Annotated in this window: 42 protein-coding genes, 8 tRNA genes and 1 riboswitch; of the genes, 43 read left to right on the forward strand and 7 right to left on the reverse strand. The window is 43.9% G+C overall.

The window, feature by feature from the left end; translation table 11 throughout:
• A tRNA-Asn gene (locus tag ABCM67_RS13165) sits at window positions 1–70 on the forward strand.
• A gap of 196 nt (window positions 71–266) precedes the next feature.
• On the opposite strand, the gene ABCM67_RS13170 is transcribed toward ABCM67_RS13165, so the two are convergent.
• Window positions 267–833 carry a flavodoxin family protein gene (locus ABCM67_RS13170; RefSeq protein ID WP_059086184.1) on the reverse strand — a complete coding sequence of 189 codons (567 nt, stop codon included), beginning with the start codon at window positions 831–833 and terminating at the stop codon, window positions 267–269.
• A 291-nt stretch (window positions 834–1124) separates the two neighbouring features.
• On the opposite strand from ABCM67_RS13170, the gene ABCM67_RS13175 reads away from it, so the two are divergent.
• From ABCM67_RS13175 to ABCM67_RS13225, 11 genes are all read left to right on the forward strand, one after another.
• Window positions 1125–1196 (forward strand) — tRNA-Glu (locus ABCM67_RS13175).
• A gap of 54 nt (window positions 1197–1250) precedes the next feature.
• A tRNA-Thr gene (locus ABCM67_RS13180) sits at window positions 1251–1323 on the forward strand.
• Window positions 1324–1327: 4 nt separating this feature from the next.
• Window positions 1328–1401, forward strand: a tRNA-Ile gene (locus tag ABCM67_RS13185).
• A 24-nt stretch (window positions 1402–1425) separates the two neighbouring features.
• Window positions 1426–1499 (forward strand) — tRNA-Asp (locus ABCM67_RS13190).
• Window positions 1500–1508: 9 nt separating this feature from the next.
• Window positions 1509–1581, forward strand: a tRNA-Val gene (locus ABCM67_RS13195).
• A gap of 24 nt (window positions 1582–1605) precedes the next feature.
• Window positions 1606–1689 (forward strand) — tRNA-Leu (locus tag ABCM67_RS13200).
• A gap of 215 nt (window positions 1690–1904) precedes the next feature.
• Complete coding sequence (locus ABCM67_RS13205) at window positions 1905–2657, forward strand: tRNA threonylcarbamoyladenosine dehydratase (protein ID WP_059086183.1); 753 nt, start codon at window positions 1905–1907, stop codon at window positions 2655–2657.
• A 158-nt stretch (window positions 2658–2815) separates the two neighbouring features.
• Window positions 2816–3859 (forward strand): [FeFe] hydrogenase H-cluster radical SAM maturase HydE, encoded by a 1044-nt coding sequence (gene hydE / locus ABCM67_RS13210; RefSeq protein WP_015527487.1) that lies wholly within the window; start codon window positions 2816–2818, stop codon window positions 3857–3859.
• A gap of 146 nt (window positions 3860–4005) precedes the next feature.
• Window positions 4006–4590 (forward strand): TetR/AcrR family transcriptional regulator, encoded by a 585-nt coding sequence (locus ABCM67_RS13215; RefSeq protein WP_147602812.1) that lies wholly within the window; start codon window positions 4006–4008, stop codon window positions 4588–4590.
• 77 nt (window positions 4591–4667) lie between these two features.
• Entirely contained in the window at window positions 4668–5078 is a 411-nt protein-coding gene (locus ABCM67_RS13220) for a metal-dependent transcriptional regulator (protein ID WP_021650250.1), read from the forward strand.
• Window positions 5079–5166: 88 nt separating this feature from the next.
• Entirely contained in the window at window positions 5167–5898 is a 732-nt protein-coding gene (locus ABCM67_RS13225) for a histidine phosphatase family protein (RefSeq protein WP_021650251.1), read from the forward strand.
• Window positions 5899–6282: 384 nt separating this feature from the next.
• Here ABCM67_RS13225 and ABCM67_RS13230 read toward each other — a convergent pair whose 3' ends face one another.
• Window positions 6283–7995 (reverse strand): ABC-ATPase domain-containing protein, encoded by a 1713-nt coding sequence (locus tag ABCM67_RS13230; protein WP_147602813.1) that lies wholly within the window; start codon window positions 7993–7995, stop codon window positions 6283–6285.
• A 261-nt stretch (window positions 7996–8256) separates the two neighbouring features.
• Here ABCM67_RS13230 and ABCM67_RS13235 point away from each other — a divergent pair, with 261 nt between their 5' ends.
• The 9 genes from ABCM67_RS13235 (at window position 8257) to ABCM67_RS13275 (ending at window position 17125) form a co-directional block, all read left to right on the forward strand.
• Complete coding sequence (locus tag ABCM67_RS13235; RefSeq protein WP_022427054.1) at window positions 8257–9651, forward strand: aminopeptidase; 1395 nt, start codon at window positions 8257–8259, stop codon at window positions 9649–9651.
• Window positions 9652–9921: 270 nt separating this feature from the next.
• Window positions 9922–10629: an ABC transporter ATP-binding protein gene (locus tag ABCM67_RS13240; protein WP_118752929.1), complete on the forward strand. Its 708-nt coding sequence runs from the start codon at window positions 9922–9924 to the stop codon at window positions 10627–10629.
• A 2-nt stretch (window positions 10630–10631) separates the two neighbouring features.
• Window positions 10632–12419, forward strand: coding sequence for an efflux RND transporter periplasmic adaptor subunit (locus ABCM67_RS13245; RefSeq protein ID WP_118752928.1), 1788 nt, complete (start codon window positions 10632–10634; stop codon window positions 12417–12419).
• Window positions 12412–13644 (forward strand): ABC transporter permease, encoded by a 1233-nt coding sequence (locus ABCM67_RS13250; RefSeq protein WP_118752927.1) that lies wholly within the window; start codon window positions 12412–12414, stop codon window positions 13642–13644. Before ABCM67_RS13245 ends, ABCM67_RS13250 begins: the two co-directional genes overlap by 8 nt.
• A 158-nt stretch (window positions 13645–13802) precedes the next feature.
• Window positions 13803–13876: transfer RNA gene (locus tag ABCM67_RS13255), tRNA-Arg, on the forward strand.
• Window positions 13877–14104: 228 nt separating this feature from the next.
• Window positions 14105–14335 (forward strand): hypothetical protein, encoded by a 231-nt coding sequence (locus ABCM67_RS13260; RefSeq protein ID WP_015527478.1) that lies wholly within the window; start codon window positions 14105–14107, stop codon window positions 14333–14335.
• Window positions 14336–14356: 21 nt separating this feature from the next.
• Window positions 14357–14959: a class I SAM-dependent methyltransferase gene (locus ABCM67_RS13265; RefSeq protein ID WP_147602814.1), complete on the forward strand. Its 603-nt coding sequence runs from the start codon at window positions 14357–14359 to the stop codon at window positions 14957–14959.
• Window positions 14960–14966: 7 nt separating this feature from the next.
• Window positions 14967–15776 carry a Cof-type HAD-IIB family hydrolase gene (locus tag ABCM67_RS13270; protein ID WP_342992908.1) on the forward strand — a complete coding sequence of 270 codons (810 nt, stop codon included), beginning with the start codon at window positions 14967–14969 and terminating at the stop codon, window positions 15774–15776.
• A 341-nt stretch (window positions 15777–16117) separates the two neighbouring features.
• Window positions 16118–17125 carry a calcium/sodium antiporter gene (locus ABCM67_RS13275; protein WP_022427049.1) on the forward strand — a complete coding sequence of 336 codons (1008 nt, stop codon included), beginning with the start codon at window positions 16118–16120 and terminating at the stop codon, window positions 17123–17125.
• A gap of 129 nt (window positions 17126–17254) precedes the next feature.
• Here ABCM67_RS13275 and ABCM67_RS13280 read toward each other — a convergent pair whose 3' ends face one another.
• Window positions 17255–17728 carry a transporter gene (locus tag ABCM67_RS13280; protein ID WP_147602815.1) on the reverse strand — a complete coding sequence of 158 codons (474 nt, stop codon included), beginning with the start codon at window positions 17726–17728 and terminating at the stop codon, window positions 17255–17257.
• 6 nt (window positions 17729–17734) lie between these two features.
• Complete coding sequence (locus ABCM67_RS13285; RefSeq protein ID WP_118608651.1) at window positions 17735–18826, reverse strand: acyltransferase; 1092 nt, start codon at window positions 18824–18826, stop codon at window positions 17735–17737.
• Window positions 18827–18956: 130 nt separating this feature from the next.
• Here ABCM67_RS13285 and ABCM67_RS13290 point away from each other — a divergent pair, with 130 nt between their 5' ends.
• The 8 genes from ABCM67_RS13290 to ABCM67_RS13325 all read left to right on the forward strand — a co-directional run bounded on the left by ABCM67_RS13290 (window position 18957) and on the right by ABCM67_RS13325 (window position 25756).
• The gene (locus tag ABCM67_RS13290) at window positions 18957–19136 is read left to right on the forward strand and encodes a hypothetical protein (protein WP_243148673.1); all 180 of its coding nucleotides are present in this window, start codon (window positions 18957–18959) and stop codon (window positions 19134–19136) included.
• The gene (locus tag ABCM67_RS13295; RefSeq protein ID WP_342992909.1) at window positions 19124–19810 is read left to right on the forward strand and encodes an RHS repeat-associated core domain-containing protein; all 687 of its coding nucleotides are present in this window, start codon (window positions 19124–19126) and stop codon (window positions 19808–19810) included. Before ABCM67_RS13290 ends, ABCM67_RS13295 begins: the two co-directional genes overlap by 13 nt.
• Before the next feature lie 316 nt (window positions 19811–20126).
• Window positions 20127–21053, forward strand: coding sequence for a hypothetical protein (locus ABCM67_RS13300; protein WP_342992910.1), 927 nt, complete (start codon window positions 20127–20129; stop codon window positions 21051–21053).
• Window positions 21054–21066: 13 nt separating this feature from the next.
• Window positions 21067–21675, forward strand: a complete 609-nt coding sequence (locus ABCM67_RS13305) for a hypothetical protein (protein ID WP_342992911.1) — start codon at window positions 21067–21069, stop codon at window positions 21673–21675.
• A gap of 34 nt (window positions 21676–21709) precedes the next feature.
• Window positions 21710–22363, forward strand: coding sequence for a hypothetical protein (locus tag ABCM67_RS13310; protein ID WP_342992912.1), 654 nt, complete (start codon window positions 21710–21712; stop codon window positions 22361–22363).
• Between the two features lie 142 nt (window positions 22364–22505).
• The gene (locus ABCM67_RS13315; protein ID WP_342992913.1) at window positions 22506–23441 is read left to right on the forward strand and encodes a hypothetical protein; all 936 of its coding nucleotides are present in this window, start codon (window positions 22506–22508) and stop codon (window positions 23439–23441) included.
• A gap of 28 nt (window positions 23442–23469) precedes the next feature.
• On the forward strand, window positions 23470–23820 hold the full coding sequence (locus ABCM67_RS13320) for a hypothetical protein (protein WP_342992914.1): 351 nt from the start codon (window positions 23470–23472) through the stop codon (window positions 23818–23820).
• Window positions 23821–24844: 1024 nt separating this feature from the next.
• On the forward strand, window positions 24845–25756 hold the full coding sequence (locus ABCM67_RS13325; protein ID WP_173740724.1) for a hypothetical protein: 912 nt from the start codon (window positions 24845–24847) through the stop codon (window positions 25754–25756).
• 116 nt (window positions 25757–25872) lie between these two features.
• Here ABCM67_RS13325 and ABCM67_RS13330 read toward each other — a convergent pair whose 3' ends face one another.
• Window positions 25873–27102 carry a chloride channel protein gene (locus tag ABCM67_RS13330; RefSeq protein WP_227945587.1) on the reverse strand — a complete coding sequence of 410 codons (1230 nt, stop codon included), beginning with the start codon at window positions 27100–27102 and terminating at the stop codon, window positions 25873–25875.
• A gap of 61 nt (window positions 27103–27163) precedes the next feature.
• Window positions 27164–27236: riboswitch (Fluoride riboswitch) on the reverse strand.
• A gap of 179 nt (window positions 27237–27415) precedes the next feature.
• Between ABCM67_RS13330 and ABCM67_RS13335 the strand changes: the two genes are divergently transcribed.
• On the forward strand, window positions 27416–27979 hold the full coding sequence (locus tag ABCM67_RS13335; RefSeq protein WP_021651853.1) for a prolyl-tRNA synthetase associated domain-containing protein: 564 nt from the start codon (window positions 27416–27418) through the stop codon (window positions 27977–27979).
• Window positions 27980–27983: 4 nt separating this feature from the next.
• Here the strand turns inward: ABCM67_RS13335 and ABCM67_RS13340 are convergent, their stop codons facing one another.
• On the reverse strand, window positions 27984–28925 hold the full coding sequence (locus ABCM67_RS13340; protein ID WP_015527465.1) for a glycosyltransferase family 2 protein: 942 nt from the start codon (window positions 28923–28925) through the stop codon (window positions 27984–27986).
• Between the two features lie 196 nt (window positions 28926–29121).
• Between ABCM67_RS13340 and ABCM67_RS13345 the strand changes: the two genes are divergently transcribed.
• The 5 genes from ABCM67_RS13345 to xylB all read left to right on the forward strand — a co-directional run bounded on the left by ABCM67_RS13345 (window position 29122) and on the right by xylB (window position 34888).
• A complete protein-coding gene (locus tag ABCM67_RS13345) occupies window positions 29122–30096 on the forward strand; it encodes a bile acid:sodium symporter family protein (protein ID WP_147602818.1) in 975 nt (324 codons plus the stop codon).
• The gene (locus ABCM67_RS13350) at window positions 30080–30931 is read left to right on the forward strand and encodes an AraC family transcriptional regulator (RefSeq protein WP_015527463.1); all 852 of its coding nucleotides are present in this window, start codon (window positions 30080–30082) and stop codon (window positions 30929–30931) included. Before ABCM67_RS13345 ends, ABCM67_RS13350 begins: the two co-directional genes overlap by 17 nt.
• A 112-nt stretch (window positions 30932–31043) precedes the next feature.
• Window positions 31044–31661 carry a DUF4867 family protein gene (locus ABCM67_RS13355; RefSeq protein WP_021651856.1) on the forward strand — a complete coding sequence of 206 codons (618 nt, stop codon included), beginning with the start codon at window positions 31044–31046 and terminating at the stop codon, window positions 31659–31661.
• 83 nt (window positions 31662–31744) lie between these two features.
• Window positions 31745–33229, forward strand: coding sequence for an L-fucose/L-arabinose isomerase family protein (locus ABCM67_RS13360; protein WP_015527462.1), 1485 nt, complete (start codon window positions 31745–31747; stop codon window positions 33227–33229).
• A gap of 198 nt (window positions 33230–33427) precedes the next feature.
• Window positions 33428–34888 carry a xylulokinase gene (gene xylB, locus ABCM67_RS13365; protein ID WP_015527461.1) on the forward strand — a complete coding sequence of 487 codons (1461 nt, stop codon included), beginning with the start codon at window positions 33428–33430 and terminating at the stop codon, window positions 34886–34888.
• Between the two features lie 74 nt (window positions 34889–34962).
• Here the strand turns inward: xylB and ABCM67_RS13370 are convergent, their stop codons facing one another.
• Window positions 34963–35853, reverse strand: coding sequence for an AraC family transcriptional regulator (locus ABCM67_RS13370; protein WP_021651859.1), 891 nt, complete (start codon window positions 35851–35853; stop codon window positions 34963–34965).
• Between the two features lie 336 nt (window positions 35854–36189).
• Between ABCM67_RS13370 and ABCM67_RS13375 the strand changes: the two genes are divergently transcribed.
• From ABCM67_RS13375 to ABCM67_RS13410, 8 genes are all read left to right on the forward strand, one after another.
• On the forward strand, window positions 36190–37434 hold the full coding sequence (locus ABCM67_RS13375; protein WP_015527457.1) for a galactokinase family protein: 1245 nt from the start codon (window positions 36190–36192) through the stop codon (window positions 37432–37434).
• Between the two features lie 283 nt (window positions 37435–37717).
• On the forward strand, window positions 37718–38182 hold the full coding sequence (locus ABCM67_RS13380; protein ID WP_021651862.1) for a DUF1700 domain-containing protein: 465 nt from the start codon (window positions 37718–37720) through the stop codon (window positions 38180–38182).
• A gap of 671 nt (window positions 38183–38853) precedes the next feature.
• A complete protein-coding gene (locus tag ABCM67_RS13385) occupies window positions 38854–39720 on the forward strand; it encodes a sugar ABC transporter permease (protein ID WP_022426943.1) in 867 nt (288 codons plus the stop codon).
• Window positions 39720–40538 carry a carbohydrate ABC transporter permease gene (locus ABCM67_RS13390; protein ID WP_021651865.1) on the forward strand — a complete coding sequence of 273 codons (819 nt, stop codon included), beginning with the start codon at window positions 39720–39722 and terminating at the stop codon, window positions 40536–40538. Before ABCM67_RS13385 ends, ABCM67_RS13390 begins: the two co-directional genes overlap by 1 nt.
• An 89-nt stretch (window positions 40539–40627) precedes the next feature.
• Window positions 40628–41950 carry an ABC transporter substrate-binding protein gene (locus ABCM67_RS13395; RefSeq protein ID WP_015527452.1) on the forward strand — a complete coding sequence of 441 codons (1323 nt, stop codon included), beginning with the start codon at window positions 40628–40630 and terminating at the stop codon, window positions 41948–41950.
• Between the two features lie 288 nt (window positions 41951–42238).
• Window positions 42239–42955 carry an MgtC/SapB family protein gene (locus ABCM67_RS13400; RefSeq protein WP_022426944.1) on the forward strand — a complete coding sequence of 239 codons (717 nt, stop codon included), beginning with the start codon at window positions 42239–42241 and terminating at the stop codon, window positions 42953–42955.
• Window positions 42956–43420: 465 nt separating this feature from the next.
• Window positions 43421–44878: an NAD(P)/FAD-dependent oxidoreductase gene (locus tag ABCM67_RS13405; RefSeq protein ID WP_147602819.1), complete on the forward strand. Its 1458-nt coding sequence runs from the start codon at window positions 43421–43423 to the stop codon at window positions 44876–44878.
• 7 nt (window positions 44879–44885) lie between these two features.
• Window positions 44886–45045 (forward strand): FAD-dependent oxidoreductase (locus tag ABCM67_RS13410; RefSeq protein ID WP_342992915.1); only part of this gene is annotated, 160 nt, incomplete at its 3' end.

Here is a 45045-nt window from a genome sequence, read left to right on the forward strand (position 1 = left end):
TCCTTAGCTCAGTCGGTAGAGCATGCGGCTGTTAACCGCAGTGTCGTTGGTTCGAGTCCAACAGGGGGAGTTTTTTTGTTTCCTGTAAATGTAAAGTTTATGGGATTTTTTTATGCTTGATCTGTGACAGGATAAGGATGTAAAAACGTGCAGATATAAATAAGATATATTTATATCTGCACGTTTATTTTTGTAACTACAAATAGAAATATTGACTGTTAGAGATAATCAATAAATTTATAAAGCTATGACAGAGAAATTCTGGCTTATCGAATGAAATTAGTCATGATCTTCTGCTCTGTCTCCGGAGCGTCGATACCGGCCTTTTTACCGGCTTCAATACATTTTAACAGCCATGCCATGTTATTGCCTAACGTACGCATGATCTGGAGGCCTTCAGCGTCTTTTCTGACGTCATCCGGGGTATTGCCGTGAACCATTGTCCAGTAGTTTCCGGACACGACAGGCATCTGATGATAGGTAAAGTATTTGATCAGAACATCCAGAGTAGCAGTAGTACCGGCACGTCTTGCGGAAGCAACAGCTGCGGCAGGCTTGTGGATCATATCCTTTCCGGCCTTGGAAGCGAATTTATCCATGAATTCGATGATCTGTCCGGAAGGAGAAGCCCAGTAAACCGGAGAACCAACAATAAGGGCGTCAGCCTCTTTCATAATGGCAGCTGCGGCAGCAACGTTTTCCTGAGAAGGATCCCCGGCCTGGAAGATTTCTGCCTCCACACCGTTCTTCTTTAAGGTTTCTGCGATCTCTGTAAGAGCTGTATAAGTGCAGCCTTCTTTGCGAGGACTGCCGTTGAGTAATAAAACTTTCATTATTGTCATCCTTTCATATGATTTTTTAAGTCATCATACTTTCAATTATATACAGAGAAAAAATAATGTCAATGTTTGAAAAAAACAGAAAAAATTTTTCCGGGTAGGGTTTGAGAAAGGAAGTACAAACCCTTGGAAAGCCCATTTTATAAGGCTTTTCGGCCTGTTTTCCGGCTTTGTAAAAAAAATTGAAATTTTTCAAAAAAAAGCTTGCAATTATAAAAAAGGTATGGTATTATTTAACTCGTCGCTGAGGGAAATACAAAACAGCGAAACATAAAAAAGAAATATGGCTCCATGGTCAAGCGGTTAAGACACCGCCCTTTCACGGCGGTAACAGGGGTTCAAATCCCCTTGGAGTCACTTAAAACTAAACTGGATATTCATTGACTCGATTCAACATTTGGTGTTTAATACGCCGATGTGGCTCAATTGGCAGAGCAGCTGATTTGTAATCAGCAGGTTATCGGTTCGAGTCCGATCATCGGCTTTTTGGACCTTTAGCTCAGTTGGTTAGAGCAACCGGCTCATAACCGGTCGGTCCTGGGTTCGAGTCCCCGAAGGTCCATTTTAAAAGTTTTATATTTTGTATGGCCCAGTGGCTCAGTTGGTTAGAGCGCCGCCCTGTCACGGCGGAGGTCGAGAGTTCGAGTCTCTTCTGGGTCGTTCATATTTGGGGTCTTAGCTCAGCTGGGAGAGCATCTGCCTTACAAGCAGAGGGTCATAGGTTCGAGCCCTATAGGCCCCATTTTTGAACAAATTAATTGAATATGCGGGTATGGTGGAATAGGCAGACACAAGAGACTTAAAATCTCTCGGGGGCAACTCCGTGCCGGTTCAAGTCCGGCTACCCGCAGTATCAGTAAGATTCCTTTTTAGGGATCTTTTTTTGTATCATAAAATTAATTGATGAAAACGGGAAAATATTCCTAGCTTATTGGTAGGGATATTGACAAGGCTATTTTCCCATGATAGAATCCTGACAGTTGTAAAATAAATCGGACAGATATAAAAAATATATCCGTTGTCAGTATAAATATACATGGAAAGAATATAAGGAGAGGTCAGAAAATGCTGAATCAGTTTTCAAGAACAGAATTATTAATCGGAAAAGAAGGAATGGAAAAGCTGAAAAATTCCAGAGTCGCAGTATTCGGAATTGGCGGTGTTGGCGGATATACGGTGGAAGCACTGGTCAGAAGTGGCGTAGGTACCCTGGATCTCATTGATGATGATAAAGTATGCCTCACCAATATCAATCGCCAGATTTACGCAACAAGAAAGACCGTAGGGAAATATAAAGTTGACGTGGCCAGAGAACGTATTCTTGAAATTAATCCGGATGCAGTTGTAAATATCCACAAAACATTTTATGTGCCGGAGACAGCAGATTCCTTTGATTTTTCCCAGTATGATTATGTAGTCGATGCAATCGACACTGTAACCGGAAAGCTGATGCTCGTAGAGCAGGCAAAGGCTTCAGGAACACCGATCATCAGCTCTATGGGGGCCGGAAATAAGATGGATCCAACAGGTTTTATAGTGACAGATATTTATAAAACGTCCGTCTGTCCCCTTGCAAAGGTCATGCGCCGTGAACTGAAAAAAAGAGGAATCAAAAAACTGAAGGTGGTTTACTCACAGGAGAAGCCAATGACTCCAATTGATGATATGGCGATCAGCTGCAAGTCTCATTGCATCTGTCCTCCGGGAACAGAAAGAAAATGTACTCAGAGACGTCAGGTACCGGGAAGTAATGCCTTTGTGCCTTCCGTAGTGGGACTGATCATTGCCGGTGAGGTTGTAAAGGATCTTATTAAATAAAAATTGGATCATTCTGTGTTACTGAGAACGGAATGAACAGTAACCATTCTGTAAGAACAGATATTGCATGTATACTTATATTGTGCAATATCTGTTTTTTTGTGATAAAATATTTTTTACAGATAGTTTTGTAAATAAAAGAGAAGGACAGATAAAGTATGGGGATCGTTGAAAAATTTATAAAAGAAGGACAGCTGACAAAGGAAGAATATCCGGAACTTCTGCACTTATACCAGGATCCGGATGCGGTTCGTCTGCTTCGGGAAGAGGCTGTCCGTATACAGAAAAAATATTTTGGAAATAAAATATATACAAGAGGTCTGATAGAATTTACCAATTACTGCAGAAATGACTGCTATTACTGCGGGATCCGCCGTTCTAACAGGAATGCCAGCCGTTACCGCCTTACGAAGGAGGAAATCCTGCAGTGCTGCGAGAATGGCTATGAGCTGGGATTTCGGACATTTGTGCTCCAGGGAGGGGAAGACCCATGGTTTAATGATGACCGGATGGTTGACATCATCCGGTCCATCAAACAGGGATATCCGGACTGTGCGATCACGCTGTCCATTGGGGAGAAATCAAAAGAAAGCTATCAGAGATTTAAAGATGCCGGAGCAGACCGCTATTTACTCCGTCATGAGACGGCCAGTGAGGAACATTATCGTTATCTTCATCCGGAGAGTTTAAGTCTTACAAACCGTAAACAGTGTCTTTATACCCTGAAGGAACTGGGATATCAGATAGGTGCCGGATTTATGGTAGGTGCGCCGGGACAGACGCTGGAGTATCTGGCGGAAGACCTTGTTTTTCTTAAAGACCTGAATCCGCATATGGTGGGGATCGGACCATTTGTCCCGCACCATGATACGAAATTTGCAGAGGAACCGGCAGGAAGTGTGGATCTGACACTGTTTCTGCTGTCTGTCATCCGGATCCTGCTTCCACAGGTACTTCTTCCGGCAACCACAGCACTGGGGACCCTGGACCCCAGAGGCAGGGAAAAGGGTTTTCAGGCGGGTGCAAATGTAGTAATGCCCAATCTTTCTCCGGTGAAGAACCGTAAACAGTATGAGCTTTATGATAACAAGATCTGTACAGGCGAGGAAGCAGCAGAGTGCAGAGGGTGCCTTACCAGACGTGTGGAGTCTGTAGGCTATGAAATCGTTACAGACCGTGGAGATTCCCCGATGACAGATTGACACGGGGTACAAAATACTTTCTTTTTTCAGTGATTTAAGGTAAAATACCAGTAAGATCAGATTGCTAAAAAAATAACAGCTGGTCAGAAATAAGCGGAATTTTCCTGCAAAGCGGAATGCAGGAAAAATGATGGAGTGCGTAAAATATGGAAAAATCAGAAAATGCTGTGCGGAGCAGACTTCTGGAAGCGGGGAAGGAAGAATTCAGAGACAGGGGATTTCTGAAGGCTTCTCTTCGTGCGATCTGCAAAAAAGCAGATGTGACTACGGGAGCGCTATATTTCTTTTTTGAAAGTAAAGCAGCTCTTTTTGAAGAAATCGTGGAAGAGACGGTAGAGGATCTGAAGCGGATCATGGGAGACTTTACGGATCAGGAAAAACAACTGCATCCGGAAGAATATGACAGGATACTTATGGAATTTATCTGGGAAAACAGGGACATCGCAAAAATCCTCATAGATGGAGCTGAAGGTACCAGATATGTGAATTTCCGTGAGGATGCCTGTACGAAAATGGAGCAGATCCTTAATGAACGTTTTCAAAAGAAATGTGGACAAGAAGTTGATCACGAGCTGGTACATATCCTGGTACAGATGAAATTTCAGGGATATTGTGAACTGCTCCGGGGAAACTGCTCCAGGGAAAAACTCCTGGAAATTTCCAGAATTCTGCAGATATGTTCCAGCCAGTGCCTTCTGGCAATTGAGGCAGAACTAAACAGAAAGCATTAAAAACCATTGCTCATTCTCCTAAAGTATGTTATGATTAACTTGGTTAGTTTTAACAAACCGAGGGAGGTGTAAATAACGTGAGATCAAATGAATCATCTGAAGATTATTTGGAAACAATCCTGATCCTTGGAAACAGGAGCTCTCTTGTAAGAGCTGTGGATATCGCGGCAGAGATGGGCTTTAAGAAACCGAGTGTCAGTGTTGCCATGAAGAATCTTCGCCAGAAAAATCTCATCACAGTAGCCGACAACGGAGATATCCGTCTGACAGAGGACGGACATAAGATTGCCGATAAGGTATATGAACGTCATCAGCTGATCTCTTCCTGGCTGATGATACTGGGAGTCCAGGAAAAAACAGCGATTCATGATGCCTGCAGGATCGAGCACATAATCAGTGAGGAGAGCTTTCAGGCATTGAAAAAGGCAGTTTATGAGCTGAGGGAGCAGCAAGCTGTGCTCCATGGAGAAACTGCGGATCAGGTTTGATCCCTGCAGCAGAAGCTATCAGGAATTGACAACTGAAAAAATAAGAATATAATGGAAATCCAGGTTATGAAATGGAGGATACCAAAAGATGAAATTACTTTTTATACGACATGGAGACCCGGATTACACAATAGATTCCCTGACCGAAAAGGGCTGGAAGGAAGCGGAATTTCTTTCTGAAAAGATCGCAGCTCTTGATGTCAGGGATTTTTATGTTTCTCCGCTTGGAAGAGCAAAGGATACCGCATCCTGCACACTGAAGAAAAACGGAAGAACAGCTACAGAATGCAAGTGGCTGAGAGAATTCGACGTAAAGATCAGAAGACCGGATCTTCATGGGGAAAAGATCATTCCCTGGGACTGGCTTCCCCAGGACTGGACGAAGATTGAAAATTTCTACAGCTTTGACCGTTGGTGGGATAATGACATCCTGCGAGAGGGAAAAATGAAAGAAGAGTATGACTGGGTCACACAGAATTTTGATAAAGTTCTGGCAGAGCATGGCTATGTGCGGGAAGGACATTATTACAGAGCAGAAAAAGCCAATGAAGATACGCTTGTGTTTTTCTGCCATTTCGGTGTAAGCTGTGTACTCATCAGCTATCTTCTCAGTATCTCTCCGCTGGTGATGCTGCAGAATTTCTGTGCGGCGCCGTCATCGGTGAGTACCATTGTTACAGAGGAGAGGCGAAAAGGGATCGCGTCCTTCCGTATGAGCTCTTTTGGAGACATTTCTCATTTGTATGCGCATCAGGAGCCGCCGGCTTTTGCTGCCAGATTCTGTGAGACATATGATAACAAAGAGCAGAGACACGACTAAAAAGCGAAAGAAACGGCTGTAATATTTCGGTTTTTTCCGGAAGACCATGGTAAATAATGATCAGCAGGATTATTTTGGAAAATGATTAGACTTCGTTAATAAATTTTATAAATTTATTAGAAATTGTACAAATTTCTCTCACATTTATCCTGTATGATATAAACATCTTAAGAGAACAGAAGCTCTTAAGAAAAACTCTTTCCTTTCCCTAAAATATGTATGAAGATAAACCACCGTTCCATTGGCAAGACAGAGCCGACAGGACGGTGGTTTTGCATTGCAGAAAAAAACTGCCGAATGACAGAGGAGATAAAGATTTCCAATGTTTATCGGCAGCGTTTTTTTGTTGTTTGAGATTTATTGGATATACAGCTTCAGGCACAGCTACGGCCTACGATAGCGGTTAAAGCAGGAATATATTTCCTGGATCCTGGGCATGGCATAACCGCATGGAATATAAGAGCCTTCCGAGAAGAAGGACAATCCCTGCCTTTTCAGCTGAGTATCCAGATAAGTGATGATCTCCGGCAGAGTACGTTTTCCGTCAATAAGATGTTCGCAGGCATATTTCAGAAGCAACGCCAGGGATGCAGTTTGCTCGGAGTCGATCAGCTGCTCCACATAGCGGAGATCCACTTCGGTTTTTCCAAGAGAAAAGCCATCTTTGCCGTGAACCTTGGTTTTCGGTCTTTCCGGCTGTCCGGGACGGCTGTGGCGGGATGGAGCCACTTTGGTCCTGGTCATGATGCGATGGCTTTCCGGAAGGCGGAATGCAGGGGCCTCAATGTCTGAGAGAGGATATTCCTGACAGAGCTTTTTGGTGACTGCTGTGATGTCCACCGGATGATAATTATCCATCTGGATCACAGTATCCGCAATATGGAAAAAAGCTCCGGAGCTTCCGGCAACCAGGATAGTGGAGATTCCTGCCTTTTCATAGAGATCCCGGGCACGTTCCAGAAATGGAGTGATGGGCTCCTTTTCCCGGCAGATCACTCGCTGCATGAAGGAATCACGGACCATAAAGTTGGTGGCAGAGGTATCCTCGTCAAGGAGAAAGACTTTACTTCCTGCCTCCATACTTTCCACGATACCGGCAGCCTGTGAAGTGCTGCCGCTGGCATCCTCTGTAGAAAAGCAGAGGGTGTCTTTTTTATTTGGAAGATCGTTGATAAAAAGAGAAATGTCCACATCTTTGATAAAACGGCCGTCCTCAGAGCGAAGCTTCTGGGCAGAAGGATCGGTAATGACATATTCCCGGCCATCGCCGGAAATGTGATCGTAAATTCCCAGCTCCAGTGCGTTAAGTAAGGTGGATTTGCCATGGTAGCCGCCACCTACGATCAAGGTGATGCCGCAGGGAATGCCCATGCCTGTTATGGTTCCTCTGTGGGGCAGCTCCATGGAAACCCTCAGGCTTTCCGGAGAAACAAAAGGAACAGAGTTTTTCATCGGGCGTGAAGAGATGCCGCTTTCCCTGGGGAGGATAGCGCCGTCACTGACAAAGGCAGCCAGAGAACGTTTTTTCAGCTCCTGACGGATAAATACCTGATCTTCGGCAAGGCAGATGGCTTTTCTCAGCGCTTCCGGGTCAAGATTCCGGTAAAAAAATGCCTTGTGAATACAGACCGGAAGAAAATCGAAGAGGATTTTTTCCAGTTCGGGAGAGTTGATGGTTCTGCCATTGGCCGGGAAACCGATGAAAAAACGGGCAGTGATGCCTTTTTCCGTTATTTCACAGGCGGTACGTGCAAGAACCTCCTGACCACAGTGGCTTACTGAGATCAGGCCGCTTTTTCCGGATCCTTTTGCACGGAAGGTATAACGGTTTACCTGCTGTTCAAACTGGCGGTTCAGAAAGTCTCCCAGTGTGATGCGGGTCAGGGAATCCTTATAATATTCTGCCGGAAATCCGGTGTCTCGGTGGGAAAGCTTCACACTGATGTGAGAGGGAGAGGCAAAAGGATCCCCCTGCACGTGGTCAATGGACAAAATATAACGGTCAAACTGGTATGCACCCCGCAGAGACTTGTATGCAGGATAGCTTTTGCGGTTGATGCTGTGAAGAAGCTCTTTTAGCTGAGCAGATGCTTGCATGTTGTTTCCTCCTTTGCCCTGTTGGAGCATACAGGTAAAGTCTACGGTGAAACAGAAAGCTTTCCGTGTGTGAGATACCTGAAAATTTTGGATACAGGGCCAATTCTTAAGAACTACTATAACGAATCATAAAGATTTTGTAAAGAATGGGAATTGCGGTGGAAATTCGTAAATGTTTGACCTATAATAGTAGACAGATTGCAGATAATATGATGAGAAACGGCAGCTGCCGGAAGCTATAAAGAAAGGTGGACCACTAAAATGGAAAGAAGAAATGCGTGGCTTTCTTATAAGGAAGCAGAAGAGACAGAAATGGAGAAGCTTGCGAAGGCTTACAGAGAATTTTTGGATAAAGGAAAAACGGAACGGGAATGTGTTGCAGAAATCGTGAAGGAAGCAGAGGCTGCCGGATATGAATCTCTTGAGTCGAAGCTTGAAAAAGGCGAGAAGATCAAGGCCGGTGACAAGGTTTATGCGGTAGGGATGAAGAAGATCGTTGCTCTGTTTCATGTAGGAACGGAAGAGCTTTCCGGAGGTATGAGCATTCTCTGTGCACATATCGATTCTCCGCGACTGGATGTCAAGCAGAATCCTCTGTATGAGGATACGGATCTGGCTTATCTGGATACCCATTATTATGGTGGTGTAAAGAAATACCAGTGGGTGACACTGCCTCTTGCCATGCATGGTGTTGTTGCAAAGAAGGACGGAAGCATTGTGGAGATCAGCATTGGTGAGGATGCGGAAGATCCGGTACTTTACATCACAGATCTTCTGATCCATCTTTCCGGAAAACAGCTCCAGAAAAAGGCAGCAGAGGTTATTGAGGGTGAGATGCTGGATATCCTGATCGGCAGCAGACCTCTTGCAGAGCTTCCGGATGATTCCAAAAAGGATGCGGTAAAACAGAATGTGCTGAAGATTTTAAATGAGAAGTATGGTATTGAGGAAGAGGACTTTCTCTCAGCGGAGCTGGAGATCGTTCCGGCAGGAAAGGCAAGAGACTGTGGACTTGACCGCAGCATGATCGCAGCATATGGACAGGATGATCGTGTATGCGCTTACACATCCCTTGCGGCAATGCTGGAGATGGAGGAGACACCGAAGCGTACCGGCTGCTGTCTCCTTGTAGATAAGGAAGAGATCGGAAGCGTTGGTGCCACAGGCATGCAGTCCAGATTTTTTGAGAACAGCGTGGCAGAGCTTCTGGACGGAATGGGCTGCTATTCCGAGCTTGCATTAAGAAGAGCTCTCCGTAATTCCAGCATGCTTTCTTCCGATGTAAGTGCCGGCTATGATCCGGCCTATGGTGAGGCTTTTGAGAAAAAGAATGCAGCATATCTTGGACGTGGTATCGTTCTTAACAAGTTCACCGGAGCAAGAGGAAAATCCGGTTCCAACGATGCCAATGCAGAGTACGTTGCAAGAGTTCGCAGGATTTTTGATGATCACAATGTTGCTTTCCAGACAGCAGAGCTTGGAAAGGTTGATTTTGGCGGAGGCGGAACCATCGCTTATATTGCGGCACTTTACGGAATGGAGGTTATCGACAGTGGCGTGGCAGTGCTGAGTATGCATGCTCCGTGGGAGGTTACCAGCAAGGCAGATGTATATGAGGCATACAAGGCATATAAGGCGTTTTTACTTGATGCATAAACAGATGTATAAATGTGTGTCAGTTCTGAAGACATTCAGGTAATCTTTTCGTTACAGATCAATGAGCGGGGTTTTCCCGGAAATGGCAGAGCAGTCTGCCTGCTGCTGTTTTGGCTTGGAGCGTTCCGACAAGAAACAGCAGTATCCCCTGCAGACTTCGCTCTGTATTTTTAACCTGATCAGGGAAGCTCTCTGTTTCAATGGCGAAAAGCAATAAGCAGAGGAGGGGCTTGCCTGGGACTGATTTACTTTACAAGGAGTAATTTTATTATGGAAGATGCATTGGTACGGGTAGTAGATCTGTGCAAGGTTTACAATCCCGGAGAAAATGAGGTGCGGGCGCTGGATCATGTGAACCTGGAGATCTATAAGGGGGAATTTGTGGCTATTATCGGACAGTCCGGTTCCGGAAAATCCACCTTTATGAACATGCTGGGCTGTCTGGATGTCCCCACCTCCGGGAAATATTATCTGAATGGAACAGATGTATCCACAATGAAGGATAACGATCTCTCGGTGGTACGAAATAAGGAGATTGGTTTTATCTTTCAGGGCTTTAATCTGATTGCAAATCTTACGGCTCTGGAAAACGTGGAGCTTCCTCTGATCTACCGCGGGATTGACCGGAAAACAAGAAGAAAGCTTGCTGTGGAATCTCTTAAAAAAGTCGGACTTGAGAAACGTATGGATCATAAGCCGAATGAAATGTCAGGGGGACAGCAGCAGCGTGTGGCTATTGCCAGAGCTATCGCAGCCAGGCCGCCGGTGATCCTGGCGGACGAACCAACGGGAAATCTGGACTCTGCATCCAGCAGGGAAATTATGGAGATCCTGAAGGGAATGCACAGATCAGGAGAAACCTTGATCCTGATCACTCATGATAATGGGATCGCGGCTCAGGCCAGACGTGTGGTCCGGATCCTGGATGGAAAAATTGAATCAGATACGATCAATGAGGAATTTGTCGAGGAGGCTTAAGAATGAAAAAAGGGAAAAAGATTGTGATCGGTGTGGCAGCAGTGGCTGTTGTGGCAGGCGGTATTTACGCAGTAGCGGGAGGAAGCCGCGGTGAGACACAGATTCCTCAGGTTTCAGTTACAAAGGCGGAAACCGGAGATGTGGAAGAAATCGTGGACGCAACCGGAACGGTGGTCAGTGATGAACAGAAAACTTTTTATTCACCGGTAAACGCGCAGATAAAAAACGTATCTTTTGCAGAAGGTGATTCTGTCTCAAAGGGCACAAAACTTGTGGAATTTGAGTTGAAAGATCTGGAGAGAGATAATCAGAAGGCAGAATTGAATGTGAAATCCGGAGAGTATGATTACAAAAATTCCATCAATAAATCCGATGAGGCACAGCAGAAACAGAATGACGCCAAATCAAAAGTTTCCAGTCTGGAACAGCAGGTGAAAGATAAGCAGAACTATCTGGCATCACTGAAATCTCAGCTGGCATCTGTACAGGCGCAGGCAGCAGCAGACGCACAGGCCCAGGCTCAGGCGGAAGCCCAGGCAAAAGCCGATGCTCAGGCAGCCCAGGAGGCAGAAATCCAGAGAGCATATGCGGCAGCGCTTACTACATATCAGAATGAAACGCTTCCTCAGTATCAGAAAGAACTGGGCGAGCTGAATGCTGCCTATATTAAGGCGCAGAGCGAGTATAACCAGGCGGATAATAATTACCAGATGGCTTTTGCCCAGTGGCAGGCAGACCAGAGTGATGAGAACGCTCAGGCACTGGATGAAGCGGAGAGTACAAGAAGCCAGGCTGAGATCGACTGTCAGGTGGCGAAAGAAGCTTACGAGGATAAAAAGGCGGCTCAGCCGAAAATGCCGGAATATTCGGATTACAGCAGTGCAGGAGGGGAAGATTTTGTTACAGACGGAACACAGGACGATGGACAGGATCTGACAGACCAGGGAAGTGTATCCGCTGCTTCCACAGGTTCATCTGTGGATACTTCAGGAATTGATAATGCCATTGAGCAGGCAAGTTCTGATCTGGCAGATCTTCAGTCTGATCTTGCGACACAGAAATCCATTGCAGAGGCAGATTCCACCAGCCTTACAAAGGAGGAAAAAGAGAAGCTGCGTGTCAGCAATAATCTTACAGAACTGGATGCCAAATCCGCAAAAGAACTTGTTGAAGAAGGAAAAAAAGGCATCACGGCAGATTTTAATGGCGTTATTTCCAAGTCTGCAGTGCAGCAGGGCGCGGCAGTGACACAGGGAATGGAACTTTTTACCCTGCAGAATACAGATAAAGTCAGCGTGGATATCAATGTATCCAAGTATGATTATGCAAAGGTAAAAGAAGGCCAGACTGCGGATATCACCATTGGTGATAAGAAATATACCGGTAAAGTGACAAAGATCAGCCACATTGCGACAACCAATGAGAAAGGTTCTACTCTGATCGCAGCTACCGTCAGCATTGACAAACCTGATAAAGATATTTTCCTCGGTGTTGACGCAAAGGTGAAGATCTATGCGGAAAAGGCTGAAGATGTAGTTACGCTTCCGGCAGGTGTGGTAAATATCGGTAAAGATGGTTCTTTCTGCTATGTGCTGAAAGATGGTGTGATCACAAAACAGGATATCACAACGGGAATCAGCTCCGAGGATTTTGTTGAAATTACAGATGGAATCAGGGCAGGAGACGAGGTCATCGAGGATCTGGGTTCCCTGGAAGAGGGAATGACCGCAGAGGCAGCGCCAGCGGATGTTGACAGTGCAGCAGAGACAGGGGAGACTGCCAATGAGTAATATTTATGAATATATCAAAATGGCGATCCACAATATTATGGCCAATAAGGGAAGATCGTTTCTTACCATGCTGGGTATCATCATCGGTATCGCGTCGGTGATCGCCATTGTTTCCATTGGTGAGGGAACCAAGAATCAGATGAACAGTGAGATCAATGATATCGGCGGCGGTCAGATCGCGGTTTACTGCAGCGATGATGCCACTGCAGATAATGTCTGGATCCAGCCGGAGGATATTGATGCAGTCCGGGAACTGGATGGCGTGGAAGGTGTCAATGTTTCAGATTCCTATATCGGTGAGACTGTAACCGGAAAAGGTGATTTTAATCTGACTGTGACCGGGGAGGCCCAGGATGCCAAGCTGGTGGACAATGCTTCTATGAAGTACGGAAGCTATTTCGGGCAGAAAGAGGTGGAAGAGGGAAAAAATGTCTGCGTAATCTCCGATGCTGATGCGAAGCGGCTTTTTGGAACGGACGATGTAGTGGGAATGACTCTGGATGTCACCTGCTATGATCTGACCAAAACGTTCCGCATCTGCGGAGTTACCGCACAGAAGGAGAACGGCACTTTTGTTAGCTATACCTATGATGGCATGCCTGTGTCCATTAACGTGCCTTATACGGCCATGGATGACTTTACAGGAAGTACCGGTGAGTTTTATCAGATCACAGTCCAGGCAGATAAAAATCTGGATTCCCAGGTGGTGGCAGATAAGATCGTAAATCTTCTGGAGAGACGCCATCAGTGTGCCGGAGACGATTATTTCCAGGTACAGAGCTTCCAGGATATCATGAAATCCATGAACCAGATGCTTGGAATGGTCACCGCATTTATTTCTTTTGTTGCGGGAATTTCCCTTTTGGTAGGCGGTATTGGTGTTATGAATATCATGCTGGTGTCCGTCACAGAGCGTACTAGGGAGATCGGCATCCGTAAATCCCTTGGGGCAAAGACTTCTTCCATTATGCTTCAGTTCCTTGCTGAGGCAGCGATCCTGACCATCATGGGTGGCCTGATCGGCATTGTGCTTGGCATCGCAGGGGGTCATGTGATCTGTGCGGTGATCGGAAACAGTATGGGAACCACCATCACACCAGGGATCAGTCTGGGAACCATCCTGGCGGCAACATTATTCTCCTGTGCAGTAGGTGTATTCTTCGGAATCTATCCGGCAAGAAAAGCAGCCAAACTCAGTCCTATCGAGGCACTCAGAAGAAACTAGAAAACTGTTGCTTTGGCATCAAAAATAGCAATAAAAAATATTTTTAAAAAAAATCAAAAAAAGTTTCAAAAAACCCTTGACATTTTATAGGTCTTAGAGTATCATACATATTGTTGCAGCGGTGATACGAAATATCACAAAGGAAAAGCAACAAAGATGTGCGTTTAGCTCAGCTGGATAGAGCGTTTGGCTACGGACCAAAAGGTCGGGGGTTCGAATCCTCTAACGCACGTATAAAGCCTCTGGAATTGTTCCGGAGGCTTTTGTTTTGTGTTTCGGAAACAGGCGAAAAATTGTATTGACACTGGTAGTGGGCCAGAGTAGAATAAAAAAACAGAAAAGAAAAATTTTTGTAAAGCTGTTTGTCTGATACAAGCAGCTTTTTTCACAGGAAAAAGTAAACAACAATGAAAGTACAAAACATCTGAAATAGAGGTGAACCTATCAGGAGGAAAAAACAATGCCAGGATATCTGATCAAAGATACAACAAAAGAGGAACGTAAACAGATCGTGGAGGAATCTCTTGGAAATATTTCCGCGAACTGTGATGGCTGTATGGCGAGGCTTGCGGATATGTATCAGGATTATATTGACGGAAAGAAAGAGATCCGTGAGATCAATATGGAGTTCAATGCCAGGTATGTCCATGGAGATATGGATAAAGAGGAAAAACGAAGCTGCCCGATGTAGCGAACGGAGATTAACAGAAGCATGGATCAAAATGAAGTAAAATATGATAAGCTGCTGAAGATCAAAACCACCGGTCGTGATGATTCCAGATCGGATCAGTACTGTTATCCATACGAGCCAACGCCGTACGGGGTACTGGAACGGCTGGCGTATTGTGGATATCTGGGGAAAAAGAATCATCTGATCGACTATGGATGTGGAAAAGGCAGAGTGGATTTTTTTCTGGCGTGGCAGGTCAGATGCCGGACTACAGGCGTGGAGTACGATGAACGTATGACAAAAGCCGCAGAAGAAAACAGGCAGCGGGCTGTTTCCGGGACAAAAACATCATTTATACTGGAGAATGCAGCTCTTTTTCAGGTACCGGAATCCGCAGACAGATTTTATTTTTTTAATCCGTTTTCTGTGGAAATACTGAGAAGCATCATCGGCCGCATCCGGGAATCCTGGTATAAAAAAACAAGAGAAATGCTACTCTTTTTCTATTATCCATCTGACGAATATATTTCATATCTGATGACCGTAGAGGAACTGGAATTCCTGGACGAGATCGACTGCCAGGATCTTTTTGAAGGGAAAAATCAGAGAGAGAGGATATTGGTATTTCAGATGGGAGAGGAGTAAAAACAACATGATAAAACTGATCGCAACAGACGTAGACGGAACTCTTGTAAAAGACGGGACCATGACTATCAATCCGGAATATATGACAGTGATCCGGAAGCTGACTGAGCTGGGAATTACCTTTGTGGTGTGTTCCGGGCGGCAGTATGACAGTGAGAGGAAGCTGTTTGAGCCGGTGAAGGATCTGGTGTATTTTGTGTCAGATGGCGGTACGGTGATCCGGAAGAATGATAAGATCCTGAAGGTACATACACTTCCGGATGAGGTTTGGAAACGCATGCATCATATGGTGAAAGAAAAAATGCTGGAATGTGACTGTTTTATTGCCACACCGGAGTGCTGCTATGCGGAGAATGAGAATGGAAGGATGTTCCGGTGGCTGCGGGATTCCTATGGCTATGATATGAGAAAAGTGGATGATCTTTCTTCTCTTCAGGGAAAACAGGTGCTGAAATTCTCTGTTTATCACCCGGAACGGTGCGAGGAGCTTTGTGCACCGTATTTTACACCGGCATGGAGGGATAAGGTAACACTGGCGGCTGCCGGAAAAGAATGGATGGACAGTACACCGCCGGAGGGCGAAAAAAGTACAGCTGTCGAATTTATCCAGAAACAGTTAGGAATTTCTTCGGAGGAAACCTGTACATTCGGAGATAACCTCAACGATATTGCCATGCTCCAGAAAGCGGGAATGAGCTATGCAGTAGCCAATGCCAGAGCGGAAGTGCAGACAGCAGCCAGGGAAGTATGTCCGTCATACAGTGAAGATGGAGTCCTACAGATCCTGAAAGGGATTGTTTCTGAAAGCGGAAAATAATAAAGATACATAAAATATGTGCTTTCGGTAAAGAAAAGTCACCGGCCAGGGGTTGACTTTTAAAAACAATTCTGTTAAATTGAAAAAAATTGAAAATTTTAATTCCATGAGGGAGTAGTTCGCACGTAAGTGTGATTTGTCAACAGACCCGGTTTTTTCTGAAAAACCTGGCAAATCTTAAAGAATGAGACTCATGTATGCTTTGTTATATTTTATTGCAGCAGGGCATACATGGGTCTTTTTTATGTAACAAAAGAATGCCGGAAAGAATTTTTTTCAGCAGGGCGGGCGACAATGAATCTCCAGGTTGTGGGAAATAAAAACAGAAAGTGAGAAGAAAAATGGAAAATCTGGTAAACAGTTCACCGCTGATCCTTGTGTTAGTTTTTCTTGTGATCGGCTTTGTGTTCCTGATGAAGGGTGCGGATTTCTTTGTAGAAGGAAGCTCCAGTATCGCAAAAAGGCTGAAGGTGCCGCCGATCATCATCGGCCTTACTATTGTGGCAATGGGAACATCACTGCCGGAAACTGCAGTCAGCGTTACAGCGTCACTGGTCAATAACAATGAGCTTGCGGTCAGCAATGTGGTAGGTTCCAATATTTTTAACCTGATGGTGGTTGTTGGAGTCTGTTCCATCCTGACACCGATCCTGGTACAGAAGGAAACCATCCGGAGGGATATTCCGTTTTCCATGATCTGTGCGCTCCTTCTTCTGGGGCTGGGGATCCTGGCAGCAGGAGATACGATCGGAATGAGACTTGGTCATCTGGATGGAATGATCCTGCTGGGATTTTTTGCAGGCTATATTGTGGTAATGATCCAAAGTGCCATGAAGGCCAGGGCAGCAGGAAAAAATGTGGACATGGAAGGAATGGAAGAGCTGGAAGAAGAAATCGGCATCCTTTCCTGGCCGAAGAGCATCCTCTTTATTGTGGGAGGCGCACTTGCCATTGCCTTTGGCGGAGATCTTACGGTGGATGCTGCCAGCCGCATTGCCATTGATCTTGGAATGAGCCAGACACTGGTGGGACTGACCATTGTTTCCATCGGAACTTCCCTTCCGGAGCTGGTGACTTCCGTGGTTGCAGCCAGAAAGAACGAAGTGGATATGGCTGTGGGAAATGCGGTAGGCTCCAATATTTTTAATATCCTGATGGTTCTCGGAGTTGCATCTGCCATCAATCCGGTGGCATTGATCCGGGAAAATATTATTGATATTGTCATACTTATCGTGTTCTCGCTGATCGTGTGGATCTATGCGGCCACAAAGCAGAGGATCAGCCGGAAAGAGGGAATTTCCATGGTGTGTATGTACCTGATCTATGCAGGGTATATTATCTGGAGATAGCTGCTGTGGGCATGCAGTTGGTCTGACGTGGACAATAGTATCGTATAGAGTTTATACCAATGCAATTTATAAGAAAAGCTCCAACTGCATCAATATCGGGATACAGTTGGAGCTTTTCTGCAATTATGCTCATTTGCACTCAGAAGAGAAAGCCTTTTTTGAAGATTCTTCTGAAGCGTTCTTCTGATGCGGGGTCATATCATCACTGTCCGTCATCAGATATTTCCGGACGGCAAAAAGAATGGCGATACCGATGATCCCGATCAGTGTCTGTACAGGATCGAGATGTTCCACGACCATCTGCCTTGCTGTTGCAAAAAGCAGGACTTCGACAACAGTCTGGGCGGAATGGCGGCAGAGCATTTTTACAAACTCCACACCGACTACAAGGGACAGTGCCTGTGACAGGAAACTGGTAAAAAAGCTGGTGTCCATATCCATGACGGAGGTACCGGCAGTTGTAAGGATCAGACGCAGTCCGGACAGTGCGATCACGATAATGATCACGATGGATAACGCGATTTCTGTGTAACGGGCTGTGTTGTATATCAGTTCGTTAAAATGCTTGCGGATATTGTGGTTAACGGCGGTTCTGTCTTTCATGGGAAGTTATCCTTTCTTTTTTGCAGAAGCGGGATGATCGATAAAGCGGGTTGCAAAATAGCCGAATACGCAGGTGATGACCACCATACATGGCAAAAACAGCCAGAAGCGCTGCTGGCTCATGGTGTTGAACCATGGCGCATTGGCCTGCAGGATCATAATGATGGGCATATGCCACAGATAGATCCCGTACTGGTTCCGGGCTACGAAGTACAGCGGACGCAGAAACCTGAAATCCATTTCCGGCAGGAGGGAGAATCCCACAAGCAGTATACTGAGCAGGATCGCCAGGATGGAATGTGCCGGATAACCGGAGGAAGCGGTGCCATAAAGCCCGTGACTGTGATAATAAAAGATCCATACCAGGATCAGTGCGGTGCTTGCAATAGAAACCGGAAGTCCAAGCTTCAGCCGGTAATCCTGCATACGATCTCCGGTCTGCTTCCAGAAAGCGGCAGCAGCCATTCCCAGCACGAAATTATCCAGCGCAGAGAATACCTGACGCTCGTATACAAAATATACAGAGTTATCCGAAATCCCGGAATTGTGGAGATAGCGGACAACTGCGAACCGGCAGATAACAGTGAAAACAATGGATACAATGGCAGATACAAGCCAGTTTTTCCGGACAGCTTTATAAAGGAACGGGGCGATCAGATAAAACTGAAAGATCACGCCCATCGTCCACAGCGCACCATTGATGGAACCATGAGTCACCGGGGAAAAGTTCTCCGTAAAAGTATAATACGCCAGGATATGCCGAAGTCCCTCATTGCTGAACATCTGCGTGGACATAAAGATCAGAAGGACCGTGATACATACATAATACTGGGGCATAATGCGGATGCAGCGCTTTTTCATAAAAGCCCGCCAGCCGGGGAGACAGCCTCGCGCCTCCGAAGAAGAAAGGGAAAGATAGATCCCATATCCGCTTAACAGGAAAAACAGTGTAACTCCTACTTCACCTCCAAGAGTCAGAAGTGTGTGGATGGCTGTATGCGACTGCCATGGCTGCCCGGACAGAACGTAGCAGTGATACAGCATAATGTAGAGGATCGCCCCCGCACGGAGCAGATCGATATTTTTGATACGCTTCATAAATAAATCCTTTCCTGAAAAAAATAAGTCTGCCCCATGACTGAAACGGGCAGACAGAGATAGGTTTAGTATAGCATGAACGTGGGAGATTGGAAAGCTGTCGGAGGGAACCGTAACGAAAAATTTACTATTGCAGAATGATGTCATTGCACTGATTGACGACGCCGGAGAGACTGTAGTAGAATACAAGTATAACAGCTGGGGAAAAATCCTGAGCATCACCGGCAGCAAAGCCGGCACCATTGGAAAATCAACCCGTTCCGTTACAGAGGCTACTACTACGATGAAGAAACCGGAATGTACTATCTGAAGAACCGGTATTATGACCCGGAGATCCGGAGATTTATCAGTGCGGATAACTTTAAAAGTGAAAAAGCCTCTATGGAGACATTACATAATCGAAATTTATTTGCCTACTGTGACGATAATCCACTGGTACGTGCAGATCAGGATGGAAATGCATGGATGGTTGCAGCAGCAAGTTTTGTCGCTGGAATGGGACTTTCAGTTGGATGTCAGATGATTTTTGAGGGGAAAAATCTGTCAGAGATAAACTGGATCACTGCTGCTTCCGCAGGACTTGGAACCGCTATGGGATTTTTGGGAATTGGTGGTTCGACAACAGGTGCAGTTGTAAGTGGTGTTACTTCGTTTGCAAGTGATTATTATGAAAATAGAGATTTTACAAGTGCGGTTATAAATGGTGCGGTAAGTGCGGGAATATCATTAATTTGGAGTGCTGTAGATAATATAGGACCAAAGCAAAATCAAAAAGGATATTTGAAATATATGAGAAAAGATTACCATGACGCAAATCGAAGAATTTCAAATATGAACCTTTCATTCGCAGAGGCATTACCGCTACGAAGGGCAGTTAATGAAGAAAAAAATGAAAAAATGAGGCAATTAACAGGAAAGCAAATAAATTCTTATTCTAGAGATTATTGGAGTAATAGGAAGGTTAATTCTAATATTGCAATATGAAAGTATGGGAGAGTTATTGGCGGGGGATGTGAGTATACTCCAGGAAAAGGAACGCGGTATATGAAGTGTTATAAGTATTTAGGAAAGTTATATTGGGTTTATGTATAAGTTTTGTATGTAAAAATATATGGGAAATGTATTGGTGAGAATGGGATTCTCACCAATACAATTTGTATGTGTTTGACGACTAGGGGGGATCATAATAAACCGAAAAAGAAAAAATAATATACCTGAAAAAATTTTGTTATTTTGTATTTTATTTTTGTCATATCGTTGGATTTTTGAAGATGATAGATTCACATTTGCAGTAGCCGGTTTGGGATATATGGCATTGACTGGATGGGTATTCAGATTTGGCGGAAGAGTGGATCAGGATATTTCTTCGGAAAGTGTAGATGAAAATCCTCTATATGTTTATGGGATGATGAGAAAAAATCGAAAATGGCTTTCCGGAATCAGAGGGTGTTTTCTGTTTCAAATGTTGCTTTTGACAGATGTTTTTTTAGCAGCAGTATATTCCTGTTGGAAATGTTGGACGAATAGCAGTGGGAATGATGCGATTGAAAAAGCGTTATTATCACTGTATATTTTAATGACAGCGGGTTATGTTGAATTTTTGAGGCATAGTGCTAGGATTCATGCAAGAAGCTACATGTATATAGAGAATAAAAAAGGAATCTGGATGCCATTCAGTTTTATTTGTTGCAAATATGAGAGGTTAATAGATATCAAAACAACTTTTCCAGAAGAGGTCGAAGAACGAAACGTTGTATTTGAAAAAGGGCTTTTACATAACCAGTACCAAAAAAAGTCAGAATATGAACTGGACGAAAAAGGAAAAGTAAGTTTTTTCAAGAAAAATAGAAATAATCAGGTGAATATCTGGGCGCTTATAGATATTACAGATATGGATAGAAATGATGTTTTGTTGTTAAATGATAAATTTGCAGAGTTCTGGATCAATGAGATGACCAGAGAAGAAAAAAAGAAAGATATTCGTTTTACATTTGTAATCCAGGTAGATGAAATAAATGATTACCTGCAGGAAACTTTTTATGAAAGCGGGGGAATCTTTATGGATAAGCACAGAAGCCGGCTGCCTGTATTATATGTACGCAAACACGATATCCTGAAAGTAAAATGGGCTGATGATAATTCAAAATATATAAGTATCAATAAGGAAATGAGAAAAGAGTTAAAGAAAATATATGATGATTCGGAGATAGAATCCATTAATAGCTGAAGAAAGGAATCATATGGCGAATCTGATATTGAGCATTTTCGAAAGAGTTATAACAATATTAATGTTTATTGCATTGGCAGTTGCTCTCGTATGCAAGAAAAAATCTAAAAAGGTACCGCTTTTTATCATCAGACCAATTTTTCTGGTTGGTTTGTTATTTATCATGTTTCAGGCAGTATTTGTGCAGCGAAATTTTAGCTCGCTGGATAAAGCGATTCGGGCATATGATATTAATGCGAAGCCAATAGCAACCTTGCAGGATGAGAAATCTACATATGTTATCATGGATGAAGATGGATCTATTGAAGGAAGAATTTTTCCAAAAAATGGAAAGAAATGGAAATTGCCGGATTCAGCATTTTTCAGAAAAAGTATGAGTTATCCTTCAGAAGATGCCAATATTGATATGAGATCAATAGAAATACATGGAGCATGGTATATTGTAATACTCCCACATTATCTTATGGGGGAGAATTCTATAGATGAGGTTCACGATTCGGCTGGAACAGAATTTTTAAAAACGGAATATGAGAATATAACGGTATATTATGGATATCTGAAAACGAAACCAGACGATTACTGGATTTCTGTAGATGGAGATAAAGTAGAAATCAATCTGTGAAGCGTCAAGATTGTAGGAAAAAGAGGACATAAAAATGAATATTTCACTATCTAACTGGTGGTCGTGGGGAATCTTATTGCTGTTGCTCATGATAGTGGCAGTTGTGGATTCCAGGAAAAGAATCCCACGAAAAATATCCATATTTATACTGGTTCCGCTTTTGTCTGTGGTCATCATATTTATGATGTCCGAAAATAACAAAGAGGCTGAACAAAGTTTCCATACACTTGAGGAAGCAGTAACAGCCTATGATGATCGGTCAGATGTCGTGGCGACATTACGAGGAAAAACTTCAGCATTGGTTATTATGGATGATGGAGATGTGATGGACTCACAGATTTTTGAAAAAACAGAAAGCGGCTGGAAACTTCCGGAAGATTCAGAGTTTCAGGACACAAAGCGTTTTACAGGATACAGGATTATAGTCGACGTATCTACCGTAGCAGTTGATGGGGAATGGTATGTTGTGGTGTCACCATATCCGGGAATAAAATCTCCCATAACGAATGTATACGATTCGGAAGGAACAGAATTTTCCGAAGCAAAAGGAAGCGAAAACGTTTACTATGGATATCTGAAAAAATACCCAGAGGACTACTGGGTTTCTGCAAATGGACAGAAGATGGTTCCAATCGGGTTTTTGAAGGATTGGGTCAGAACTGGATGGAAAATAATAAGTAGTCATTAAAATAATAGATATCATAAAACAAAAGATTATTGGATTTCTATAAATGGGGAGAAGATATCGCTTGAGTGAAAAAACAAAACGTTTTTTTCTAATAACATTACTTCTGACACCAGCTTGCTACCAGATCATGCCGGAGATCAGAATGGCATTAGTATTGGCGGCAATGGGAGAAGCTGTATTATCGGCAGATAGAATTTGGGCAAGAAATGAAAGTTTTCCTTTTGCAAATTTATATGATGACAGGAATCCTCTGTATGTACGAAAAATGTTGAAAAATAGGAAATGGTTTTCCGGAATAAATGGATATTTTGTAGTACAGATTTTGCTTTTGAGTTATGTTCTTGTGATGACAGCAGGGTTCATTTCTGATCATATAATACATAGAAGATATCAGGAAATCAGACTGGAATTTTTCTGGATTTACTGGGGAATAATAATGAGTCTTGGTGTAGTGGAGGCATATTATATCCATATTTATAAGAAAAGTTTCTGCTATCCGAGAAATAAAAAAGGTATCTGGATGCCATTCAGCTTTATCGGATATGAAATGCAGGGACTGGCAGGAAGGATACTGCCTGATCCAACAGAAGAAACGGAGAAAAATCAGCCTCTGGTGTTTGAAGAATGTCTTTTTAAAAGTGGATATGCTAAAAAAGCAAATTATATATTAAAAGAGAATGACCAAATCTGTTTTTATCAGAAAAGAAAAAATCAACAGGTAAACTTATGGGCGATCATTGATATAGCAGATATGGAAAAAATGCATATCCAGCTTCTGAATGATGCATTTGAGATTTTCTGGTGTAATGAGCTGACCAGAGAAGAAAAAAAGAAAGATGTACGTTTTACCTTTGTGATCCAGACTGAGAGAATCAATGATGCTATAAGCAGGATTTTTTATGATGGATCAGGAACACGAATGTATAAACATCGAAGTCGTATGGCTGTTTTGTATGAGAAAAAACATGACATCATAAAAATAAAATGTACGGACCGTAAGTCCAGATATAAAAATATTTACAGAGAAATGAGAGAAGAACTGAAGCGGGTGATCGGAAGACGGGATGTAGATCTGTAGACGGTATGCAAAGGGGATGTGAAAAAATATGCTGATCAAAGTGATAGAACCAGTTGTATATCTGGTAATTATTGTTAATTTAGTGATTGCTATTTCTTATAAAAGAAAATCAAAAAAGACACCAGTTAAGGTTGTTGCACCAATTGTTATATTAGAAAAGAAAGAGGCAATTATACAGAAAAATGATCGACATGTTGAGCAAATCAAGTTATTTGTGTGTATATGCCCTGGTATTTGTAGGATTACTGAAATCTTTTTATTTCTATTTGGCGCCGGTCGGTGTAATGGAAATTTTGGCGGTTCTGGTAAGCCTGATGATCTCAAATATTCTATTTATTCCTACGGTTATTATACCGTCAAGATGGAAAACCCCTTATAATGTGGCGGATAGTTATAACTGTCAGAATCCATTTTATGTACACGGTATGTTAAATGACAAAAAGGAATCGAAATATGCTCTTCCTATCAGGAAAAACGGAAAGTTAAAAAGTTTTTTGTTTTTGCGAAAAATAATGATTCTGTGGCTGGGAGTGTATTTTACATATCTGGGGATGCAGTATTTAAATCCAGATATAAATAGTACAGTGATAGAAATCCTTCTGAATATCTCGCTGGCTTTTATGATTATGGCAAGATCATGCATGTGGATATTTTATGTGAAATTTTATAAAAAGAATTATAAATATCCAACAGATAAAGAAGGAAATTGGGCGCCATTCAGTTTTCTGTGCCAGAATATCAATATGTATTATGAAAATCCGGTGTGTTACAGGGATTTACAGATACATTCTGATGTAATGGAAAAAGATTTTGGAATTTATCAATATATAAATACGTATAAAGCTCCTCGAAATGGAAAAACTTTTTTCTACAGATATGACAAAACAGATGAGATACATATTCTGGCATATGTAAAAACAGATTTGTTTCAGGAAGCAGATATCGGAAAATTAAATAAAGCTTTTGTAGAATTTTGGAAGCAATATATCAAAACAGAAGAGGAAAAAAAGGAAATATATTTTTCCTTTGTGATGGAAGTAGAAGATGATAATCGTATTCTGAAGAGCATTGTACGGAATAATTCAGGGATAATGATGTATAAAAGACGATACCGTCTTGGAGCGGTATATAACCGTTATTATAATCGCCTGGAAATCCTTCCGTTATATAGATATTCGAGATATAAAAAACAATATGAGAAAATGAAAAAAGATCTGTTGGATTGTCTGGGCATATCGGATGTTGTACAGGCCTGATGACTAGGGGGGATCATAATAAACCGAAAAAGAAAAAATAATATACCTGAAAAAATTTTATTATTTTGTATTTTATTCTTGTCATATCGTTGGATTTTTGAAGATGATAGATTCACATTTGGAGTAGCCTTTTGGGGATATTTGGCATTGACTGGATGGGTATTCAGATGTGGCGAAACACCGGATCAGGATATTTCTTCGGAAAGTGTAGATGAAAATCCTCTATATGTTTATGGGATGATGAGAAAAAATCGAAAATGGCTTTCCGGAATCAGAGGGTGTTTTCTGTTTCAAATGTTGCTTTTGACAGATGTTTTTTTTGCAGCAGTATATTCCTGTTGGAAATGTTGGACGAATAGCAGTGGGAATGATGCGATTGAAAAAGCGTTATTACCACTGTATATTTTAATGACAGCGGGGTATGTTCAATTTTTGAAGCATAGTGCTAGGATTCATGCAAGAAGCTACAGGTATATAGAGAATAAAAAAGAAATCTGGATGCCATTCAGTTTTATTTGTTACAAATATGAGAAGTTAATAGATATCAAAATAACTTTTCCAGAAGAGGTCGAAGAACGAAACGTTGTATTTGAAAAAGGGCTTTTACATAACCAGTACCAAAAAAAGTCAGAATATGAACTGGACGAAAAAGGAAAAGTAAGTTTTTTCAAGAAAAATAGAAATAATCAGGTGAATATCTGGGCGCTTATAGATATTACAGATATGGATAGAAATGATGTTTTGTTGTTAAATGATAAATTTGCAGAGTTCTGGATCAATGAGATGAGCAGAGAAGAAAAAAAGAAGGATATTCGTTTTACATTTGTAATCCAGGTAGATGAAATGAATGATTATCTGCAGGAAATTTTTTATGAAAGCCAGGGAATCTTTATGGATAAGCACAGAAGCCGGCTGCCTGTATTATATATACGCAAACACGATATCCTGAAAGTAAAATGGGCTGATAATGATTCAAAATATATAAGTATCAATAAGGAAATGAGAAAAGAGTTAAAGAAAATATATGATGATTCGGAGATAGAATCCATTAATAGCTGAAGAAAGGAATCATATGGCGAATCTGATATCCTTAGAAGTCCATTACCTTTAGGTGATGGGTAGTTCACTCGGTCACAACCGAGTCAGCCATGACCGAATAAAAAATATGTACATATCTACTTCTCAAACCTGCAAAGTGCCTTCTGTTGTGCTCCATAAATGGAGTGATTTCCGTTGATCAGATAAGCGAGGATGCATACCAGGATGAGGGGAAGGGTATTTCGGGTGCCGAAAACTTCCAGGCCGATGAGGATCGGGGCGATGAGGGTGTTGGTGGCGCTGCCGAATACTGCGGCGTAGCCAAGTGCCCCACAGATCATCGGAGGGATCCCGAGGATGGAACCTAAGACGACTCCAAGGGAAGCGCCGATGGAGAACAGTGGTGTCACTTCGCCGCCCTGAAAACCGATGGCAAGTGTAAATACAGTAAACAGAAGCTTCAGAATCCAGTCATATCCGTAGATCGTTTCTCCGGCAAAGGAAGCGGAGATGAGATTGGTTCCAAGACCTGTGTAGCGTCCGCCGTGGATCACAAACAGCAGAGCTGCCAGTGGAATGGCCATGACACCGATGCGGATCAGCGGATTTGAGATTTTTTCCCCGAATAATTTCTTTGCTTTCTGAAGAAGTACGGAAAAGCATCGTCCGGCAAGACCAAAGGCAAGTCCGAGAGCAATGAGAGAGATCATGCTTCGGAGATTGGTCACAGTCCAGGTGTCTTGGATATCCACAGCAAATTTTTCCAGTTCCAGGAAATGAGAGGTGAAGGAGGCTGTATATGCGGCGATAAGTGCCGGCAGCAGCGCATCGTACTCAAGATATCCGGCAACGATCACCTCCATGGCAAAAAATACAGCGGCTAATGGCGTCTGGAACAGACCGCCAAAACCGGCAGCCATACCGGTGATCAGCATGACGGGCTTGCGTTCCCGGATATGCAGCCTGCGTCCGGCCTCGTGGGAGAGTGTAGCACCGATCTGCACGGCAACACCTTCACGGCCGGCACTTCCTCCGAAGAGATGAGTGATCCAGGTGCCGATCATTACCAGAGGGACAAGAACCAGAGGAATCTGGTCTCTTTTTTTCTGCCCGGTTTCGAAGATCAGGGACATGCCATTTAAGCTTAAGGTGCTGAAATGATGATACATCCACACAATAAGAAGTCCGGACAGAGGCAGGAAAGGCAGCAGATATTGCCAGTATGCGGTGCGAAGATCAGAGATCGCCAGCAGGCCCCGGCCGAAGATAGTATCTACGATCCCGACGCAGATTCCCACGACCACTGCAAGGACAGCGTATTTCAGCTGCAGGATCCGATGTTCTTTTTGGATAGTTTCTTTTGTCATAGTAACTCCTTTCAATCTCCCCGTTTTGAAAAATCCATCAAAAAAAGCTGATAACCCCGTGCATTGCACAGAAGTCATCAGCTCATTGGCGGTTTCGATAAAGATCGGGGGAGAACTTCATTCCCTTTCTGCCTGAGAGTATAGCATCCGAGGCTGATATCGTCAATAGTCAGACGGAAATCCGGAGTATCTTATTTGTTACAGGTGTGCTATGATTAAACAAATCGGCAGGTTACGGGTGAAGCAGTAAAGCGTAATGTGCTGCGACTAAGACCTGGACATATGAGAATGTAAAAATAACGGAGGAGACATCATGGAAGAACCAAGAATTGACAAAACAGTCTATACAGGAAGACCGGAGAACACCGAGGGCCGTCTGGAGAAGGAAATCGCAGTGTACGATTTTCTGGATAGTCTTGGGATTGAATATAAAAGAGCAGATCATGAAGCACTGATGACCATGGAGGCCTGCGAGGCAGTGGATCAGCTTCTGGGAGCGCAGATATGCAAAAATCTTTTTCTCTGCAACCGACAGAAAACGGATTTCTATCTGCTGCTGATGCCGGGAGAGAAGCCGTTTAAAACAAAATTTCTGTCCAAACAGATCGGAACAGCCAGACTTTCCTTTGCAGACGGAGAGCAGATGGAGGAATATCTGAACATTACACCGGGGTCCTTAAGTCTGATGGGACTGATCTTTGATAAAGAAAAGAAGGTACACCTGGTGATCGATAAAGAAGTCCTGGATGAAGAATATTTCGGATGCCATCCGTGTATCAATACTTCCACTCTGTTGATGAAGACCAGTGATGTAAAAGAAAAAATCCTGCCGGCGCTGGGCCACGAATATCAGGTGGTCGAGCTGCCGACAGAATAGAAAATCAACGTATGGGTGTAAAGTCCTTTTTGTTGGACTCTGCTATGATGTAATGGGGGCGCTGCTTGACCTCCATATAGGTTTTGGCTATGTATTGTCCCATGATACCCAGGCAGAAAAGCTGCAGGCCGCCGATGAAGATGATGACACAGATGGTGGAAGCCCAGCCTGGGACCGGATCATCGAAGATCAGCTTTCGGACGATGATGGCTACCAGGACCAGAAAGGAAAAACCGGTCATGGTCGTTCCGAACCAGGAGGCGATGGTCAGCGGTACCTGAGAAAAATTGATGATGCCGCTGACGGCGTATTTAAACAGCTTCCAGAAGTTCCATTTGGTCTCACCGGCTACGCGTTCGATATTTTTGTAGGGGAGCCAGCAGGTGCGGAAACCGATCCAGCCGAAGATTCCCTTGGAGAAGCGGTTGTACTCACTCATGGAGACGATGGCATCCACCATACTGCGCTTCATCAGACGGAAGTCTCTGGCGCCGTCCACAATATCTGCATCCGAGATCTTATTGATCAGCTGATAAAATTTCCGGGCAAAAAAGCTCCGGATAGGTGGCTCTCCGTCACGGCTGACACGTCTGGTGGCAACGCTGTCATATTCTCCGGATTCCAGCTTCTCCAGCATTTCCGGGAGAAGGGACGGCGGATCCTGAAGATCAGCGTCCATTACTGCTACATAATCGCCGCCGGCATTGCAGAAGCCTGCATACATGGCAGCTTCTTTTCCGAAGTTTCTGGAAAAAGAAAGATAGATCACATGAGGATCCTTTTCGGAAAGCTCTTTTAAAATCTCAAGGGTTCTGTCTCTGGAACCGTCATTCACAAAGATCAGCTCATAATCACAGTTCATTTGCCTGAGGACAGAAGTGGCTTCCGGGTAAAAAAGCGGAAGGGATTCTTCCTCATTGAAGCATGGTATAATTAAAGAAATCATTTTTTGCCTCGTTTTCCAGATCATAAAAAATGATCATTTTGGCGGATATCTGTAGTCCGCCTTGGTTTCAGGTTGCTTTTGGATGGGTACTATCATATCATATTTGTCCGGAATCGGCTATAAAACAGGGGATTTTTTTCTTGCACCGCTGTTTTTTTGTGATAAACTGTAAAAAAAGACAAACAAGAGGTGTGATATGCTGGAAAAATTTAACAGCTTTATAGAGAAATGGATGGCTTTTGTGACGCCGGCCTGTCTGCTTACGGGGGTACTGTTTCCGGATATTGCAAAGCATGGCGTGCCCTATGTGACGTATGCTTTTGCATTTATGACCTTTATCGGTGCGCTGAAATCCAGGTTCCGTGATGTAGCAGATGTGTTTAAGCGGCCGCTTCCTCTGATCCTGATGCTGCTGATCCTTCATGTGCTGGGACCGGTGGCCGCCTGCGGTCTGGGACATCTTCTGTTCCCGGGCAATATGAATTATATCACAGGAATGGTGCTGGAATTTTCCGTACCTGCAGCGGTGATCAGTCTGATGTGGGTATCCATTTATAATGGAAACAGTCCACTGTCACTTTCGCTGGTTGTGATCGATACAATCCTGGCTCCCTTTCTGATCCCGGCAGTATTGAAGCTCCTGGTGGGCTCCTGCGTAAAAATGGATACTGTGGGAATGATGAAGGAGCTGGTTTTCATGATCGCTCTGCCGGCAGTCCTTGCCATGTGCCTTAATGAAGTCAGCCATGGAAAGGTTATGGAGACCTGGCCGAAAAAGCTGGCGCCTTTTTCAAAAATGTGCCTGATCTTTGTGGTAACCTCTAACTCCTCCAAGGTTTCTCCTTATATGAAGCATCTTAATGGAGAACGGCTGGAGGTAGCAGCAGCGATCCTGGTCCTGGCAGCAGGGGGATATGCCATTGGCTGGATCATTGCCATTCTTACAAGGCAGAATAAAGCGGCAACGGTTTCCATGATCTATGGTTCCGGAATGCGGAACATCAGCGCCGGTGCGGTGATCGCGGGAGCGTATTTTCCGGCGGAAACATTATTTCCGGTTATGATCGGAACGTTATTTCAGCAGATCCTGGCGGCTTTTTACGGAAGTATGATGCGCCGGATCCAGACCGGACAGCAGGAAAGGGAGAAGGAGCATGGAGTTTCAGCATGAATTGATCATTCCCAATGAAGGATTTCCTTTTAAGCTTTTTCTTTTTGAAGGAAGAAACGGAAATTATGTAAGGGAAAAACACTGGCATACTTCGATCGAGATCTTTGCGGTGATGGAGGGGAGCCTTTATTTCTATATCGATGAGAAAGAGTATCCTCTGAAGGCAGGGGAGTTTCTGATCATTAATTCCAATGAAGTACATTCTATTCAGGCGCCAGTACGTAATGAGACCATCGTACTGCAGATCCCGCTGAAGCAGTTTTCGGATTATTTTACCGCTCAGAGATTTATCCGTTTTCGGAGCAGAAACGAAGAGTCTGAGGAAACAGACAGGCGGATGGTTTCTCTGATCCGGGAGATGTATCGGGTGTACGTATCCGGGGAAACGGGGTACGAATTCCGTATCAGGGCAGTGTTCTATGAAGTCCTTTATCTTATGGTTTCTGCATACAGGGAAACAGAGGTGGAGGAGAATGCGCTGAAGATCAGCCGCAGATTGGATGCTTTGTCAAAAATAACCACTTATATGCGGGAGCATTACAAGGAGGATCTCAGGCTTTCCGGACTTGCAGCCATGTTCGGATATTCCGATGCATATCTGTCAAGAATGTTCCGGAAATATGCGAAGGTCAATTTTAAGACATATTTACAGGATATCCGCATGGCATACGCCTATAAGGAGCTTTTGCATACAGATCATACCATCAGCTCTATCGCACTTGACAACGGGTTTGCAAGCAGCAGGGCTTTTTCCAGGGAATTTGTAAAGCGTTACGGGATCCTGCCGGGAAGAGTGGAGCGTCAGAATCATAAAAATGTCAAAAAAGTGCTATGAATGAGTCAAGAAAAGCGGCGAAAAGCATACCATGATGTGGTATGCTTTTTTCAGTTCAAAACGAAGATACAGAGAAGCTGTGAAACAGTAATTTTGTAAGGAGGGTTAAATCGTGAAAATTCAGAAAGTAACAGATCCGGCTTTCCGCAGATACGGAAAGGTTCTGGAGGGATACAATTTCGGTCCGCTTCTGAAGGAGATGAAGCATACACCGGTTCCGGAGGATGTGGTATATGTTCCGTCAGCAGAGGAGCTGGAAGCTCTCGATGTGGAAAAAGAGCTGAAAAACAGAGCGTTTGGTGGATTACCTGTCCAGATCGGATATTGCAATGGTCACAATAAAAAGCTGAATGCCCTGGAATATCATCGGAATTCCGAGATCAATGTAGCAGTGACAGATCTTGTACTGCTTATCGGACATCAGCAGGATATAGAAGAGGATCTTACATACGATACCTCAAAGGTGGAGGCATTTCTGGTACCGGCAGGAACTGGGATCGAGGTTTATGCCACAACGCTCCACTATGCACCGTGTCATGTGAATGAGAGTGGATTTCAGTGTGTAGTTGTTCTTCCGAGAGGAACCAACACAGAGATTGATTTTCCGATGTCAGGGGACGGAGAGGACGGTCTGATGACAGCCAGAAATAAATGGCTTATCGCTCATGAGGATGCGAAGATCGAAGGCGCATTCAACGGATTGAAGGGTGAAAATATCACACTTGACTGATTTTGGGTGAAGTGAATAGTTACAAACGAACAATAATATCACCGGTGGAAAATCTGCCGGATATAAAAAGGAGAATGAAGATTATGAACAACATGCCAGAAGTTAAGATCGGAATCGTTGCAGTCAGCAGAGATTGTTTTCCGGAAAGCCTTTCCGTAAACAGGAGAAAAGCTCTTGTAGACGCTTACACAAAGAAATACGATGCAAAGGATATCTACGAATGTCCGGTCTGTATCGTAGAGAGTGAGATCCATATGGTCCAGGCTCTGGAGGATATCAAAAAAGCAGGCTGTAACGCACTCTGTGTATATCTTGGAAACTTCGGACCGGAGATTTCTGAGACCCTTCTTGCAAAGCATTTCGAGGGACCGAAGATGTTTATCGCAGCAGCTGAGGAAACACAGGATAATCTCTGCCAGGGACGTGGAGATGCTTACTGCGGTATGCTGAATGCAAGCTACAACCTGCAGCTTCGTAATGTAAAAGCCTATATTCCGGAGTATCCGGTAGGTGATGCAGAGGACTGTGCGGATATGATCCATGAATTCCTTCCTATCGCAAGAGCGATCGAGGGATTGAGCAACCTGAAGATCATCAGCTTCGGACCGCGTCCTACAAACTTCCTTGCCTGCAATGCACCGATCAAACAGCTTTACAACCTTGGCGTTGAGATCGAGGAGAACTCAGAACTGGATCTTTTCGAGGCATTCAACAAGCATGAAGGTGATGAAAGGATCCCGGCGATCGTAAAAGAGATGGAAGAAGAGCTTGGTGCGGGAAACAAGAAACCTGAGATCCTTCCGAAGCTTGCACAGTACGAGCTGACTCTGAAGGACTGGGTAAGAGATCATAAAGGATATCGTAAATATGTAACACTGACAGGAAAATGCTGGCCTGCATTCCAGACACAGTTTGGATTTGTTCCATGTTATGTAAACAGTCGTCTGACAGCACAGGGCATTCCAGTATCCTGTGAGGTTGATATCTATGGTACATTAAGTGAGTTTATTGGACAGGTAGTAAGTGATGATATCGTTACACTTCTTGATATCAACAATTCCGTTCCGAAGGATATGTACAAAGAATCTATTGAAGGAAAATTCAACTATACACTTCAGGATACCTTTATGGGATTCCATTGTGGAAACACAGCATCCAGCAAGCTGTCCTTCTGTGAGATGAAATATCAGATGATCATGGCAAGATCCCTTCCGATCGAGGTTACAAACGGAACTCTTGAGGGAGATATCAAGCCTGGAGATATCACCTTCTATCGTCTGCAGAGTACAGCGGACAACAAGCTTCGTGCATATATCGCACACGGCGAGGTTCTTCCGGTTGCAACACGTTCCTTCGGTGCTATCGGTGTATTTGCAATTCCGGAGATGGGACGTTTCTACCGTCACGTGCTGATCGAGGGAGGATTCCCGCATCACGGTGCTGTAGCATTCGGACATCACGGAAAAGCTCTCTTCGAGGTGTTCAAATACATTGGTGTACCGGTTGAAGAGATCGGTTACAATCAGCCGGCAGGCGTGAGATATCCGACAGAGAATCCTTGGAGATAATTAAAACAGGCAGGTAAGATCATCCGTACGTGCTGCCTGATACAAGCAAGTCCCCACTCACTGCTTATTGCTTTTCGTAACCCCGCAGGGGACGTTCTTGATTTGGTTAAATACGATTCAGAAACCGCGGGCTCTCAGGCGTGCAGGCGTTGCGAACTGAGGGCTGCGGTTTCTGTATTTACAGGAGGAAAAATTACTATGTATTATATTGGCGTTGATCTTGGAACTTCCGCTGTAAAGCTTCTTCTTATGGAAGGATCCGGAAAGATCTGCAACATCGTATCAAAAGAATATCCGCTGTTTTTTCCACATCCGGGCTGGTCTGAGCAGAATCCGGAGGACTGGTTCGCTCAGAGTATGGAAGGGATCAAAGAGCTCACAGAAGGGATTGACCGCAAAGAAGTAGCAGGAATCGGTTTTGGCGGCCAGATGCACGGTCTTGTAACTCTGGATAAAGATGACAATGTGATCCGTCCGGCGATTCTCTGGAATGATGGCCGTACCGGCGAGGAGACAGAATACCTGAATTCAGTCATCGGAAAAGATAAACTTTCTCAGTACACAGCAAACATTGCATTTGCAGGCTTCACTGCACCAAAGATCCTCTGGATGCAGAAGCATGAACCTGAGAATTTTAAAAAGGTTGTAAAGATCATGCTTCCGAAGGATTATCTTGCCTATCGCTTAAGCGGATCCTTCTGCACAGATGTATCCGATGCTTCCGGTATGCTTCTTCTGGATGTGAAGAACCGCTGCTGGTCAAAGGAAATGCTTGAGATCTGCCATATCACAGAGGAACAGCTTCCGAAGCTGTACGAGAGCTGGCAGGTAGTCGGAAACCTGAAAGCGGAAGTTGCAAAAGAGCTTGGCTTCTCAGAGGATGTGAAGGTTGTAGCAGGTGCAGGCGACAATGCTGCGGCAGCTGTCGGAACAGGAACGGTTGGCGATGGCCAGTGCAACATTTCCCTTGGAACATCCGGTACGATCTTTATTTCCAGCAAAGATTTCGGAGTGGATGAAAACAATGCACTGCATTCCTTTGACCATGCAGATGGAAGCTATCATCTGATGGGATGCATGTTAAGCGCTGCTTCCTGCAACAAATGGTGGTCAGAGGAGATCCTTAAGACAAAGGATTTCGCGGCAGAGCAGGCACCGATCCAAAAGCTTGGCGAGAATCAGGTATTCTTCCTTCCATATCTGATGGGAGAGAGATCTCCGCATAACAACCCGGATGCAAGAGGCGTATTTTTCGGAATGTCCATGGATACCACGAGAGCAGATATGACCCAGGCAGTTCTGGAAGGAGTTGCTTTCGGACTTCGTGATTCTCTGGAGGTTGCAAGAAGCCTCGGGATCCATATTGAGCGCACCAAGATCTGCGGCGGCGGAGCCAAGAGCCCTCTTTGGAAAAAGATCATTGCAAATGTGATGAACCTGAAGGTGGATGTGCCGGAGAATGAGGAAGGTCCGTCCATGGGCGGTGCAATGCTGGCAGCAGTAGGCTGCGGTGAATACCCGGATGTGGAAACGATCTGTAATAAGCTGGTCAGGGTAGTAGATACGGTAGAACCGGAACCGGAGCTGGTTGCAAAATATGAAGAAAAATACCGGAAATTCCGCAAACTGTATCCGGCAATGAAAGAGCTGTTCAGATAACAGCCATTTTCACAGATAAATATTGTTCTGCTTTATAGGTATGGAGCACTAAACGGTTAAAGATCAGGAGCATGTCACAGCTCCTGATTTTTTCTGTACTGTCTTGGTGTACAGCCCTTGATTTTCGTAAAGACCTTTGTGTAATAATTAGAGTCCGAAAAACCGGACAGTAGTCCTGATTCCGTAATAGAACAGGAGGGATTTTCCAGATATTCCAGGCTGCGTTCAATGCGGTATTCCTGGATGTATCCGAAGAGAGTGATATTCATACATTTTTTGAAAAGCCGGCTGCATTCGCTGGGACTTAAGTGGATCAGGTCTGCAACATCATTCAGGAGAATCTTTTCAGAGTAGTGTTCTGCGATATAGGACATGATCTGACGGATGCGGCGGTAGTTTTCTTCATCCTGACCGGATGGAAGAGTTGCCTGGGAGATCGTATTTTCATACAAGATTTTCCAGAAGTGCTGCAGTTTGGCGATGATCTCAAATTCATACATGGGTTTCCGGCTACTGTCCAGGTCGATGATGTCACGGATATCTTTTATGGCCTCGGAATGCCATTTACAGGATAGATCAAGCGGTACAGCGGACAGGGAAAAGCTTCGGAGGATCGGTTCTGTATATTTCTGGAAAAGAAGGCTTCCCGAAAATCCGTAGATCAGTTTGGGGTCAAAGGTTATGGGGATATACTGACAGTCCTGATCCTGATACATATATCCGGCATGAAGGGCATTGGCATTGCCAAAGATTGCCTGTCCCTCTTTCAGGTGAAAGGTATTCTGATTGATCTTGTAGAGCATTTCGCCTTTTTTTATATAGGTAAGCTCGATCTCCGGATGCCAGTGCCACAGAAAGGAACCGGTCTCATAGCCGGAAAGCCGCTCGTAGCTTACCAGGAATGGGAAGGAGCTGTCTCCGTGTTTTTTCAGTTCTTTTCCGGCGGGATCTGTGATGATCTGCAAGGTGTTACCTCCTTCCTTCTGTGCGCGGATTCTGAAGTGTATATCTGCTTTTCATAGTGGAATTTATTTTATCAGAAAAGGCAGAAAATGCAAAGGGATATTCCGGGATCACCACAAAATAATACGGTTTTTACACAAAATTGTTATGGACAGAAAAGACGGGACTGTTATAATAAAAGTACATGAAGCGTTACTATTCACTGGTGATATTCTGCGCATTGCGAAGTGTGTTGCTGAGAACGGAGTGAACAGTAACCATGAAGCGTGACAGAGCGGAAGATTTTTTCAGGTTCTTCCGGATCTGGGGTGTAAACTATATAACAGGAGGAAGAAAAAATGGGAACAATTAAAATTCCGGCAGCAGAAGTGCTGAAAAAAATCTATGGCGAGACAGAGGAGAGCAGCGCCCGTTATACCAATCTTGCTGTGAATTTCGAGAAGAAATATCATCATGACAAGGCAGAGTTTTTTACTGCTCCGGGCCGTACGGAGATCATTGGCAACCATGTTGATCATAACGGCGGTCAGATCATTGCGGCAAGTATTGATCTGGATACCATCGGTGCTGCTTATCCAAACGGAACCAATGTGATCCATATGATCAGTGAGGGTTACAAACAGGAAGTAGTTGTTGATCTTGACAAGCTCAGCACAGAAACCTATACAAAAGGTACAGATGCTCTTGTTGCAGGTATTATGGAGTATATGCAGAAAAAAGGCTATGCTACCGGTGGATTTGACGCTTATGTTTCCACCAAGGTTATTGCCGCTGCAGGTGTAAGCTCCTCTGCTTCCTTTGAGATGCTTGTATGTGCGATCACCAATTATTTCTTTAATGAAGGTAAGCTGGAGTATGGCGAGTATGCGAGAGCAGGTCAGTATGCTGAGAATGTTTACTGGAAAAAGGCTTCCGGTCTGATGGACCAGATGGCTTGTGCTGCCGGTGGCCCGATCCTTCTGGATTTCTCTGATAAAGAGAATATCAGCTGTGAGAAGATTGCATTTTCCTTTGAGGATATGGGCTGCAGACTTGTGATCGTAAATACCGGTAAGGGCCATGCAGATCTCAGTGAGGAATATTCCTCTATTCCTATGGAGATGCGTGAGGCTGCGAAGGCTATGGGCGTAGAGCTTCTCTGTGAGTCCAGTATGGAGAATCTTCTGGCACATGTGAAGGATATTCCGAATGACCGTGCTGTTCTTCGTGCGATGCATTTTTATGAAGAGAACAGACGTGTTGCAGATGCTGTGAAGGCTGTTGAGAATAAAGACGGTGAGGGATTCCTGCGCCTTCTTGAAGAGTCTGGTAATTCTTCCTGGGAGTGGCTGCAGAACTGTTATTCTCTACAGAATTGCAAGGAGCAGAAGATTACGTTGAGTCTGGCGCTTACCAAGCTGTTTCTGAATAAGATCGGTGCTGGTATCTGCAGAGTTCATGGTGGTGGTTTTGCAGGAGTTATCATGTGCGTGCTTCCAATCGAGAACGCAGATGCGTATGTGGACTATATGGCTCAGTATGTTGGAAGGGAAAATGTCTATCCGATGAATATCAGGAGTACAGGGGCTGTTCATGTTGAGTGATTTTTGACGGCATAACGAACGTCATGGAGGGCGATTCGTTTCCGAATGCGGCTTTGGCGGCATCCGGAAATGAACCGCCCTTTGCGCTGTACTATGATTTTTTATTTTTTAATCAAAATTTTATGATTTGTTTCTGATTTAAATTTATGGGTTATGGTATAATGAGAAAAATTTTAAGAGAGTATTAAAAAAGAATTTGCAGAAGTTTTCAAGGTGATGTTTCTGGAGTTGTTTTGAGTTTTGTTTTTTTCATTATATTTCATAAGAAAGGTTTGACATATTTATGAGCAGAAGAGAGTTTCTTGAGGTTTTACGGGGGCAGCTGTCCGGACAGATGACCCAGGGGAGAGCTGCGGCTCATGTGCGGTATTATGAGGATTACATTCAGTCTCAGGTCCGGAACGGCCGAAGTGAATCAGATGTTCTGGCAGAACTGGGGGATCCCAGGCTGATTGCCAAGACTTTGATTGATACAGATGACAGTGCAGCTGTTTATGATGAGTCCGGTTATTCTGAAGAGAGCTACGGTGCAGATGATTATGCGGATAATGGGACGGAGAGCAGTGCCGGAAAGACAAGAAGCTTTAAACTGGATCTGAGTACATGGTATGGGAAGGCGATCGTGATCGCCATTGCAGCGTTAATTGTGATACTTTTAACAACTGTTTTGGTGGCAGTTGCTCCATTTTTGATAATTTTTGGTATAGTTTTGTATTTAATATCCTGGTACAGGAAGAAAAAAGTGTAATTGTTCCACAACAGCTGTGAGTTAAAGACAATTTCCGTGTAATGAAATGGATTGCTTGTGAAAAAAGTATTTATAAGATTTGCATAAAAAATATGTGTTTGGTCTTGATTTATAGTGGATTTTACTGTATAATCTGGATTAACAAGTTGAGATTGTGTCTGTTTTGTATAAAAACAGATGATGCCATTGAGAAGAGAGAACGGCAGAAGATATACATCGAAGGATGTGTTATTTTCTGCCGATTTTTTTATCTGTTTTTTATGGAAGGTGATCAGAATGGATTGCCTTATTGGGGTGCGGTAAATTGTATAAAATAGATAAAAAAACAATTGTTATTAAATGATAATTGTATAAAATAAATAAAGAAATATTGAAAAATAGAGAAATAGCTGTTGATTATATGTAAGAAATATGTTATCATTTGGTAAAAAGTTGGTAAAGATAACAAATACGCAAATACAAAGGAGGGTAGTGAGAGGGCATTTTTGACAGCAGAACGTAAATGAGAGTTTTGCTTAATGTATTGGGGTAATTGCTGGAAGATATAACGGAAATGTTTTTCAGCAGAATGTGTAATGAGCAACATGATCAGCACTGTCAGGGGGACAGAGATATCGTGATGATGCAGCTGATCGGTAGTACGTAAATTTATGAAAAGCAGGTGATATACAATGAAAAGTAAAAAATCTTTTTTCAGGACAGTGGAGCCTTATCTCTATCTGGTTCCTGTAATGATCCTTTTTATACTGTTTGTATTCTGGCCGTTCGTTAAGACGATCCAGCTGAGCTTTGCCAGAACCACACCTCTTGGTCAGGTGGCACAGTATGTAGGACTTGACAACTATACGAATATTTTTACAGATGGAACGTTCCTTAACAGTTTGGTGACAACACTGAAATTTTCTGTTATGCGAGTTATCCTTTCTATTGTGCTCGGTTTTATACTGGCGATCATCAGTACAGAGAAGATCAGGGCAAAGGGATTTTTCCGTACTGTATATGCACTTCCGATGGCTATTTCCGCAGCAGCGGCATCTGTAGTGTTCATGTTTATTTTCCACAGCTCTCTGGGTATCCTGAACAGGGCTCTCGGAACTCATATCGGATGGCTGACAGATAAGAAATATGCACTGATCGCAGTTACGATCGTTAGTGTATGGATGGCGATCGGTATGAATTTCATTTACCTTACTGCAGCGATCCAGAGTGTACCGGCTGAGCTTTATGAGAGCGTTGCCCTGGATGGAGCGAATTTCTTCCAGAAGCACCGTCATGTAACGATTCCGTCAATCTCTCCGACACTGTTCTTCCTTCTCATCATCAATGTCATCAACTCCGTACAGGCATACGCAGAGTTCAAGATGATGACCCAGGGCGGACCGGCAGAGAGTACCAACGTTATCGTGTATGAGATTTACCAGGAGGCATTTATCAACAGCCGTTTCGGTGTGGCCTGTTCAGAATCCGTAATTCTGTTTGTTATTTTGATCATCCTGACTGCACTGCAGTTTAGACTGGAAAAGAAGGTGACCTACTGATGAAAGAAAAACCATATGTAAAAGTGGCGATGTATGCGCTGAATATTATTTTTGCAATTATTATTATTGTTCCTGTTATCTACTGTTTCAATGTTAGTATGATGGATCTGAAGGAGATCTACGGCGGAAAGTTCTGGCCGTCCCATCTGACTATCGAGAACTACACAAGAGCATTTCAGCTTGCACCGTTCTTTACCTTCATTAAGAACTCACTGATCGTATCCGGTGTTATCACATTTGCTCAGGTCGTTACAGGTGCTCTTGCAGCATATGCTTTTGCAATGATGGAGTTCAAAGGCAAAAAGGTCCTGTTCTATATTATGCTGGCAACCATGATGATCCCGAGCCAGGCGATCATCATCGCAAACTACCTGACTATTGCTGACTGGGGTATCCGTAATACATACGCAGCGCTGATCCTTCCTAATGCAGCAGCAGCTTTTGCGGTATTCAACATGCGTCAGGCATTCCTGACACTGCCGAAGGAGATCCATGAGGCGGCAGAGATTGACGGATGTACAAATTTCAAGTTCTTATATACCATCGGTGTTCCGCTTATCAAACCATCACTGGGTGCTCTGATCATCTATGTATTCCTTCAGAGCTGGAACTACTATCTGTGGCCACTGCTTGTAACAGACAGTGTAAATATGAGAACGGTTCAGATCGGTCTTGGTATGCTTCAGGGGGCTGAGGCAACAGACTTCCGACCGGTTATGGCTGGCGCTATGGTTATCCTGATTCCGTCGATCCTTGTATTTATCATTGGTCAGAAGCAGATGATCAGTGGTCTGACAGCAGGTGCTGTTAAGGGTTGATCCAATCACATAAGAGCAAGTAGCAAAAATGTTAATTTGTCCGACCTGTATTGGGGCGGGTCGGACCATTATAAAAGGAGGGTTTCTATATGAACAACAAAAAATGGATGGCGATTCTTTTAGGAGGAATCATGGCTGCATCTCTGGCAGCTCCGTGCTCAGTAAGTGCAGCTGAGAAAACAACACTTACATTCTGGCATGCAATGGGCGGCACAAACGGTGAGGTGCTTCAGCAGATCGTGGATGATTTCAACGCATCCCAGGATGAGATTGAGATTAAAGCTGAGTATCAGGGAACCTATGATGATACCATCACAAAACTGAAAGCTGCTATGCAGAGTGACTCCGGTCTTCCGGATGTCTGCCAGATGTATGACGTAGGAACAAAGTTCATGTATGACAGTGGTGCTGTCATTCCTGTAGAAGACAAATTTGAGAGCACAGGCTATGATAAGAGCTCTGTTATGGAGGTTATCAGCAGCTACTATACCGTAGACGGCAAGCAGTATGCAATGCCATTTAACGTATCCACACCTATGCTGTATTACAACAAAGACGTATTTGAGGCAGCAGGACTTGATCCTGAAACTCCGCCAACAACTTATGATGAGGTTCTTGAGGATGCCAAGAAGATCGTAGAGAGCGGAGCAGCTCCGGTTGGTTATTCACAGGCTATTTACGGATGGTTCTTTGAGCAGCAGCTTGCAGGACTTGGTGTAACATACGGAAACAATGACAATGGACGTAAAGAGGCAGTTACAGCTGTTGATTTTGATTCCAACGGCGGCGGCCTGAAAGTATTTGATATGTGGAAAAAGCTGTATGATTCCGGATATTTCGAAGATTACGGAACAACAACAGCAGATACTCAGACAGCATTCTTCTCCGGACAGGTTGGTATGATCATCGAGTCTACTGCTATCCTGAAAAATGCAGTTGATTCTTCTCCGTTCGAAGTTGGTACAGGATATCTTCCGAGAATCGAGCAGAATGATGAAGGCGGTGTTATCATCGGTGGTGGATCCCTGTGGCTTACAGATACAGGCAACGAAGCTAACGAAGATGCAGCATGGAAATTCATCGAGTACATCACAACTCCTGATGTACAGGCTAAATGGTCCATGGGTACAGGATACTTTGCGATCAACGAGAAAGCTTATGAGACAGAGGATATGAAGGCTTACCTCAAAGAAAACCCGAACTTCGAGACAGCTATCAACCAGCTGAAGGATTCTCCTGTAAACTGCAATACAGCAGGTGTTCTCTCAGGTGTACAGACAGAAGCCCGTCTTACATTCAACGAGATCATGCCGCAGGTATATGATGGCAAGCTTACAACTCAGGACGCTGTTGATCAGCTTGCAGCTTCTGTAAACAAAGCGATCGAGAACTATAACGAGTCTATTAAATAATCAGAATGCCCTCTGATCAGTAGATAGAGCAACAGATAGGGATACCGCCGCTGGGCGCCGGTATCCCTGCTGTTTTACATGCTGTGAGACTACAGATCATGTATATCCGGGGTATAGGATCATATGAAAAACTGCGTAGTGAGACGGACGGAGTGAGTCCGGCTGACTAGACAGCTTTCGAATGGAGTGAGTGTGGCCTGCGGCGTTCGTGCAAGGCAAAATGAAGTGATGCGCTATTGGCGTTATCACCGGCAGAAAATAATGTTACAACAGGAAAGGAGCAAATTTATGGGCGGAATTCTCGGAGCATGTAATGCAATATCGGATTATTTGCACACTTTAAATATGGGATCGACGCTGTTTCGGCTGATTCTTGCGATGTTTCTTGGATGTCTGATCGGTATTGATCGTGGAATGAAGAAGCGTGTGGCAGGTGTAAAAACACATATGATCGTCTGTATGGGGGCAACTTTGGTTATGATGACGGGCGATTTTATCCATGTATATTCTAATGGGGCAGGAATCGGAGATACTGCACGACTTGGCGCACAGGTTGTCAGCGGGATTGGTTTTCTTGGAGTGGGAACTATCATTGTGACCGGACAGAGACATGTATCCGGTCTTACGACAGCAGCCAGTCTTTGGACTTCTGCGTGTATCGGACTTGCTGTGGGAATCGGCTTTTACAGCGGTGCGATCTTTACCACGCTGGGGCTTATTCTGGTGTTCAAATATGCGAAATATATAGAGGTTTATGTGGAAGAGCATTCCAATACCTATGACGTATATATGGAGTTTGAAAATGAAGACAAGATGAGTATGGTCATAAAGAAGCTCCGGGAAGAGGACATCATGATCTCCAACGTAGTTATCATCAAAAAGAGATCCAAAACACAGAGTGTGGTGATCCAGGCAACAATGGAGGCTGCCAAATGGAAAGCACGCCATACTGTATTTCGTGAGGTAAGACAGCAGGAAGGAGTTATTTCTGTGGAGGAAATATGATCGGGAATCGGGAATACAATGAAACTTATCATGTTTTTGAGAAAGTTAAGAGCATGTTAAAGAAAAAACGATGTATTTTACGAAAAATGCACTTGAAATATGAAGAATAGTCTGATACAATGAATACAAAGTGAAGAAGGAATCTGATTCAGCTTGCTGAATACAGAGAATGCCATTGAGAACAGAGACCGGCATGAAGACACATGGATAAGTGTGTTTTTATGCCGGCTATTTTTATGCGCAAATGTTAATGTTTCAAAAGGATTACAAGGGTTACAAAGGGTTACGGCATAAAAATAATGGCATATTCACTTGAAAGATTGCTGTTCGTAAGCAGTACTCCTCGCAGAATATATACCTGCGGACGGCAATGCTTGTGTTGCAACGGATATTCTGCTGTTTCCGGCGCAGAGAAAGCCGGGGACAGTTCAGAAGATCCGCAAACAGGAAAGGAGAAACAGATCTATGTATGATGTGATCATTATCGGAGCAGGAGTTTCCGGAGCGGCAGCGGCGAGAGAGCTTTCAAGATATCGGCTGAAAATCTGCGTTCTGGAGCGAGAAGAGGATGTATGCTGTGGAACTTCCAAGGCAAACAGCGGAATCGCTCATTCCGGTTATGATGCAGAACCGGGAAGCCTTATGGCGGAACTGAATGTGAAGGGCAGCAATATGATGGGACAGCTTTCGAAGGAACTGGATTTTCCTTTTAAACAGACGGGTTCATTGACTGTCTGTACGACTGAGAATGGAATCGCCATGCTGCATAAGCTGCGTGAAAGAGGACTGAAAAACGGAGTAGAGGGACTGAGGATCCTTGACAGAGAAGAGGCACTTGCCATGGAGCCGAATCTGTCTGATCAGGTGCTGGCAGCGCTGTATGCACCGACAGCCGGAATTGTCTGTCCCTTTGAGCTGAACATTGCAATGGCAGAGAATGCATATAACAATGGTGTGGAATTTAAATTTGACACAGAAGTAAAGAACATCCGAAAACAGGAAAAAGGTTTTGTTGTGGAAACCTCAAAGGGTGATTTTGAGACAGGCTGTATCGTCAATGCTGCCGGTGTCTATGCGGATGTTTTTCATAATATGGTAAGTGAGAAAAAACTGCATATCACTCCTCGTAAGGGTGAGTATATGCTTCTTGATAAAAGTGCAGGAACACATGTGAATCATACGATCTTTGCACTTCCAAATAAGAACGGAAAAGGAGTTCTGGTAACACAGACTGTTCACGGTAATCTTCTGATCGGGCCTACAGCTACGGATCTGGAGGATCGGGAGGAAACAGCGACTACCTCAGAGGGGATGGAGGAAGTAAGTGTCAAATCCCGGAAAACAGTAAAGGATATTCCACTGCGGAAGGTGATCACAAGCTTTGCAGGGCTTCGAGCTATCGAGGACGGTATGGATTTTGTGATCGAAGAGGTGGAGGATGCTCCAGGATTTATCGATTGTGCAGGAATCGCATCTCCGGGACTTACCAGCTCACCGGCCATTGGCTGTATGGTTGCTGACATCGTAAAAGAAAAATTACATCCGGAAATAAATCCGGATTTTGATCCGGTGAGAAAAGGGATCCTGGATCCGTCAGAGCTTTCTCTGGAAGAAAGAAATGAGCTGATCAAAAGATCACCGGAATATGGAAATATCATCTGCAGATGCGAGATGATCTCTGAGGGAGAGATCCTGGATGCGATCCGAAGACCGCTTGGAGCGAAATCCCTGGACGGAGTAAAACGCCGTACAAGAGCAGGAATGGGAAGATGTCAGTCAGGCTTCTGCTCTCCCAGAACAATGGAAATCCTCAGCCGAGAGCTTGGCATTTCCATGGAGGAGATCACAAAAACAGGCGGAGCTTCCAGACTGATCGAAGGAATCAACAAGAAAATTGCAGAGGAGGGCGAGAACCATGAATGATAAGATTATGGTGAAGAGAGATATCGTGATCATAGGCGGAGGCCCTGCAGGACTGGCAGCAGCCCTGGCTGCAAAGAAAGAGGGAGCAGAGAGTATCCTGATCCTGGAACGTGATAAGGAACTGGGCGGGATCCTGAATCAGTGTATCCATAATGGATTTGGCCTTC

Origin of the sequence: Blautia sp. 2227st1_G12_2227SCRN_220401 (assembly GCF_039062885.1) — a bacterium.
Lineage (GTDB): Bacteria > Bacillota > Clostridia > Lachnospirales > Lachnospiraceae > Blautia_A > Blautia_A fusiformis.

Excerpts from the sequence above, each read along its gene's own strand:
- ABCM67_RS13360 (WP_015527462.1), top strand. The coding sequence starts at position 31,745 with ATGAACAACATGCCAGAAGTTAAGATCGGAATCGTTGCAGTCAGCAGA.
- ABCM67_RS13225 (WP_021650251.1), top strand. The coding sequence starts at position 5,167 with ATGAAATTACTTTTTATACGACATGGAGACCCGGATTACACAATAGAT.
- ABCM67_RS13335 (WP_021651853.1), top strand. The coding sequence starts at position 27,416 with ATGGAAGAACCAAGAATTGACAAAACAGTCTATACAGGAAGACCGGAG.
- ABCM67_RS13295 (WP_342992909.1), top strand. The coding sequence starts at position 19,124 with ATGTACTATCTGAAGAACCGGTATTATGACCCGGAGATCCGGAGATTT.
- ABCM67_RS13380 (WP_021651862.1), top strand. The coding sequence starts at position 37,718 with ATGAGCAGAAGAGAGTTTCTTGAGGTTTTACGGGGGCAGCTGTCCGGA.
- ABCM67_RS13265 (WP_147602814.1), top strand. The coding sequence starts at position 14,357 with ATGGATCAAAATGAAGTAAAATATGATAAGCTGCTGAAGATCAAAACC.
- ABCM67_RS13230 (WP_147602813.1), bottom strand. The coding sequence starts at position 7,995 with ATGCAAGCATCTGCTCAGCTAAAAGAGCTTCTTCACAGCATCAACCGC.
- ABCM67_RS13205 (WP_059086183.1), top strand. The coding sequence starts at position 1,905 with ATGCTGAATCAGTTTTCAAGAACAGAATTATTAATCGGAAAAGAAGGA.
- ABCM67_RS13250 (WP_118752927.1), top strand. The coding sequence starts at position 12,412 with ATGAGTAATATTTATGAATATATCAAAATGGCGATCCACAATATTATG.
- ABCM67_RS13270 (WP_342992908.1), top strand. The coding sequence starts at position 14,967 with ATGATAAAACTGATCGCAACAGACGTAGACGGAACTCTTGTAAAAGAC.
- ABCM67_RS13330 (WP_227945587.1), bottom strand. The coding sequence starts at position 27,102 with ATGACAAAAGAAACTATCCAAAAAGAACATCGGATCCTGCAGCTGAAA.
- ABCM67_RS13170 (WP_059086184.1), bottom strand. The coding sequence starts at position 833 with ATGAAAGTTTTATTACTCAACGGCAGTCCTCGCAAAGAAGGCTGCACT.
- ABCM67_RS13395 (WP_015527452.1), top strand. The coding sequence starts at position 40,628 with ATGAACAACAAAAAATGGATGGCGATTCTTTTAGGAGGAATCATGGCT.
- ABCM67_RS13315 (WP_342992913.1), top strand. The coding sequence starts at position 22,506 with ATGGCATTAGTATTGGCGGCAATGGGAGAAGCTGTATTATCGGCAGAT.
- ABCM67_RS13280 (WP_147602815.1), bottom strand. The coding sequence starts at position 17,728 with ATGAAAGACAGAACCGCCGTTAACCACAATATCCGCAAGCATTTTAAC.
- ABCM67_RS13400 (WP_022426944.1), top strand. The coding sequence starts at position 42,239 with ATGGGCGGAATTCTCGGAGCATGTAATGCAATATCGGATTATTTGCAC.
- ABCM67_RS13215 (WP_147602812.1), top strand. The coding sequence starts at position 4,006 with ATGGAAAAATCAGAAAATGCTGTGCGGAGCAGACTTCTGGAAGCGGGG.
- ABCM67_RS13350 (WP_015527463.1), top strand. The coding sequence starts at position 30,080 with ATGGAGTTTCAGCATGAATTGATCATTCCCAATGAAGGATTTCCTTTT.
- ABCM67_RS13235 (WP_022427054.1), top strand. The coding sequence starts at position 8,257 with ATGGAAAGAAGAAATGCGTGGCTTTCTTATAAGGAAGCAGAAGAGACA.
- ABCM67_RS13345 (WP_147602818.1), top strand. The coding sequence starts at position 29,122 with ATGCTGGAAAAATTTAACAGCTTTATAGAGAAATGGATGGCTTTTGTG.
- ABCM67_RS13285 (WP_118608651.1), bottom strand. The coding sequence starts at position 18,826 with ATGAAGCGTATCAAAAATATCGATCTGCTCCGTGCGGGGGCGATCCTC.
- ABCM67_RS13310 (WP_342992912.1), top strand. The coding sequence starts at position 21,710 with ATGAATATTTCACTATCTAACTGGTGGTCGTGGGGAATCTTATTGCTG.
- ABCM67_RS13375 (WP_015527457.1), top strand. The coding sequence starts at position 36,190 with ATGGGAACAATTAAAATTCCGGCAGCAGAAGTGCTGAAAAAAATCTAT.
- ABCM67_RS13405 (WP_147602819.1), top strand. The coding sequence starts at position 43,421 with ATGTATGATGTGATCATTATCGGAGCAGGAGTTTCCGGAGCGGCAGCG.
- ABCM67_RS13385 (WP_022426943.1), top strand. The coding sequence starts at position 38,854 with ATGAAAAGTAAAAAATCTTTTTTCAGGACAGTGGAGCCTTATCTCTAT.
- ABCM67_RS13245 (WP_118752928.1), top strand. The coding sequence starts at position 10,632 with ATGAAAAAAGGGAAAAAGATTGTGATCGGTGTGGCAGCAGTGGCTGTT.
- ABCM67_RS13240 (WP_118752929.1), top strand. The coding sequence starts at position 9,922 with ATGGAAGATGCATTGGTACGGGTAGTAGATCTGTGCAAGGTTTACAAT.
- ABCM67_RS13305 (WP_342992911.1), top strand. The coding sequence starts at position 21,067 with ATGGCGAATCTGATATTGAGCATTTTCGAAAGAGTTATAACAATATTA.
- ABCM67_RS13340 (WP_015527465.1), bottom strand. The coding sequence starts at position 28,925 with ATGATTTCTTTAATTATACCATGCTTCAATGAGGAAGAATCCCTTCCG.
- hydE (WP_015527487.1), top strand. The coding sequence starts at position 2,816 with ATGGGGATCGTTGAAAAATTTATAAAAGAAGGACAGCTGACAAAGGAA.
- xylB (WP_015527461.1), top strand. The coding sequence starts at position 33,428 with ATGTATTATATTGGCGTTGATCTTGGAACTTCCGCTGTAAAGCTTCTT.
- ABCM67_RS13275 (WP_022427049.1), top strand. The coding sequence starts at position 16,118 with ATGGAAAATCTGGTAAACAGTTCACCGCTGATCCTTGTGTTAGTTTTT.
- ABCM67_RS13390 (WP_021651865.1), top strand. The coding sequence starts at position 39,720 with ATGAAAGAAAAACCATATGTAAAAGTGGCGATGTATGCGCTGAATATT.
- ABCM67_RS13260 (WP_015527478.1), top strand. The coding sequence starts at position 14,105 with ATGCCAGGATATCTGATCAAAGATACAACAAAAGAGGAACGTAAACAG.
- ABCM67_RS13320 (WP_342992914.1), top strand. The coding sequence starts at position 23,470 with ATGCTGATCAAAGTGATAGAACCAGTTGTATATCTGGTAATTATTGTT.